47 protein-coding genes (1 of these 47 cut by a window edge) are annotated in these 57671 nt (G+C 46.5%); 12 read left to right on the forward strand and 35 right to left on the reverse strand.

Features of this window, described 5'->3' with window-relative positions; genetic code table 11:
• Window positions 1-145: 145 nt before the first annotated feature.
• Window positions 146-2023, reverse strand: coding sequence for a PhoX family phosphatase (locus tag F0265_RS01120; RefSeq protein ID WP_171747420.1), 1878 nt, complete (start codon window positions 2021-2023; stop codon window positions 146-148).
• A 546-nt stretch (window positions 2024-2569) separates the two neighbouring features.
• Window positions 2570-4432 carry a penicillin-binding protein 2 gene (mrdA, locus tag F0265_RS01125; protein WP_171747781.1) on the reverse strand — a complete coding sequence of 621 codons (1863 nt, stop codon included), beginning with the start codon at window positions 4430-4432 and terminating at the stop codon, window positions 2570-2572.
• A gap of 392 nt (window positions 4433-4824) precedes the next feature.
• Between mrdA and F0265_RS01130 the strand changes: the two genes are divergently transcribed.
• Entirely contained in the window at window positions 4825-5916 is a 1092-nt protein-coding gene (locus tag F0265_RS01130) for an efflux RND transporter periplasmic adaptor subunit (RefSeq protein ID WP_171747421.1), read from the forward strand.
• A gap of 122 nt (window positions 5917-6038) precedes the next feature.
• Window positions 6039-6644 (forward strand): TetR/AcrR family transcriptional regulator, encoded by a 606-nt coding sequence (locus F0265_RS01135; protein ID WP_171747422.1) that lies wholly within the window; start codon window positions 6039-6041, stop codon window positions 6642-6644.
• A gap of 23 nt (window positions 6645-6667) precedes the next feature.
• Here the strand turns inward: F0265_RS01135 and ascB are convergent, their stop codons facing one another.
• Window positions 6668-8059 carry a 6-phospho-beta-glucosidase gene (gene ascB / locus F0265_RS01140; protein WP_171747782.1) on the reverse strand — a complete coding sequence of 464 codons (1392 nt, stop codon included), beginning with the start codon at window positions 8057-8059 and terminating at the stop codon, window positions 6668-6670.
• A 267-nt stretch (window positions 8060-8326) separates the two neighbouring features.
• On the opposite strand from ascB, the gene F0265_RS01145 reads away from it, so the two are divergent.
• Complete coding sequence (locus tag F0265_RS01145) at window positions 8327-8752, forward strand: universal stress protein (protein ID WP_171747423.1); 426 nt, start codon at window positions 8327-8329, stop codon at window positions 8750-8752.
• A 61-nt stretch (window positions 8753-8813) separates the two neighbouring features.
• On the opposite strand, the gene ugpC is transcribed toward F0265_RS01145, so the two are convergent.
• From ugpC to F0265_RS01195, 10 genes are all read right to left on the reverse strand, one after another.
• Entirely contained in the window at window positions 8814-9941 is a 1128-nt protein-coding gene (gene ugpC, locus F0265_RS01150) for a sn-glycerol-3-phosphate ABC transporter ATP-binding protein UgpC (RefSeq protein WP_065742372.1), read from the reverse strand.
• Window positions 9942-9950: 9 nt separating this feature from the next.
• The gene (locus F0265_RS01155; RefSeq protein ID WP_171747783.1) at window positions 9951-10685 is read right to left on the reverse strand and encodes an HAD family hydrolase; all 735 of its coding nucleotides are present in this window, start codon (window positions 10683-10685) and stop codon (window positions 9951-9953) included.
• Complete coding sequence (locus F0265_RS01160) at window positions 10675-12096, reverse strand: CehA/McbA family metallohydrolase (RefSeq protein WP_171747424.1); 1422 nt, start codon at window positions 12094-12096, stop codon at window positions 10675-10677. The genes F0265_RS01155 and F0265_RS01160 overlap by 11 nt, the downstream gene beginning before the upstream one ends.
• Before the next feature lie 63 nt (window positions 12097-12159).
• On the reverse strand, window positions 12160-13440 hold the full coding sequence (locus F0265_RS01165) for an extracellular solute-binding protein (RefSeq protein ID WP_171747425.1): 1281 nt from the start codon (window positions 13438-13440) through the stop codon (window positions 12160-12162).
• A 6-nt stretch (window positions 13441-13446) separates the two neighbouring features.
• Window positions 13447-14394 carry a carbohydrate ABC transporter permease gene (locus tag F0265_RS01170; protein ID WP_171747426.1) on the reverse strand — a complete coding sequence of 316 codons (948 nt, stop codon included), beginning with the start codon at window positions 14392-14394 and terminating at the stop codon, window positions 13447-13449.
• A gap of 10 nt (window positions 14395-14404) precedes the next feature.
• Window positions 14405-15289 carry a sugar ABC transporter permease gene (locus F0265_RS01175; protein WP_171747427.1) on the reverse strand — a complete coding sequence of 295 codons (885 nt, stop codon included), beginning with the start codon at window positions 15287-15289 and terminating at the stop codon, window positions 14405-14407.
• 106 nt (window positions 15290-15395) lie between these two features.
• Window positions 15396-16280, reverse strand: a complete 885-nt coding sequence (locus F0265_RS01180) for a LysR substrate-binding domain-containing protein (protein ID WP_171747428.1) — start codon at window positions 16278-16280, stop codon at window positions 15396-15398.
• Window positions 16281-16354: 74 nt separating this feature from the next.
• Window positions 16355-16699: a multidrug efflux SMR transporter gene (locus F0265_RS01185; RefSeq protein WP_171747429.1), complete on the reverse strand. Its 345-nt coding sequence runs from the start codon at window positions 16697-16699 to the stop codon at window positions 16355-16357.
• A gap of 150 nt (window positions 16700-16849) precedes the next feature.
• Window positions 16850-19918, reverse strand: coding sequence for an efflux RND transporter permease subunit (locus F0265_RS01190; RefSeq protein WP_171747430.1), 3069 nt, complete (start codon window positions 19916-19918; stop codon window positions 16850-16852).
• Between the two features lie 8 nt (window positions 19919-19926).
• A complete protein-coding gene (locus F0265_RS01195; protein WP_171747431.1) occupies window positions 19927-21012 on the reverse strand; it encodes an efflux RND transporter periplasmic adaptor subunit in 1086 nt (361 codons plus the stop codon).
• A 137-nt stretch (window positions 21013-21149) separates the two neighbouring features.
• On the opposite strand from F0265_RS01195, the gene F0265_RS01200 reads away from it, so the two are divergent.
• From F0265_RS01200 to F0265_RS01210, 3 genes are all read left to right on the forward strand, one after another.
• Window positions 21150-21749 carry a TetR/AcrR family transcriptional regulator gene (locus tag F0265_RS01200; protein ID WP_171747432.1) on the forward strand — a complete coding sequence of 200 codons (600 nt, stop codon included), beginning with the start codon at window positions 21150-21152 and terminating at the stop codon, window positions 21747-21749.
• A gap of 168 nt (window positions 21750-21917) precedes the next feature.
• On the forward strand, window positions 21918-22565 hold the full coding sequence (locus tag F0265_RS01205) for a recombinase family protein (RefSeq protein ID WP_171747785.1): 648 nt from the start codon (window positions 21918-21920) through the stop codon (window positions 22563-22565).
• Window positions 22558-23760: a multidrug effflux MFS transporter gene (locus tag F0265_RS01210; protein ID WP_171747784.1), complete on the forward strand. Its 1203-nt coding sequence runs from the start codon at window positions 22558-22560 to the stop codon at window positions 23758-23760. Before F0265_RS01205 ends, F0265_RS01210 begins: the two co-directional genes overlap by 8 nt.
• 11 nt (window positions 23761-23771) lie before the next feature.
• Here the strand turns inward: F0265_RS01210 and F0265_RS01215 are convergent, their stop codons facing one another.
• Complete coding sequence (locus F0265_RS01215; protein ID WP_171747433.1) at window positions 23772-24440, reverse strand: Crp/Fnr family transcriptional regulator; 669 nt, start codon at window positions 24438-24440, stop codon at window positions 23772-23774.
• A gap of 81 nt (window positions 24441-24521) precedes the next feature.
• Here F0265_RS01215 and F0265_RS01220 point away from each other — a divergent pair, with 81 nt between their 5' ends.
• Entirely contained in the window at window positions 24522-25004 is a 483-nt protein-coding gene (locus F0265_RS01220; protein WP_171747434.1) for a heme-binding protein, read from the forward strand.
• A gap of 288 nt (window positions 25005-25292) precedes the next feature.
• A complete protein-coding gene (locus F0265_RS01225; RefSeq protein ID WP_171747435.1) occupies window positions 25293-25940 on the forward strand; it encodes a hypothetical protein in 648 nt (215 codons plus the stop codon).
• 46 nt (window positions 25941-25986) lie between these two features.
• Here F0265_RS01225 and F0265_RS01230 read toward each other — a convergent pair whose 3' ends face one another.
• The 3 genes from F0265_RS01230 to F0265_RS01240 all read right to left on the reverse strand — a co-directional run bounded on the left by F0265_RS01230 (window position 25987) and on the right by F0265_RS01240 (window position 28039).
• The gene (locus F0265_RS01230) at window positions 25987-26490 is read right to left on the reverse strand and encodes a cytochrome b/b6 domain-containing protein (RefSeq protein WP_171747436.1); all 504 of its coding nucleotides are present in this window, start codon (window positions 26488-26490) and stop codon (window positions 25987-25989) included.
• Window positions 26491-26744: 254 nt separating this feature from the next.
• A complete protein-coding gene (locus tag F0265_RS01235; RefSeq protein WP_171747437.1) occupies window positions 26745-27401 on the reverse strand; it encodes a haloacid dehalogenase type II in 657 nt (218 codons plus the stop codon).
• 89 nt (window positions 27402-27490) lie between these two features.
• Complete coding sequence (locus F0265_RS01240; protein WP_171747438.1) at window positions 27491-28039, reverse strand: carboxymuconolactone decarboxylase family protein; 549 nt, start codon at window positions 28037-28039, stop codon at window positions 27491-27493.
• A gap of 258 nt (window positions 28040-28297) precedes the next feature.
• Here F0265_RS01240 and F0265_RS01245 point away from each other — a divergent pair, with 258 nt between their 5' ends.
• Window positions 28298-28882: a TetR/AcrR family transcriptional regulator gene (locus F0265_RS01245; RefSeq protein WP_171747439.1), complete on the forward strand. Its 585-nt coding sequence runs from the start codon at window positions 28298-28300 to the stop codon at window positions 28880-28882.
• 38 nt (window positions 28883-28920) lie between these two features.
• Here F0265_RS01245 and F0265_RS01250 read toward each other — a convergent pair whose 3' ends face one another.
• Both F0265_RS01250 and F0265_RS01255 read right to left on the reverse strand, forming a co-directional pair.
• On the reverse strand, window positions 28921-30093 hold the full coding sequence (locus F0265_RS01250) for a PatB family C-S lyase (protein WP_171747440.1): 1173 nt from the start codon (window positions 30091-30093) through the stop codon (window positions 28921-28923).
• A 103-nt stretch (window positions 30094-30196) separates the two neighbouring features.
• Window positions 30197-30973 carry a helix-turn-helix domain-containing protein gene (locus F0265_RS01255; RefSeq protein ID WP_171747441.1) on the reverse strand — a complete coding sequence of 259 codons (777 nt, stop codon included), beginning with the start codon at window positions 30971-30973 and terminating at the stop codon, window positions 30197-30199.
• A 102-nt stretch (window positions 30974-31075) separates the two neighbouring features.
• Between F0265_RS01255 and F0265_RS01260 the strand changes: the two genes are divergently transcribed.
• Window positions 31076-32227, forward strand: a complete 1152-nt coding sequence (locus F0265_RS01260) for a multidrug effflux MFS transporter (RefSeq protein WP_171747442.1) — start codon at window positions 31076-31078, stop codon at window positions 32225-32227.
• Window positions 32228-32278: 51 nt separating this feature from the next.
• Here F0265_RS01260 and F0265_RS01265 read toward each other — a convergent pair whose 3' ends face one another.
• The 13 genes from F0265_RS01265 to F0265_RS01325 form a co-directional block, all read right to left on the reverse strand.
• Window positions 32279-33952: a FapA family protein gene (locus F0265_RS01265; RefSeq protein ID WP_171747443.1), complete on the reverse strand. Its 1674-nt coding sequence runs from the start codon at window positions 33950-33952 to the stop codon at window positions 32279-32281.
• Window positions 33953-34076: 124 nt separating this feature from the next.
• A complete protein-coding gene (locus F0265_RS01270; protein ID WP_171747444.1) occupies window positions 34077-35771 on the reverse strand; it encodes a fused response regulator/phosphatase in 1695 nt (564 codons plus the stop codon).
• 17 nt (window positions 35772-35788) lie between these two features.
• On the reverse strand, window positions 35789-36088 hold the full coding sequence (locus F0265_RS01275) for an STAS domain-containing protein (protein ID WP_171747445.1): 300 nt from the start codon (window positions 36086-36088) through the stop codon (window positions 35789-35791).
• 64 nt (window positions 36089-36152) lie between these two features.
• The gene (locus F0265_RS01280) at window positions 36153-37322 is read right to left on the reverse strand and encodes a methyl-accepting chemotaxis protein (protein WP_171747446.1); all 1170 of its coding nucleotides are present in this window, start codon (window positions 37320-37322) and stop codon (window positions 36153-36155) included.
• Between the two features lie 33 nt (window positions 37323-37355).
• On the reverse strand, window positions 37356-38393 hold the full coding sequence (locus F0265_RS01285) for a chemotaxis response regulator protein-glutamate methylesterase (protein WP_171747447.1): 1038 nt from the start codon (window positions 38391-38393) through the stop codon (window positions 37356-37358).
• Window positions 38393-39037 carry a chemotaxis protein CheD gene (locus F0265_RS01290; protein WP_171747448.1) on the reverse strand — a complete coding sequence of 215 codons (645 nt, stop codon included), beginning with the start codon at window positions 39035-39037 and terminating at the stop codon, window positions 38393-38395. Before F0265_RS01290 ends, F0265_RS01285 begins: the two co-directional genes overlap by 1 nt.
• 8 nt (window positions 39038-39045) lie before the next feature.
• On the reverse strand, window positions 39046-39900 hold the full coding sequence (locus F0265_RS01295; protein WP_171747449.1) for a protein-glutamate O-methyltransferase CheR: 855 nt from the start codon (window positions 39898-39900) through the stop codon (window positions 39046-39048).
• Window positions 39885-42602 carry an aerotaxis transducer Aer2 gene (gene aer2, locus F0265_RS01300; RefSeq protein WP_171747786.1) on the reverse strand — a complete coding sequence of 906 codons (2718 nt, stop codon included), beginning with the start codon at window positions 42600-42602 and terminating at the stop codon, window positions 39885-39887. Before aer2 ends, F0265_RS01295 begins: the two co-directional genes overlap by 16 nt.
• Before the next feature lie 109 nt (window positions 42603-42711).
• The gene (locus tag F0265_RS01305) at window positions 42712-43182 is read right to left on the reverse strand and encodes a chemotaxis protein CheW (protein ID WP_171747450.1); all 471 of its coding nucleotides are present in this window, start codon (window positions 43180-43182) and stop codon (window positions 42712-42714) included.
• Window positions 43179-43730 (reverse strand): chemotaxis protein CheW, encoded by a 552-nt coding sequence (locus F0265_RS01310; protein WP_253809267.1) that lies wholly within the window; start codon window positions 43728-43730, stop codon window positions 43179-43181. The genes F0265_RS01305 and F0265_RS01310 overlap by 4 nt, the downstream gene beginning before the upstream one ends.
• 9 nt (window positions 43731-43739) lie before the next feature.
• On the reverse strand, window positions 43740-45848 hold the full coding sequence (locus F0265_RS01315; protein ID WP_171747451.1) for a chemotaxis protein CheA: 2109 nt from the start codon (window positions 45846-45848) through the stop codon (window positions 43740-43742).
• Window positions 45849-45893: 45 nt separating this feature from the next.
• On the reverse strand, window positions 45894-46253 hold the full coding sequence (locus F0265_RS01320) for a response regulator (protein WP_171747452.1): 360 nt from the start codon (window positions 46251-46253) through the stop codon (window positions 45894-45896).
• 1 nt (window position 46254) lies between these two features.
• A complete protein-coding gene (locus F0265_RS01325) occupies window positions 46255-46539 on the reverse strand; it encodes an STAS domain-containing protein (RefSeq protein ID WP_171747453.1) in 285 nt (94 codons plus the stop codon).
• 500 nt (window positions 46540-47039) lie between these two features.
• On the opposite strand from F0265_RS01325, the gene F0265_RS01330 reads away from it, so the two are divergent.
• A complete protein-coding gene (locus F0265_RS01330; RefSeq protein WP_171747454.1) occupies window positions 47040-50249 on the forward strand; it encodes a nitrate- and nitrite sensing domain-containing protein in 3210 nt (1069 codons plus the stop codon).
• A gap of 111 nt (window positions 50250-50360) precedes the next feature.
• On the opposite strand, the gene F0265_RS01335 is transcribed toward F0265_RS01330, so the two are convergent.
• The 3 genes from F0265_RS01335 to F0265_RS01345 form a co-directional block, all read right to left on the reverse strand.
• Window positions 50361-52349 (reverse strand): GNAT family N-acetyltransferase, encoded by a 1989-nt coding sequence (locus F0265_RS01335; protein ID WP_171747455.1) that lies wholly within the window; start codon window positions 52347-52349, stop codon window positions 50361-50363.
• Window positions 52350-52457: 108 nt separating this feature from the next.
• Window positions 52458-53429 carry a ParB/RepB/Spo0J family partition protein gene (locus F0265_RS01340; protein ID WP_171747456.1) on the reverse strand — a complete coding sequence of 324 codons (972 nt, stop codon included), beginning with the start codon at window positions 53427-53429 and terminating at the stop codon, window positions 52458-52460.
• 7 nt (window positions 53430-53436) lie between these two features.
• A complete protein-coding gene (locus F0265_RS01345) occupies window positions 53437-54654 on the reverse strand; it encodes a ParA family protein (protein ID WP_171747457.1) in 1218 nt (405 codons plus the stop codon).
• 1252 nt (window positions 54655-55906) lie between these two features.
• Here F0265_RS01345 and F0265_RS01350 point away from each other — a divergent pair.
• Window positions 55907-57671: the 5' portion of a replication initiator protein RctB domain-containing protein gene (locus F0265_RS01350; protein WP_171747458.1), read on the forward strand. The gene runs 206 nt beyond the window's last position; the window shows 1765 of its 1971 coding nt (coding positions 1-1765); its start codon is at window positions 55907-55909; its stop codon lies beyond the right edge, outside the window.

Genomic DNA, 57671 nt, shown 5'->3' on the forward strand with positions numbered 1-57671 from the left:
ACTACATTTAGTGGTTAGCGGCCATAAGATCACAATTTTTATGCTCATTTGCGCATATTTATCCTTACACGCGTTTCTCAGACATCAAAAAAGGGGCAAAGCGCCCCTTGAGTAGTGCAAGTATTCCCTAAAGGAATTTTTGTATTTATGCGCCTATCACGCCGCCATCTTCGCGTGTGATCGCCATGATTGTAGAGCGCGGTTTGCTGTTACCGCCCGCAGGGAAGTGAGACGGAGCACCTTTCTCACCCGGGTGCTGAACACCGACAAACATGGTTTTGTAATCTTCTGAGAAAGTCAGGCCGGTAATTTCACACGCTACAGGGCCAGTCAGGAAGCGACGCACCTCACCCGTCATAGGGTCACCACACAACATCTGGTTGTTACCTTGACCGGCAAAATCACCTTTGTTGGAGTAGTTACCATCGGTTTGAATCCACAGGCGACCTGCTTTATCAAAGCCAATACCATCCGGGCTGTTGAACATGTTGTCTTCGTTGATGTTCTCACTACCCGCGTAGAGGTTGCCTTTATGAACCGTTGGGTTACCCGCAATCAGGTACAGATCCCATTCAAACCCTTCGCTGGTGTGGTCACCACCTTGCGGTACCCAGCGAACAATCTGACCATAATGGTTTTCTTTGCGCGGGTTTGGTCCACCGACAGGCTGGCCTTCTTTCACACCACGGTTTTTGTTGTTGGTCAAGGTACAGAAAACGTGCTGGTTGTCCGGATGCACCGCAACCCATTCTGGGCGGTCCATTGTGGTTGCGCCAACTTGAGTCGCCGCTCGACGTGCAAAGGTCACCACTTCCGCTTGGTCATGGAAGCCGTTTTCTTTCGTCAGGCCATTCTTACCATGTGTCAGCTCCAGCCACTGGCCTTTACCTTTCAGCTCCGCATCATCCATCTCGAATTGAGCGACATACAATGTCCCTTCTTCCAGTAGATCACGGTTCACTGCGTTATTGCCTGGCTGATATTTGTTCTTCGAAACAAACTTGTACAGGTGCTCACCACGCTCATCATCACCCAAGTACACGACCACATGACCGTCGTCGTTGATCAGCAATGCCGCATTTTCGTGCTTGAATCGCCCCAAAGCAGTGCGCTTCAGCGGTGTTGAAGTCGGGTCGTTCGGGTCAATCTCAACAACCCAGCCAAAGCGATGTGGCTCATTGGGATGCTTAGCCAAATCAAAGCGCTCATCGGTATCATGCCATTGGTATTTGCTTGGCTTAGGCTCAACACCATAGCGTGCATGATCGTCCGAGACTTTGGCGCTACCACTGGTACCGAAGTAACCATTGAAGTTTTCTTCACAGGTCAGGTACGTGCCCCATGGCGTTTGGCCATTCGCACAGTTGTTGAATGTACCTAAAGGTTTCATACCTGTCGGATCTAGCTTGGTCTTCATCAAATCGTGACCAGCAGCTGGACCTGTGAGCTGCATTTCAGTCGCAGCGGTAATGCGGCGGTTACGCTTGCCGTTTTTGTCCAGCTTCCACTCACCGCCAGACTTAACGATTTCAAACACAGTCACACCGTGAGCGGCCTGTGACTTGATGACATCATCAGCGGTCATCGCTTTACCGCCATGTTCAAACAGGTATTCGTAGTTGGTGTATTCGTTGTTGACGGCAATTACTGCGCGGTCTTTCGCGATTGGGAATAAGCTCATACCGTCAGTGTTGTCACCGAACTGACGTAGTTGAGCTTTTGAGTCTTGCTTACCGCTCGGATCGAACTCTGGCGCATCAGCAAATATCGGATCACCCCAAGACAACAACGGTGTTGCTTTGTAGCCTTTTGGCACAATAATCGCATCTTCTGTAGAGGCAGGAACAGCGTCAAAATTCAGTAGTGCGCTTTTCTTGTCTGCGGCAAATGCCTTAGTGATAGGGTTAAGTGACAGAAACGCACCTGCACCTACTGCTGCGGTACCAGCCAGAAAACGACGACGAGATAGTCTCGCCTCGATCATTTGGCTGAATTGAGAATCTTGCTCATCGCGATTCCACATTGCTGACTCCTTGCTCGAGTATGTTTTTTATTAGTAGCGAGCAGATGATAGACAGTAAAAATGACAAACTTGTTAAACTATTGTTTCTGTTAAATAAAGGCGAGATTGCAGTTTTGTTTGTGTTACATTGCAGTCCTATTAAAGTGAGCTCATATTCACTTTTTATAAATAAGGTATGGCGTACATACAAAAAAATGTGATCTAACCCCTAGCGAACTTGTCATTTGGTCGCTACATTAAGTCTTGTTCATGAGGAACTTGATTCACATATGCTCAGTGACGAGCAAGCCATTAAAAAGTGAGGGAATATCATGAAGAAAATGAGAAAAGCACAATTGCATCGTGTTCGAATTCAATATTGGAAAGAAGCCAATAATAAAGACACAAACAAGAAATAACGTGCACCCTTTATTGCCTGCCTTGGCAGGCTTTCAAAGTCTAAGCTGGCAATCCGTTGCCAGCTTTTGTGTTTCTAGAGTCCAGTAACCTGCAGATACAACGAGAAAAGCCCCTAGTTGGGGCTCCTTGGATTCCAAATGCTCTTGCTTAACTCTGCTTCGACTTGCCTCCAATGAGCAAGTGATCAAACACATTTCGAACAAACGGTGCACCAACTTTAGAACCACCATTACCGTGTTCAATGACGACTGTCGTGACATACTCAGGGTTGCGACACGGAGCAAATCCTGTAAACAAGCCGTGATCGAGAAGGTTGTGGCTCAATTCTTTGGAGTTATAGACTTCGTCTTTCTTCAGGCCGAAAACCTGCGCTGTACCGGATTTACCACCACTGCAATACTCGGCCCCTCTGAACGCTCTTCGGCCTGAACCTCTTGGGCCTTCATTCACCAGTCGCATTGCATTCAGAGCAATATCCCATGAACTGTCATCCACTTGCTTCATGTTGTTAGTCACTGGCTCATCAACTAACTTCGCAGACTCAAAGCTTTGGCCATGTTCAATCACAGCTTTCAGCAGATGAGGTGGCGTGACATTGCCGTGATTTACCAATACCGATGTCGCTTTAGCAATTTGTAACGGTGTGGCTGTCCAATAACCCTGACCAATACCGATGGGCACCGTATCTCCTTTGTACCAAGGCTGGTGATGGCGACGCTGTTTCCACTCCCGGGTCGGCATATTGGCTTCCGTTTCCTCAAGAATGTCTATACCTGTCAGCTGACCAAACCCAAACAGCCCCATCCAATCCGAGATACGATCAATCCCCAAATCGTAAGCCATCTGATAGAAGAACGAATCCACCGACTCTTCAATCGCTAGCGTGACATCAACATCACCATGCCCCCAGCGGCGCCAGTCACGCCAAGCTTTGGAATGACGACTGGAGCCAGGAATCTGCCAGCGGCCATGATCGTTACGAATCGTAGTCGGGCTGATGACATGTTCAGTCAACCCGGCAATCGCCATGAAGGGCTTCACCGTGGAAGCGGGCGGATACACGCCAAGAGTGGCACGATTGACCAGTGGGTGATGCACATCTTCAAGCAATTTACGATATGCAGGCCCTGAAATCCCATCGACAAAGGGGTTGGGGTCATAACTGGGGCTGGATGCCATCGCCAGTACACTGTTGTCTTTCGGGTCGAGTACCACCGCACTGCCCTGCCTGTCTCCCAACAGTTTGTAGACATAATTTTGTAAATCGACGTCAATGTTCAGAACGATATCTTTACCCGCCACAGGGGGTACATATTCGAGGGTGCGAATCACTCGACCACGGCTGTTCACTTCAACTTCTTCATAGCCTTGCTCACCATGAAGCATTTTTTCGTAGTAGCGCTCGATCCCGAGCTTGCCAATGTTCTTCGTTGCCCGGTAGTTAGACAACTCATCCTGACGCTTGAGACGTTCAATATCGCGATCATTGATGTGAGAAACATAACCTACAACATGCGTCAGTGACGCACCATAAGGATAGAAACGCTTCATTTCAGCGTTGATCACAAAGCCCGGAAATTCGTGTTGATGCGCAGAAAAACGGGCCACTTCCAACTCAGATAACTCCCCCTTTATCGTCACCGCCTTGAAACGCCTGCGATGTAGATGTTCAAGCTTGTTCAACTGCTCTGGTGATAAATCGACATATTTTTGCAAGTTAACAATAGATTGATCGAGGTTGAGTGCTTTATCCGGAAACACATCCAACACATAAACAGGAATGTTTTTCGCTATGAGGTGCCCGTTACGGTCATAAATCAGCCCTCGTGGAGGAGAAATAGGCAGAACCTGAATTCGGTTGTCATTTGCTCGGGTCTGGTAGTAGTCAAAATCTTTGACTTCTAGGTGGTAGAGGTTTGCCACCAGCACACCCAATAAGGCGATCATCGCAATAAAAGCCACGACCGCGCGGCGTTGGAATAGCTTCACTTCCCACTCATGATTGCGCATGTGGGTACGTTGTCGATTGAACTTCATAATACGGGAACAAATTGACGGTGATTTTATCGTCCAACACCTGTCAATATATTTACATTTGGTTACATTGACGATTACTTTAACAACAACGGGTAAGCGTTATGTGCGAAGAGTGTCAACATCCCCGAATCGGCTGGCCTCTCAAGCACGGAAGCGAGTGAATCAAGCCGCGCAACGCATACTTTGCACCATGCCCCCGACACTCATTCTTGTGGAGCACTACACCTGTGGTAATTTTGCACGGCTGGCTCCCAATCAAAACTTTACTTAACGGTAAAGTTAAAATACCCTTCCCAACCATAAAAAATAAAAATCAGTATTCAAAGCTCAATAAGAAAAATAAATACAACAAATTAGGGATAGCTATGAACAAACTTACCCTCTCACTTGGCCTAACGCTCGCGCTTGCACCTGTTATTCTTTTCAACTGTCAGACGTCACAGGCAAAATCTTCGAAGCATTCAACAGCGTACATGGTACAACTGCCTGTAGAACGTAGCGCGACCAAACTGATCGCCATGGAAGGCGAATTTAAGCCTTCCAAGTACACGCAAATACTCACGGAGCACAGTGGGAAAATCACTCACATTTTTGTTGAAGATGGCGATTATGTTGAGAAAGGTCAGCCGTTACTGGAGTTTGATTCCACGATCGCTGCTTTGGCCGTCAAGGCTGCGGAGAGTGAATATCAGCTTGCAATCCGCAACATTATAGAGCTCACCCGCACCACTAACGAGAATGATCCTAAGTACATCATGGCTTCACACGCGGTGGAAGAGACCAGAAAGAATCTGCTTTCTGCTCAGCAAGATCAGAGTGCCACCACCATGTACGCCCCATTTGCCGGCAAACTTGGACAAATCAAATTCAATTCAGGAAACTACGCCAACAAAGGGGAACTGGTCACAGAGCTCGTTGCCTCTGATACGGTCGAGCTGCACTTCAACGCTCCCTCAAAAGTGCTCGAAGATTTCCGACAAGCTCTCAACACCATTCCCGATAACCTGAGGGTTTCCATTCCAGACCATGACGGCCAGTTTGTTGATGGTAAGCTGACGTATGTCGACGCTAAGCTCTCCAACCAACAGGATCTTCTCAATGCTTATGCGGTATTTAACAATCAAAACGGTGAACACCTGATTGGCTCAACAACGGCCTTCTACCTCAATAGCCCTCAAGCAGCGCCCCAGCTTTTCGTCCCGGCCACTTCGCTGCACACCCAAGAGGGAACTTCGACACTGTTTGTCCTTGATGACCAACGTATTGTTCGATCTAAACAAGTCACACTGGCAAAAATCAAAGAGACTTACACCGGATATGTGCCTATCGAGTCCGGACTGGAACCTGATGACTTTGTTCTCATGACGCCAGAGGCCCCCGCTCTGGAAGGCCAGCGAATTGACCCTATGGTCAACCTCGTCAATCAGCTCAATGAAATCTTAAATCGCCAGAGGTGATGGCAAATGCAGCAAACAGCTCAACGAAAGGTGAATGAACTCTCATCACCCCAATCAAGTGATAGAAAGCGTAGTAAATTATGGTAGCGTTGCACCTTTCCCCATCCTGTACGGATAAAGGTATGGATAAGCGAAGCCAACGTAGCGAGCGCACTAAACAAAGCATCATACTCGCGGCGATTGAATGCTATAAGGAATTGGGTGTGCAGGGCGCCTCTCTGGATTTGATCGCTAAAAAAGCCTGCTCAACCAAACCGACGGTGTATTCTCACTTTGGTTCAAAAGAAAATCTCTATCAAGCGGTTGTTGAGTATGTCATGGAGCAAGACAGACTGAGCCACGCTTTGCCTGATTTTGATCCTGCTAAGCCATTACGCGACCAACTGATTGCCATATTTACTCAACAGTTGGATCAAGTCATGCAGTGCGATACACGCCAGTTGCTCGTTGCCATTACCATCGAAGCCATGTGTCACAATCAGTGTCACCTCAATCATGTGGAAAGCATCAAATCCTGCCCGCTCGAAATCTGGCTGAAAGCCGCGATGAAGCACGGCGCAATCTCGCAACAAAATGCCGCTGAGCTTGCGACCAATCTATGGGCACTGGTTCAGGGTCGAACCTTCTTTCCTGTCTTTCTTGGCATGGCGCCGAATGATATTAAAGAGCGGCAACAGAATTTAGAATCAGCGATTGATTTCTTCCTCTCCTGTCAGGGGATAAAGTAAAGGAGCCAAATGGCTCCTTTGTTTCAAGATTTTAGCGATGCTCCGTGAGTCCGGATAACGTCCTGATACCAGAAAAAGCTTTTCTTGCGTTTACGCTCTAACGTGCCACTGCCATCGTCATGGCGATCAACATAAATGTAGCCGTAACGCTTACTCATTTCTGCAGTGGAATTGGCAACCAGATCAATCGGCCCCCAACTAGTGAAACCCATCAGTTCCACTCCATCCAATACGGCTTCTCTGGCCTGAACTAAATGGTCATTGAGATAGGCAATGCGGTAGTCATCTTCTATCTCTCCGTCGGCGTTGATTTCATCGCGCGCCCCAAGCCCATTTTCAACTATGAATAACGGCTTCTGATAGCGGTCATAAAGAAAGTTAAGCAAAATGCGTAGCCCTTTCGGATCAATCAGCCAACCCCACTGACTTTTCTCTAAATACGGATTAGGCACGCTATCAACAATGTTGCCGACCTCTTTTTGCTTGGGATCGGCACTGGCACAGCCACTCGCATAATAGCTGAATGAAATGAAGTCAACGCTGGCGCTAGCCAGCTCCTCTACATCACCTGGCTGCATGTCAATCTCAATACCTTTTTCACGGAAATAGCGAAGCATATAGCCCGGATAACGACCACGAGTCTGCACATCACCAAAAAACAGCCATTTGTTGTTTTCCTGCATCGCTGCGATGACATCGTCAGGATTGCAGGTATACGGATAATTGGGCGCACCAAGCAGCATGTTACCTATCTTGGCATCTGAAATAATCTCATGACACAATTTCACCGCTTTCGCATTAGCGACTAGCTGATGATGTATTGCCTGATAGATGGCCTGCTCACTGGACTCTTCAGCCAAGCCCACGCCGGTAAATGGCGCATGTAGAGACATGTTGATTTCATTGAACGTCAACCACAGTTTGACCTTGTTCTGATAACGTTCAAACACGGTACGAGCATAGCGTTCAAAGAAACCAATCAGTTTACGGCTCGCCCAACCGCCATAGTTTTCTACCAACGCGTAAGGCATCTCATAATGAGACAAGGTGACAAAAGGCGTAATGTCATGCTTCGCTAATTCATCGAAGATACGATCATAATACGCCAAGCCTTCTTCATTGGGCTCGGATTCATCGCCATTCGGGAATATACGCGTCCAAGCAATGGACAACCTCAGACAGTTGAACCCCATTTCATTAAACAGAGCGATATCTTCTGGGTAACGCTGGTAAAAATCTATCGCCAGATCTTTAATACCATCGGTGCGTTGTTGGCGCGTCTGGTGCGGGCTGAGAATCCCATTGGGCAACATGTCGGATGTCGACAGCCCTTTACCATCAAGATTAAAACTGCCTTCCACCTGATTCGCCGCAATCGCGCCGCCCCAAAGAAAATGCTTAGGAAAAGTTGTCATCATATTCTCTCTCACTTCGAGTCTGAACTGAGTGTAACTCACATTTTAGGAACAAAATGAGGCTGAGGTGTGAGATAGTTATTTCCTAGTTTTTAAGGTTATCAACACCAAAAACAGCGCATGATTAAGATGACCGATTAACGAAACATGCGAGCATTTGTACATACCAACCAATGCAATTTGTAGCATTTCCGCGATCTCTTAGACAAAATTTTTCAGCGATTCGCTCTATGATGAAATGAGTCAGTTCAATAAGAGGACATGGTAATGAAATATCGACATATTCTGGTCGCGCTGGAGCTGTCTGAAGAGAGCAATGTGTTGATTGAAAGAGCGGTATTTATGGCTAAGCAGCATGACGCAGAGATATCGCTGATCCACATTGATGGCACTCATGGAGAAATTTATCCAGAGCTGGTCGACATCCACGCTGACGCCAGCGTCAGACCACTCAACGAACACTCCATGGAATGGTTGCGCGCCTTCCAAGCCAAGATGGATTTTCCTGTGAAGCATTTTCTAGTCGGAACTGGCGATCTGGGCGATAAGCTCAATGACACCATTACAGAAAACCGAGTCGACTTACTGATATGTGGCCATCATCAGGACTTCTGGAGTAAGATCATTTCTTATTCGAGGCACCTGATCAACAAATCTCCCGTCGACATTCTGGTGGTGCCCATTCCAAGTTAAACCAGTGGGTAAAAGTCAAAAAAGCCATCCCAAGCGGATGGCTTCGTCATTTTATGTGCGGCTACACAAGCGCTTGCTCGGTCTCGATATCAAAAAGGTGGCACTCAGAGACATTAAAATTCAATAACGCCTCTTCACCATTAAACACCATGCGATCTGCATCAAACGGCACGCGAGCAATCAATTTATCATTACCAAGTTGGAAATAGAGATACAGCTCATTCCCCATCGATTCGACGACATTGATTGGATGACGCTGAGTGTTGACCTCTGAGAGTGGCGCATCATGGTTCGCCAGTTGAATATGCTCTGGGCGAATACCAAACCACACCCACTGGCCGATTTTTTGCCTTGCTACGTCCTGCTTACTTTCTGGTAACGTCCATCGGTTACCACTCTCTGCAATCACGTTCATGACGCCATCAATCTCATCAATGCGCGCTTTAACGATGTTCATTGCTGGAGAGCCAATAAAGCCTGCAACAAATTTGTTGGCTGGATAGCGATATAAGTTCATTGGGGTGTCCACTTGCATGATTTCGCCCTGATTGAGGACACAAATGCGATCCCCGAGCGTCATGGCTTCCACCTGATCGTGGGTGACATAAATCATGGTCGCATTCTGCCCTTCCGCTTTGAGATCAGAATGCAGCTGAGCAATGCTCACTCGGGTAGACACTCGCAATTTGGCATCAAGATTCGACAACGGCTCATCAAACAGAAACACATCTGGCTTGCGGACCATCGCACGACCAAGCGCGACACGCTGTCTTTGACCACCCGACATTTCACCGGGTTTGTTTTGCAACAAGTGTTCTATCTCTAACGTTTTGGCCGCCTCAGAAATACGCAGTTCGATTTCTGACTTTGCCAGTTTTTGCTGTTTAAGCCCGAATGCCATGTTTTCATACACCGACATATGTGGGTATAGCGCGTAGTTCTGAAACACCATTGAAATACCACGGTCTTTCGGCGGTAAATCGTTGACGCGTTTGTCACCGATGTAGACATCACCGTGAGAAATCTCTTCCAGACCGGCGATCATTCTTAAGGTCGTCGACTTAGCACAGCCAGACGGCCCAACAAACACCATAAACTCGCCTTCGCGAATGTTCAGGTCAACACCATGAACCGCTTTGAAACCATTGGGGTAGGTTTTTTCCACCCCTTTAAGCGTGACTTCCGCCATAGCTTATCCTTAAATCAACTCGTTAAATGCGTGTGGGTCAAAATGGGCTACCGATGGGATCACCAGATCCGCAACTGGCGTCAGTTCGCTTTCCAATGCGGTTCCAGTCAGGACACCGATTTTCTTCGCGCCTGCATTGGTGCCAAATTCCATATCTGATACCGTGTCGCCAAACATGATCACTTCGTGCGGCTCGACACCACATTGCTGACAAAAAGCATTCAACAGTGCCGGAGCTGGCTTGGGCTCGATATCGCCATCCGAGTAACCGACATAATCAAACATTTCGCTCAGGCCTGACTGCTGCAAAGTGTAGAGCGTTGAGTCTTTAGTATCCGCGGTAGCAATGCCAAGAATCATGCCCTGCTGCTTAAGTGCATCCAGTTTTTCTGTTACCCCCGGTAGCGCTTCAACCCATTCGGGATGATTGGCGACATGGTGGTTAAACGCCTCTTTGGTCACACGGGTAAACATTTCCAGAGAAACGACGGGGCGTAGGATCTCGAACCAAGCTTTGGCCGTGTCTTCCACTGGATTGGACGCCAGCAGACCATGGTTGTCGACTGAGTCGCCTTCTACGCCGATGGCTAAGAGTAACTCCGCAACTGTGACGTTTTGATGACCCTGATTTGTGTCACTGAAATCCTTTACCGTCTGACACGCACTGCGTGAAGCATTGAGCCACATATTGTGGAATTCCAGCAGAGTGCCATCTTTATCAAACAATAGTGCTTTAAACTTCATCACTATTTAATCGCTCCATAAGTTCACCCCAGGTTTTGACCAGAGGCGTAGTAAAAATCGGTTGGTCGCCGTCATAGACGGCGTTAATACAGCCTTCAAATTCGTCATTCTCGGCGCGGCGGATATCAATACGGCACCATGAGTAACCTGCTTCTACAAACAACATTTGTTCGCTGTTGTGCAGCATGATCTTGGCAGCGACAACGCCATCGACAACGCATTCGGCGTAATAAGTATGCTCATCATCGTCCACAGCCAATTGGTAGCATAGTGCCTGCCCTTTAGAATCGCAGCCGGGTAATATCTCGTTACCGTTGATGGCAAAAGATAAGCCGCAGCGACGCTCTAAATAGACATGTCCATGACGAAGCCCAGCGAGAATGCCTTCGCCACACAGCCCGTGGCTAAACACAAAGGTCGACGGGTCTCCGTAGAGTGAAGGTTCTGTCGCTTTTGGGTTACGCTCGTGAGGTTCTAGGTGGGAATCGCTGCCTCCAATTGCGCTGATTCTATGGCCGCAATTCCACATTTCGTTCAATACCTTAAGCGCCGCGTTTGTCGCTTTAGGTGACGTTGACCAAGTCGGATCGCAACACACCTCAAACGTCGACACTTTGTCGAGTTCGAGCGGTGCATAATGCCAATGCCATGGCTTCATCATCGGGTGGTTAACACTGATAGAGCTATGAGACGCATTGACCAATGCCAACCCTGCTTGCATAACACTTTGGCTGCTGTGCTCGACGTTGCGTAAATCCAGTGCGGATTGTGGGCCGTGAACATTAAAGTGCCCAAGGTCTGTCGTCACTTCAAGGGCAGGCATAAACAGGCACTGCTCAGACACAGGTAATCTTGGCTGGCAGATGTTGTGCTCTGTAAGGAAGAAGAAGTCTAAGCCCTGCGCTTCGACTATCTCTTTAGCAGCCGCAAGGGTATTGTGCCCATCTGACAGCTGGGTATGCGCGTGTAAATCACCTCGATACCAACGAGATTCTGAGCTCATCAATCGGCTGTAATCAAAAGCAACCTGATGATCCAGACCCACGGTCGCGACACTGTCTATCGCCAGACTATCAACCGGTTGATCAAACGCGATACTCACCTGATACTGCATCGCCCGCTCAGAGCGAAACTCACCTTCAAGGTTGTACAGCTCCAGAGACCACTCTCCAGCGGCCAAATCACCATCAATCGCGCCAAACCCTGACAGCTCTGCACAAATATTCAGCGACTTATGCGCTTTTTCAAACAACACCTTGCCGCGAAAATGGCCATGACTATCGTACGCAGCCGCGTATAAGAACCCTTTGGTCACGGTCGTGCCTGTAATTTGAACGGCCGCTGCACCATGCGGAACCATAAACGGCAATGAAACTCTGCCGAAAGTCAGTTCACCTTGAAATTCTGTCATCGGTTTCACCAATTAAATCCACTGTAGAGAGAGGAGCCTACTCAAGCAGGCTCCTTATCTAGATTAAGAACGGTTGGCTTTGTCTAGCGCGCGCTGCGCTTTTTTCGCCGCTTGTTTCAGCGCTTTCTCAGCAGGTACGTTCTGGATTTGAATCTGATCCGCGGCCACTTTCAATGCATCCATGATCTTGCCATTCGTTGGATCAAGGAAGTTCTGGCTGGCAAAGCTCGCCTGTTTCAATGGGATCAACGCTTGTGGGTTGTCTTTAGTGAACGCCTGATACTCAGGCACATTTTCCACACTCATACGTACCGGAATGTAACCTGTGCGCATCGACCAGTTCGCGGTGTTCTTAGCGTTGGTATAGAACTCGATAAACTCAAACGCGCCTTGTGCTGCTTTATCGTCGGTCCCTTTAGGCATCACGTATACCAAAGCGCCTGCTTGAGGTGCCGATGGGTGAGAGCCCCAACCTGGCTGTGTGGTTGCAGCAAGTTTAGTGAAGTCGAGATCGCCCTGATCACCCGAGGAACCTGTGTAACCTAAAGCGTTATCTTTCATGACATCATCGATGGTCTTGTACCAGTACTCCCAGCCCTGACCACCGTGGTGAATACGCATGATCTGGTCTTCGTGAATCCACTTACGAAAGCTGTCCCACACTTCAACCCATTGCTTCGAGTCGATCAGGACTGTTTTACCATCATCGCTGATCACTTTCGCGCCATTAGAGAAAGCGGCGTCGATCATATTGTCCTGACCCCACATCGGCTCCCAGCCGTAAAAAGTCGGGTTACCTTTCGCATCTCGCTGAGTCACTTTCTCGGCCACTTTAGCCACACCCTGCCAAGTGCTGAGGTCTTTCTCTGTAAAGCCGTTGTCTGTCAGCACTTTCTTGTTGTAGTAAAACACCTGAGTTGTGCCGTAAGCGGGCAGGCCAATGATCGTTCCATCTTCAGCGGTCACTTGCTGTTTAAACGCACCCACGAAGTCAGAGAAGTTAAACTCAGCATCCATATACGGTTTGAGATCGCGGCTCAGGCCACGTTCATACATCGCCTCCGCGCGCGCTGAATTCAGCAGAACCACTTCCGGAGCGGTTTTCGAAGCCAGACCTGCTTGCAGTTTCTGATACGTTTCGGTGTAGTTGCCTTGTAATGCTGGCTTGATGACATAGTCATCTTGGCTGGCATTAAACTCTTCAATCAGCTGAGTCATCAGCTTCTGAGGTTTTGTACCGCCTGAATACCAGAAATTCACTTCCGTTTTTGCCAGTACGCTACCCGAGACCATTGAAGCGCTCGCTGCGCCAGCACACACTAGTGCGAGAGTTTTTAGTTTCATTTCCATTTACTCTTTTACGCCGTTATCGGCGATACCTGAAAGAATCGTCTTTTGACACAAGACGAATAGAATCAACAAAGGCAACACAGCAATCGTGCTGGCTGCCATAATTTGCGACCAGTTAAGACCGTAATTACCTTCGGCGATGAAGTAGTGGCGAACCCCCGTTGCAATCAGATTCAGCTCTTGCGAGGTGATCACCAGACTCGGCCACATGTAGCTGTTGTAGTTCGTGATAAAGGTAATCAGGAACAAGGTTGCGACCGCTGCTCGGCATTGAGGCAGCAAAATCGCCCATAAGATTTTCAGCTCACCCGCACCATCGATGCGCGCCGCTTCGATCAGTGACGGATGGATTTTGATGAACACCTGACGCAGGTAGAAGACGCCAAAAATCGACGCAGCATTGGACACCACTAGCCCCATGTGAGAGTCGAGCAGCCCCAGCTTCGCCAGCGCGATGTAAGACGGAATGTAAGTCACCGCCCCCGGCAACATGTAACAGCCCATCACAACAAAATAGAGCACCGTCTTCGAGCGGAATTTCAGCTGAGTCAAGGCATAAGCGAACATCGCAGAGTTGATGATCACCAGTAAAGTGGTAAAAAGTGCCACGCTGAAACTGTTGAAAATGTACAGACCAAATGGCGCACTGTGGAACGTCTCAACAAAGGTCTCCCAGCGAAATTGCTCCGGAATCAAATTCAGCGGGCTGGCAAAAATCTCATCATTCGATTTCAGGGAACCAGACAGCATCCAGAGGAAAGGGAACACCATTAACGTGCCGCATATAGCGAGAAACAGGTGCTTACTTATCGAAGTCAGCGTTTGTATTTCCAGTCGCTTACTGGCGGTTTCCTGAGTAGCCGGTAATGACTTGTCAGTGGTCACCGCTTGAAGTGACCCATTTGTCTGGCGTAATCGTGGTGCAGTATCCATAACTTGTGTCGTCATAATCCTATCCTCAGTAGTAAACCCAGCGTTTACCAATGTAGGTATTTGCCAGTGCCAGTAGTCCAGTGATCAGGAAAATCACCAATGATGTCGCCGCCGCCGGCCCCATTTCATAACGCTCAAACGCTTGCTGATAGAAGAGATAAAGTAGTGTGCGAGTCTCACCACCGGGCCCGCCTTGCGTCAGGATCTGGAACTGGTCAAACGCCTGAACCGCATTGATGATGTTGACCACCAGCAAGAAGAAAGTTGTCGGCGATACCAGAGGTAAGGTGATTTTGAAAAAGCGAGTCAGACTGCTGCAACCGTCAATCAGTGACGCTTCATAGAGAGAACTCGGGATTTTGTTGAGCGCACTGATGTAAAACAGCATGGTCCAACCGATGGCCTGCCAAATAGTGACAATAATCACCGCGACCATGGCAGTATAGCCCTGCTCCAGCCAGGCAATCTTGTCAAAACCCATCGACATCAGTATTTGATTCGCCAGACCGGATTTGGACTCAAACACCCAAGACCAGACAATCGACACCGCAACCGTTGGTGTAATCCAGGGTGAAAAGATCACCGCACGATAAAACTGGCTGCCCGCAAAGTTTTTATGCAGCAGTAAAGCAAAGATAAGCCCCAATACCACAGTCGGAATAACCACACCGAGAGAGAACCAAAACGTGTTGAGTAACGCCTGAGTAAACTCAAAATCCTCGACCATATACTGATAGTTTTCCAGACCGATGAAGTCGTATTCAGGCGAGATGTAATCCCAATCTGTAAAGCTGATATAGATTGAGTAGCCGAACGGCACTAACCAAAAAGCCACCAATGGAATCAACAGTGGTGCCGTGAACAACAGCACTTTGAGGTGGTTCGATATTTGTTGTGAGATTGTACTCATGGTTTGACCTTAGTACTTCCGTGATGTGTCAATAAACTAAGCGTGCTATATGACAAGCCTGTGGGAGTGCCCCTCATTTTTTTTATGGACACTCATAAGAAAATCTTTACGCCAAACCATCGTCTTTGATCTGATGATGCAGCCAATCACAAAAGAAATTGACCTTGGCATTACGACTGTTTTTGGTGATCAGATAATGGCCCGACTCAGCAGGCATGGAGACCTCCATCGCTAACACCAACTCTCCACTTTTTAACAGCTCCAACGCGGCCAGCGACCGCACTAGCAACACACCAACACCATGCTTGACCGCTTCCAAGGCGTGCAGAGAATTGCTGATTTCGAGCTGAACGTTAGGCAGCACCGCATCGAACTGATTGTGGCTGAGCCACTGAAGCCAGTTCTCCTGATACCCCTTGACCTGCACAGCAGGAAGCTGTGAAAAATCACGCTCATCAAGCTGAGTTTGATAGCTGCGTTTGAACTCAGGGCTGCACACCAGTTGCCAGTGTTCCTGAAACAGTCGTTCTGCACTGGTGTCTTCGCTCTCCACCTTGCCATTGGTCAATTCGATATCAACGTTCTGACAAGGGGTAGTTGAAGGCCAGTCGACCAACTGAATATCCAAGCGAATGAAAGGGTATTTGTTATAAAAATGCGGTAAACGCGATAGGAGCCAGTTGTGACAAAAGGTGTGGTTCACTCTGAGGCTCAGGACATCGGTTTCCTTTTCACCAAACAACAGTTGAGTCTGAAGTTTAAGGTGAGCCAATGAGCCAGAAACGATGGGCTGATAATGCTGAGCAGACGACGTCAACCTGACGCCCTTTTGCGTTCGCTCAAACAGCGTCGTGTCGAGAAACGCTTCAAGACTTTTTAGTTGTTGGCTCACAGCGGCCTGCGTAACACACAGTTCCCGAGCCGCAGCACCAATCGAGCCAAGCCGGGCAACCGCTTCAAAGGCCACTAATGCACGTAATGGGGGTAACATGGCTGTACCTGATTGAAGTAAAAACTGAAAATTACTTCAATCAGGTTGCAGATTTTCGACGCCAAGATGACAGATTAATGACTAACTGACGTAGAGAAGAGGTTAATGATCACCGTGCCGCACAAGATAAAGCCGATACCAACCAGAGCATACACATCCAGCTTTTGCCCATAGACCAGCCAAGAAAGGGCCGCGACCAGAACGATACCCGCCCCACACCAGATCGCATAAGCCACGCCTAACGCCATACTCTGCACCGTCAGCGAAAGCAGATAAAACGCCAACCCATAACCCACTAACACGCCTAATGTTGGCAATAACGCCGTGAACTGCTGCGTTTTAGGCAACCAAGAGGTGGCGAAGACTTCAAGGACAATGGCGATAATCAAGGTCATCGCAGGTGGTAGGGATAACAACATATCTAACCCACATTTATAGTGTAAATCGGGCAGACTAATGAGCTTGCATGTCACTATTGTGTCGGTACCTAATAGAAAACCTAAGCAAAGTGCTTAGGTTTTCTGAAGTGAACCATCGTTCTGAACTTGGTGGCTCAGAGAGGCGATGGTTTAAGCGGATATTTTGTACGGCAGCTTGGTTAACAAGGTGAAAATGGAAGGCACAAAATAGAACGACAGCAGCGTCGTCAGTGCGGTTCCCCCCGCAATCGCCACCGCAAACGGTGGCCAGAAACCGCCACCAGCGAGAATTAAAGGCAAGAAGCCACCAATTGTCGTAATCGTGGTCGACGTAATGTGGCGAGTACAACTCATGACGGCGGCCAAAATCGCCTCTGAATCACCATTGAGTGCATCAGTATCCGCCCTAAGCTCTGCAAGGATCACGATAGCCGCGTTGATCGCAAGACCTATCACACCCAGAAGCGCAATGATGACGGTGAAGCCAAACGGATAACTGAACAGCCATACGGAAAGAATGCCCAACCCTGCAGCCAGCCCAGCGACGAGAAATATCACCGCGCTCAGCCTAAATGAATTGAACGACAGTACCACAACCAGCACCATTAGAATCATCACTAGAGAGACATTACCAATCAGGCTGTTGACCGACTCGTCGCGTTCAGCGGCCTCGCCTCCAAACTCCACTCGGTAGCCAGCAGGAAACGAGTAGCCTTCCAGCGCTTTTTTGAATTCGTTAAGCACAGTTTGGGGTAACACTCCCGCTTCGATATACCCTTCGATGGTGTTCACGCGAACACCATTACGACGAGTAATATTGCCTCGACTCGGTGTCAGCTCCAAAGAGGATAAATTAAGTACGGTAGTACCCAGTTCGGTGTCACTTTGCATCAGTGGAAAACGGAGATTGTTTAAGTCACTGTAGCTTTCCCGTTGCTCGTCCTTAACCCGAACGCGGACAGGAACCGACTCCGTCCCTTCAATCACGCTGCCACTTTCTCGGCCGACGAGTGTTGACTGAAGTAAGCCCGCAAATTGATTTAGACTCACCCCATTCATCTGGATCGCCTGCTCATCCACCGTCACACGATACTGAGGCACACCGGATGTGAGGCTCTCACGAGTGTGGGTCACGTGGGGTACTTGAGAAAGGAGCAGGCGAATATCTTCACCAATCGATTTCAGTTGTTCCAGATTGTTGCCATACACTCGCAGTTCAACAGGGGCATTAAACGGTGGGCCCTGTTCTAGCTTTCTGACCAACACTTGAGCTTGTGGCACTTTCTTGTCCAGCAGCGTCTGAAGCTTAGGTATTAAGGCGTTTGCGGTCTGAAAATCGACGGTTTTCACCATTGCCTGAGCAAAGTATGGCGCTTTTTGTTGGTTGCCGACCAGATTGTAATAAAAAGAAGGGAAAGAAGCCCCGACGACCCAATGGACCTGCTCAACGCCTTGTTCAGCTGTGATTAATTCCTGAATAATCTCCGTGGTCGCTTCCGTTGCGTAAATACTCGATTGTGGAGGAAGAAATACCTGCACTTCAAACATGTCACGGTCAGAGGTCGGGAAAAACTGCTCGGTAAGCTGAGACGTGCTCCAGAACCCGAATAGCGGCAGCACCAGTGAGAGCCCTACCGCGAGGAAAGGGTGGCGAATCGACCAAGCGACGGAGGCAGAGAACCCTCGGCTGAGGGCCGGAATCGTCACACCAGTCTGATACCAGTGGTGGCCTTCCTGCTGACGAGGCAAAAAGACACTCGACAACGCCGCGATGATCGAATGGGAAATGATGTAAGAGCCAATCAGAGAAAACGACACCGTCAGAGCAATAGCCCCCACAAACTCTCCCGTAGCTCCCGGCATCAAAAAGATTGGCGCAAAGGCCAGCACTGTAGTCAGTGTTGACCCAAGCAGCGGCACCCATAAGTGTTGAATCGCCTTCATGGCCGATTCCAACTTCGCCATGCCTTTCAATCGATAGCTTTGGATGGTATCGACCATCACGACTGCATTATCGACCATGATGCCCAATGCAACGATGAACCCCGTCACCGACATCTGGTTGATAGGAATACCGAGGAACTTCATGAAAGTCGTCGTCATCAGCATGGTCAAAGGCAGTGCCAAAGCGATGATAACCGCCGCTCGAATACCTAATGTAAACAGCAGAACGGCCAATACCAATGCTAAACCAATCATTAAGCTTTCGCTGAGCTCAAACAGACGGTTTTCGGTGTAGCCCTGTTGGCTGAACAGCACATCGGCGCTAATTTCTTTTGGTAGCTCTTGCTCGAACTGCGCTAGCACCTTCATGGCGGCTGGTGTCCATTTATCGACACGCAGATTGGATTGCATGCGCGCCGCAACGATCACCCCTGGCTGACCATCCAGCAACGCCATTTCATCAAACGGAGCTTTGGCCGAGCGCCTGACTTGTGCAATATCGCCAATTTGAACCGTATGCCCATTTTCATCTACCGCAACAGGCACGTTACGGATTCTTTCCAGTGAGTCCAGATTGGACGTCAGCTCAAGACCATAGCGGGTATCCTGAGTATTCAGTTCTCCTGCGGAATTTTTTGCATCGGCGCCTTCAAGCACACTGGCAAGTTGCTGGGCAGAGACACCAAGCGACACCGCATCACTGACATTGAGGTTAACCACGATTTCCTCATCAGGGAGACCGTATTCATCCACAAATTCGGTACCTGACATGGTTCTCAGGCGCGTTCCCAGCTCTTTGGCATAGCGCCCCATCGTGAGCAAATCAGGCTCACCAACGCCTTGCCATTTTAGACCTATGATGGTGGTAAATGCGTAGGTGCGATCACTGTCTAATTCAGGCGGCAAAGCTTCCGCGGGCAGTTCCGGTTCTACATCAGACAGCTTGTCGCGCACTTTAGACCAGATCGGATCGGAGTCTGTTATCGATTCATTCAGCTCAACGCCTATCACTGCAATCCCCATGCGTGACGTCGACGTAATGAGATTAATTTCATCGATCTGCCTGAGCTTATTCTCGATGACTTCTGTCACTAGTGATTCCACCCGAGTCGCACTCGCGCCGGGATAAACCGCTGTGATGGTCGCGTTGCGATTAGCAATAATCGGGTCTTCGGCTCTGGGCAAAGTCTGAAACGCAGATAAGCCACTGACAATAAGAAACGCCACAGCAAGAATCATCAAACGGGTATTGGAAAGGATACTTTGATACTTCATGGCGACACTCACTCAGCAGTTTGCACTGGTTGACCAGGGACCACTTTATGCAGCCCGGAAGTCACGATTTCGTCACCACCGCGAAGGCTGCCTTGTACATACACTGAATCGTTGCTGGCAAATAGAACATTCACCACTCTTCGCTCAATAATTTTCTGCCCCTGTTCTGAGCCCAAGGTGTACACATTCCATGTACCACGAACCCCATCGGTCAGTGCCGTGGCAGGAATCCAGAATCCACTATCGCTATACGATTTTTCAAAGGTCAGATAAGCCAATTCACCATCCAATACAGCCCCGCTGTCCTGAAGAAGAAAACGCAACCCGACACTGCGAGAATTACTGTCAACGTTCGAAGGATGAGAAAGTAAGGTGGCCGCATAGGGCTTATCGTTGACGGTTATGCTGACATTTTTGAGCTGAGAGAATTTCTTGATGTCTTTACGATTAATACCAATCAGCGCTTCTTTGTTGTCGGATGACAGTAAAGATAAGGTCGCAGTGCCCGTGGATACCACATCACCTATCGATACAAAACGTTTACTCACCACTCCCGTATAAGGCGCTTTTAGTATCGACTTTTCTAGTTTGAGTGAATTGGCTTCAAGCGCAGATTTTACTCGCAGTGCGTTAGCGGCAAGGCTCTCTTTCTCACTGGTGAGCGCATCAATTTCAGACTCAGAACTGAAACCTTTCTTTTGCAGCGAATACTGACGTTTAAGATTACTGTCGGTCAATTTGGCCTGAGAACGGATCTCCTCCAGTTGTGCCAACAGCTCATTTCTCTCAGCATCAAGTAATTGAGTGTCCAGCGTCACTAGGGTATCACCTGGCTTAACTTGATCACCCACATCCACATTGATACTGAGCACTTTCCCTGCCAGTTCAAAACCAAGGTTTGCTCGCTGCGCTGCCTGAACAACACCGACATATTCTCTCGGGACAACGTATCCATCACTTTTCTCAATGTTTTTTGAGTCTACGGTGATGAGGTTTATTGGTTTAGGTTCTTCACCCACGGATTCAGAGCATCCAGAAACCAGCAATAGAGTTGTCATTACCAGCGCTGTCGCCATTTTATTCTGATACAGCATAAGTCAGCCTCGTTAACCAAAAATCAACAATCAAACTAGACGGTCTAGTTTGATCGCATATTAAACAGTAACAAAACTAGACTGTCCAGTTTGATATTGATATGTTTGGCTCGTGTCCTGCAAATTGCGAAAGATCGATGACAAGTGCCAGTGAATTAAAACGCCAAAGAATTCTCCAAGCGGCCACTGAATTATTCGGTGTCCACGGCTACGGTGCCAGTATGGATAGTATTTCGAAGCTCGCAGATGTTTCGAAACAAACCATCTACTCGCATTTCAAAACCAAGGACTTGTTGTTTGAAACATGCATGAGAAACAAATGCTTGGAGTATCAAGCGAACGAAGCGGTGCTTGATCTCAGCCTGCCAATTGAAGAGGCTTTGGTGAAATTTGGGATAGGTTTTCACCAAACTCTGCTGAACCCAGGTGCCCAACAAACGTATCGAAATGCGGTCAGCAACATCGATACGCACCCTGAGTTTACCGCCACCTATTTAGAGTACGGCCCGATTCAAACAACCAAAATGCTTGAGCAATATCTGGATAAGAAAGTTGAAGACGGCACCATCCAACTTGATGTCTCCAGTCATCAAAGCGCCATTCAGTTACTGCTGATGTTTCATGGCAAGGCGGTCTACTGGCGCTATCTCGGTGAGAACATCGAAGAATCGCACGAACAAAAGCATCAATACATCAAGAGTTGTGTCGACCTGTTCTTGAGCCACACGCTAAAGTAACCTCTTTCCGAACTTGGGCTCAGAACGCTTCTGACGCCCAAAATTTATCTCTCCTTTTCTCAATAGGTTAAGCCATCTCTCCATGGCAATGGTTCATTTGGTGTTGATCTTATTTATGAACCCATCTATATTTATGACCCATCACACCAAATGAACCAAAACATTTTTATGGCGACGTACCTTTACTCTCGATTTTCTCCAAAAAACCAAGCCTACTCTCAGCAACTTGAGCAAATGCAGAGTTGCGCTCCTGAAGCAAAACACTTTCAGGACAAAGTGCGTGGATACGTTCCAGCGATGGAGCGTCCTGAATTCATAAAGCTTTTAGACACGCTAAAAACTGGCGATACCGTGGTCATTTGGTGGCTAAGTGCATTTGGCCATGATTTTAGTCAGGCACTTGGCGTGGTGGAACGACTTCAAAACAAAGGCGTCAATTTACAAACTGTATGTGAGCCCTTGCGACTCGAACCCAACACAATACAAAGCCAAACTCTACTCGCCCTGCTGTCGGGTTACGGGCAAGTGCAGACTCAGCATCGTTTATTCGCGGCAGAGATGGGACGTAAGCAGCTCAAAGATAACCCTGAACTGTGGAAACAGAAGTTCCGTGGCCGCCCAGCCGATAAACAGAAACATCGCCAGATTGCCGAACTCTTGATGCAAGGTAAAACACTGCATAGCGTGGCAGAACAATGCGATGTCAGCCTATCGACAGTTAAAAGAGTCAAAGCCAAGCTCCAGCAAGATGATGATGAGGGCTGCCTAAAACGCCGAGCAAAAGGTTCGTCTGCTTGTGGGGAAAATGATGAGTAATGCTATCCAGCCAAGAGCCATTCTGCTCGCCTGCTTAATCATCAGTATTGGCCAGTTAAGCATGGGGCTGGTGTTCCCTTCACTACCGTGGATAGCTCGCGACTTTAGCATCTCACTCGATCAGGCTCAGTTGTTAGTCAGTGTGTACTTACTTGGCTTTGGGCCTTCACAGTTACTATACGGTCCTATCTCCGATTCGCTAGGACGCAAAAAGGTATTGCTGGCAGGTTTATTAATTGCACTGACAGGCTTAGTGCTGATTATCTCCTTCAGCGACTCATTTACCGGAATGGTACTTGGACGATTGCTGCAAGGCTTAGGAACGGGTTGCTGCGCGGTATTGGCCCGAGCCTCAACCAGAGATCGCTACAGTGGTGCCCAACTGCCTGTCGCCCTTTCTTACATCGCTATGGCGGCGTCAATCACACCTTTGATAGCACCAGTATTGGGCGGCTTTATCAACTTCCACTTCGGCTGGAGTATGGTGTTTGTCTCATTACTGGGTTATGTAGCTATCGCTTGGGCGATCATTGCGATTCGTTTTGATGAAACATTGAGCCAAACCAAGCCTCTACCTTCACCGGTCAATATGCTGAGACAATATCGCGAATTACTCACCTCTCGATACTTCATCAGCTTCGCCAGTATCGGCTGGTTGAACTTCAGCCTGATGATCACCACCGTCTCAGTGATGCCGTTTATCATGCAAGATCAGATTGGGATGACATCGGATGAATACGCCATGTGGGCGCTCATTCCAGCACTGGGCATGCTGACAGGTACCAGTATCTGCAATCGAGTAAGACCGATAATTGGCAGTAAGAAAATGCTGCTGTGCACACCTGTATTGCACCTTGCTTCTGCGCTATGGTTTTTCTTCTGCCCGCTTGAGCCACTCTATCTGATGTTTGGTCAGCTATTGATGATTTTAGGTAACGGGATAGCCCTACCCTGTGCTCAGGCAATGGTGATGCAACCCTACAAGAAACAAGCGGGCGCGGCGGCGGCCATGTCTGGTGGCGGACAAATGATCATCTCATCTATCGTCAGCATGGCGCTGGTCACACTGGGTTTGAATCAAGCATGGCACTTGAGCTTTGTGATTCTCGCATTCGCCGCCATTACACTGGGTAACATTGTACGTGGGTTCAGTACTCATGAAGCCTTGGTGCAGAAAGAGCGTCAACCCGTATGATCTTCCAGTATTTACACGGTTGGATTTCGGTCAAGAGAAGCGTGTATATGAATCTTTTTGTAACCTAATGAGATAGCGCCTTCTGCTTGCAGCTTGTTCAACTGCAACCCGACCGCTTCTTTAGTCACGCCCAGTAAACAAGCCAGATCCATTTGGCTCATCGCTAAAGTGTCGGTATTTTGCCAACGACTTAGCTGAGACAACATGGCTTTCGTCCTCTCCAACAATGGCTGGAACACGATATCTTCCAGCCTTCGGTTGTAATGGACCACATACTGAGCCAACTGGTGACTGATACAGTGCCACAGCTGAGGATTTTGGTCAGCTACGGCCATAAAATCGGCTAATGAGAACTGAATCAACTCAGTTTCGACTAAAGCAATCGCATCATTAGGTCTTTTACCACCGCCAAAACAACCGATCACACCAAACCATTCGCCCTGGCTGAGATCCTTAATAATGAACTCTTTGCCAGATTCACTAAATTTGGTGATTCTCACCGTCCCGCGGTTAACGAAAAACAGATGCTTGGCCTCATCACCTGCATAATGAATATACTGTTTTTCGGCGTAGAGAACTTTGCTCTGAGTGGCCTCAAGCTTGGCGCGCAGTGCAGGTTCTAACTGCTCAAAACTCGAGCCCAACAGTTCACTTTGCCCTTCTGTCTGATTCTTTTCCATAAAAACAATCCAAATTGTAGAGTCGTCTCTACACCGATGGGTATAAATACCTCTCCAACGAATTCATATCTAGGAGAGCCCATGTTGAACAAGTTCACCACGACACTTGCCAGCCTATTTTTTGGAATCTCATCCGTTCAAGCTACGGAGATACCAAGCAAATTCTACCTGCCAACCAATGTTGCAGAACAAATCGCCAAAGAAGCCATCGCTGAGTGCAATGCTGTTAACGTTCCGATTTCGGTTTCCGTTGTCAATGACCAAGGTCGATTGCTCTATTTCTATCGTGGCGAAAGCACTGGTAGCAACACCGTTCACACCAGCTTTCGTAAAGCCTATACTTCCGCCACCCTTAAGGCGCCAACTTCAGCGTTAACCGGCGCAGTTGAAGCAAAAGGGTTTAGCCAGTTGGGTAAGATGGAAGATGATATTCTTATCCTAACGGGTGGGCTACCCATTACGTATAAAGGTACGGTCATCGGTGCAATTGGTTTATCCGGCGCGCCCAACCCTCTTATTGAAGAAGAGTGTGGCAACAAAGCCATTAGTAAAATCGCTCTCTGACTTTAACCACTCATGAAAATGAGTGGTTTCTTCCTCGCTTAACAGTATTGTATTCCTACCTTTATAATTAGCTCCCACCTAAATCTAAACATTTCTCTATATTTTTTCACGTAAGAAACTGGCTACAATTTTAATATATCTTGAACAACTTCAATTTTTTGTCGAGAGACCCATTTAATATCATCTCAAATATTAAAAACAACCTATTTACATAGATTTACTATTAAATTTCATTTATTTACGACAATTTAAATATAATAATTTTGAATGTTAACAAAGGACGTAAATATGAAACGTGTACTATTATCCTCTATGCTATTAATATCTTTAACTTCGGAGTCAAAGGAATATTTAACTTACATCAATCCCGAGATTAAAAGTGATTTAATTGAAGACGTAAATAGGCAAACTGCTCGATCTATCTTTGAAACTCGAGAGAACACAAATGGTGTAAGCAGTATGTATCTAAAGGAAATCATCTATAACAATGAAACCAGAGCTTTGCCTAGTTATATCATTGAAGCAGAAGACATTATTGAAGCAAAGGAGATTGCAAATCAGACTTTTGATTTAGAAGGTAATTTATCTCGACATATTAGCATAGTGCCACTAGGTAGTGGCTGGATAAATTCAGACAGTCTTGCTCTGCAAAGTTATAATATTCAGTTCACATGGAATAGTGATTCGTCTCCAGAAGTTGTGAATAATATTCTAGGTATAGATCTTCAACATGTCGTTTATTTAAGTAGAAAAGGCATTGTCACCGACTCATATATTGACTCTCAAACTTTTTATGTTGGTGCTGATCTTCCGGTATTTTCTCTTATTGTAAAATCTCAAGATATGGAATCAGCAGAGAATCTTGCTAAGAGTTTTGCAATGGTTAATCAAGGATACGCGAGTACGAATGTGAAGAAGATTGGTATTAGAAATTAACAAGTAAAGCCACTTCATAGCCATGAGGTGGCTTTATTTATCTCAGTTAAACTCTTCTAAGGCTCCGTTTTGACTTTGCAGCGCCTAAAATATGTGCGGCCAACAGAAGAAGAATGAAGTAACTCAATAACTGGTGACCTAAGCTTCCCACCTGTTGCATCCAAGCTATCTTCTCACCACCATAAATCAGTGTGGTATCAAACAATTTCACTCCTCGACCAGATCCAACACTCATCAAAATACCAGATATCGGCATCAGCAGTGTTACCACCAGCAAAGAGATATGTACAACTCTCGCGGTGGCAATAGACATGCTTGTGTCTTCTCGCTTGGGCAAAGGAAAACCTTCGTTAGCACGCCATAACACTCGGAATATCGCGAGGGCAAACAGCACAACACCTAATGATTTATGGTTGGCAATCAAACTCCATTTTTCATCGCTGGGTGGCAGATCAACCATAGTGTTGCCAATGTAATAGACGAAAATGAAAAGTGAGGCCACACCCCAGTGCAACACAAATGACGGTAATGAATACCTTTTGAACAACATACTCTTTCCTTGTTAACTCATAGCAGTAACAATTCATCGATGACCCGCGCATTATCCGCAGTGTGACCGACGAATCTATGTCAGCAAATAGAGTGATGCTGTGACTCGATAATCAAATTAAAAACAGATACTTACCTCTATCAGCCTTGAAAAAGAGTTTAAGTCTCTGACGAAATGTAGACTACAAACGAGATTGTATTTGCAGGTAAAAGAGAAGTGGGACGCGCAAGCGACACCCATGCGTCCTTGTGGTGTTAATCCGTGGTGAGTTGTTCAAGTGTGGAAATGGTACGAGTAGGCTCAATACCCCAAGGGTCAAACAATGCTTCCTCGCTACGCTTAACCCACACAGACTGTATGCCTGATGACATTGCGCCGAGAATATCAAATGGATTGCTCGACACCAGCCAGACATTAAAAGCCCCCGTACAATCGATCAGATACTGATACACGTCCGGGTTGGGTTTAAAAGTTTCGATATCTTCGCAGCTGATGACACCATCAAAAAACGCGCTCAATTCCGCTCGGTCCAGCAGCGTATTGACAGCTTGAGTTTCGCCATTGGAGAAAGCAAAAAGTCGATGACCCGCTGCCTTGAGGCGCTTAAGTGTCTCGGCCACATCTGCAAAAGCGGGAAGGCTAAGGTACCCTTCTAACAGCTGGGCTTTTTGTTCATCCGACAGTTCAACGTCGTGATAGTCACAGCTGTAATCTAACGCGTGCTGAGTACACACCGAAAACGGCTGATACGTTTTCATCAAGCCGCGGCGAAAAGAGTATTCCAGCTGTTTGTCACGCCAAGTCTGGCTAAATGCCGATGCCTTATCCCCAATCCAGTTTTCTAGTAAAGTGATCAAACCATGGGTATTGATCAAAGTACCATACACATCAAAGGCAAACGTCTTACTCACTGCACACTCCTTACAACAATGCTCACGTCTTTGTGAGCATTGGTAACTATAGGTCACTGACGGCCGATTTGCGCCGCTCTGTTAGTCGACTATTTTTTCCAAGCGTAAGCTTCAAACATGGCATCAACTGGCGTCTGAGCAATGCGATTAACGTAATTACTGATGACCTTTTGAGACAAGCCAAGGATCACTTCAAGAACGTGCTTTTGACCATAACCAGCGGCGTAAAATGCCGATAACTCTTGTTCCGATACGTTCCCTCGCCCTCGTACCACACTCAAAGTAAAGTCATGCAATGCCTGAAGCTTCTCGGTTGGCATCGCTTGGCCATTGCGTAGCGCTTCTGTTAGCGCCGGATCGACTTTCATTGAATGGGCAATGGCGGTATGGGCAGGCACACAATAGTGACATTCATGCTCAACGTTAATGGTCTGCCACACAACGGTCAGTTCTTCCTCATCAAGTGAGGTGCTAGTAAACGATTGATGAAGCTGCGTATAGCTCTGCAACAGCTCTGGCGATTCTGCCATAACAGAATAAAGGCCAGGAATGCGTCCCATACGTTGCTGAGCGCCTTCTAGAATCGCTTTACTTGCTTCTGGCGCACTTTCTACATTGTGTAATTTGAATTCACTCATAATGATGTCCTGTTGTATTCACGTTATTCCAGAGAAGGGACACCCTCCTCGCATTTCGATGTTTACTATAGAACCACTTGAACGAATGTTCAATAATGATTTTGAACAGTCGTTCAAAAACACTATAAAGCCATGTTTTTAATTGAAGATTAACGAAAAAGCAGAAGATAGGATCACGACCGTTAGGCTGACCACTTTACCCTTGCGAGGGAAAAAACTATAATTTGAACTGTCGTTCAAAAAAATCAGAGAGCTGTTATGGGGAATGCTGCCAAATTTGACCGTCAGCAAGTCATCGACAAAGCCACCCATTTATATTGGGAAAAGGGCTTCCATGCCACATCAATGCGCCATCTTCAAGAAGTCATTGATATGCGTCCGGGTAGTATTTACGCGGCATTTGGCAGTAAAGAGGAACTGTTTAAACAGGCATTAAATCATTACACCCAAATGGGTATCTCGAACCTGGAACAGTTCAAGTCCCAAAATGACTCTCCCTTAGCGGCACTCAAAGCTTTCGTTAAACATTTGGTGTTACATTCGCGAAAAGGCGCACCAGATGGCATGTGTATGCTGGCAAAATCCGTCGCTGAGCTAACCGAAGCTAACCAAGATTTGCTGGAAGAAGCCAGACACTCTTTAAGATTAATGGAGCGTCAGTTTGAGTTAGTACTGCAACAAGCTCAGCAGCAGGGTGAATTAAGCGCAGATAAAGACACTCAACGACTTGCTAGCCACGTTCAAATCCAGATCTCGGGTTTGAGAACGTATGCGAAAACCAACGATAACCCTGAGCTTCTCGAATCACTGATCGACGATATGTTCAGCCACTACCCATTCTAACTTAGTGAGAGGAGGCCATGCCTCCTCTTCCTTTTCTATCACAGCTGTTTTATCGCCGCAGATAATGCGTGGAAAGACTGCTCAATCTGCTCCAATGGCGACGCGATGTTCATTCGATAGAAATTTGGATTCTTCTCACCAAACCATCCACCGGGTGTCAGCCCCATTTTCGCTTGTGTGAACAACAGACTTTTCAGTGCTTCGGGTTCTAGATCGAGTCCTGAAAAATCGAACCAGATCTGATTAGTGCCTTGCGGCTTAAACATTTTTATTTGTGGTAGGTTTTGAGCAATGTAAGCTTCAATCCAGTCGACGGTGTTTTGTGTATACGCGAGGAAACCTTCAAACCACGCCTGACCCTGAGTGTAAGCCGCCACGGTGGCGTAGTTAGTCAACGTATTACCGTGATCCAGTGCCATTGAGGCCACCGTGGACTTAATCTCTTCAAGCCGTGCTTGGTTTTCGGTATAAAGATAGCCATTAGCAATACCGTTCAGCCCAAAGTTCTTTGCTGGCGAGCCAATGATCGACACAAGGTTATCGTAGTTTTGGGTGAGGATACTGTTGAATTGATGGCCTTCAAATACGATGTCAGCATGAATCTCATCACTGATCACTACAACATTGTACTTGGCTGCAATCGCCACCAGCTTTGCTAATTCGTCCTGAGTCCAAACGCGTCCAACTGGATTATGAGGGTTACAGAGCAGAACAATTTTGACATTTTCCTCACTCAATTTGGCTTCAAAGTCGTCGAAACCCAGCTGATACTGGCCATCTTCTAATGTAAGCGGGTTAGCAACCACTTTACGCCCAGCAGACTCAATCAGCCTTCTAAATTGGTGATAGACGGGTACCTGAATAAGCACACCATCGCCTTTGTTAGACCACTCGCGAATCATCAATGCAATCGCGCTCAGTACTCCCGGTACTTGCACAAAGTAGCTTGGGTTGAGCTCCAAACCATGACGCTGCTTATTCCAGTCAGAAATGGCTTTAAACACACTTTCTGAGTCAAATTCATAAGCGTATTTCTCACGTTCAACGATCCGAGCCAAAGCTTGAGTGATCGGGTGAGCAACAGGAAAGTCCATATCCGCTACCCAATATGGCAGCACATCATCAGTCCCGTATATCTGCTGAAGCATCTTGCTGTCGTGCTTGATAAATTTGTCTGAAATATCGTTTCTTTGCGGTTTTGTCGTAAACATAGCTACTCGCCTGAGGGTCATTTAATGTACTGTTCCTAACCTTAGACGACATAAGACGGCGAAAGACGAAAATAATTGGGACATTTCAGACATATTTTGAACATTATGGAAAAGTATTACATTTCATGAAGTTCAGTGGTGTTTGCCCAGTTTGCTTCTTAAAGAATGCGATAAAGGCGCTGTCGGAAGAAAATTCTAGTAAGTGCGCGACATCACTGACCTGACGTTCACGGCACAAAAGCTCGATGGCCTTTAGGGTTCGCCATTGCTGCTTCCACTCCTGATAAGACATGCCCGTTTCGGCTTTAAAGATCCGAGTCACGGTTTTAGGGCTGGCTCCCGCGGAGTTTGCTAATGTCACCAAATCGGGGGCCAGAAAAGCTTCATCAGAGACTTGACGGCGAAATCTCTTCAATCTCCGGTCTGTGGGCAGTGGCAGCTCGTAGGAGTATGTTTTACTTTGACTAAACTCTTCCCAAAACAGAGCGGTGTGGTTGGTCATTTCCGATTCAGGTTTATCCGCAGGCCAGAAAGCCATCTTGTTAATCAGTGCTTTCAACAACTCACTGACTTCAATAATGGTAATCGCGTCAGGGCAGGAGAAAGCGTCACAATCAAAATACAGCGAGCGGTATGCCACAACATTGGTCATAAAGGCACGATGCACTGTGTCTGGTGGAATCCAAACAGCCTTAGTGGGAGGGAGGATACAAATAGAGTCCGACAATGCGAAATTCATGCAGCCTTTCGGCGCATAGAGCAACTGACCTTTTTGGTGCTTGTGCAATCCAGAGTCGTGCCTGCCAAGATCGGCCGCAATGCCCACCACTTTGGAATCAATACTGTCAGGATCTATCACGGAATGTTCATCGATCAGCACGCTCTTGTCCTTATTTTGATGTTTTTTGTATTATTGTCGTTAATAGAAAAATAGTAGTGCTCCTTATACTGCGTCTCAAGTTAAATTTACTGAGGACGTATCATGAAACGTAAGCCTTCACTCTGGCTGATGTTCGTAATGCTCATGTTTCCGCAGATCGTGGAAACGATTTACAGCCCAGCACTCCACTCGATTGCCGAGGCCTTTTCAGTCACGGATGCGCAAGCTTCACAAACGTTATCTGTCTACTTCATCGCGTTTGCACTGGGCGTTGTATTTTGGGGGATAGCTACGGATAAATGGGGCCGACGGCCAGCAATGCTAGCAGGTATTACGGTCTACGGCTTATCCGCCTTAGTCGCAATGCTTACCGACCAGTTTGAGTGTCTGATTGCAGCACGAATTGCCAGCGCATTTGGCATTGCTGTTGGCTCTGTAGTCACTCAAACGATGTTGAGAGATGTCTTCGACGGTGAAGCTTTGGCTAAAGTATTTGGTCTGATGGGTATGGGAATCGCGCTCAGCCCCGTAATAGGAATGGCCGTAGGTGGGCAACTTGCTCAAGCAGGTGGGCATACCTACGTATTTTCCGCTCTGTTTGGCATGGCGATCTTATTGCTCATCTACAACCTCTTCAGGCTACCAGAAACACAGCAATCGAGGACGCCGCTTAATCTCCATCAGCTAGGTTGGAGGATGATCAAAGACGGTCATATATGGTACTCCACTATCTTGATTGCCGTCTTCAATATTGCGCTGTTTTCCTATTACCAACTGGGGGCATTCGCCTTTGCTAAGCTTGGCTATAGCTCTGCCCAATTTGGCTACAGTGGCATTGCGTTAGGGCTCGGTACTGTGGTTGGCAGCTACTGCAACAAATACCTGCTAAACAAGCATACTCATCCATCAGCTCTGATTAGCCTAGCCACTGCATTACTGTGCGTGGGGAGCATAAGTGTCTATCTGACTCTGGACAGTATTTACTTTGTGCTCGCAATGATGCTGGTCGTGATGGCATTTGGTATCGCGATTCCCAATGTTATCAGCGCAGCACTAAAAGATTACAAGCAACATGCCGGCAGCGGTGGCGCAATTCTCGGGCTTATCTACTACTTGCAGATAGGGATTGGTCTGGCGATCGCTGGGCAAATTCAACACCTAGGAAAGGTTCTGGTGTGTTGTTCCCTCATTGCTCTGGCGACACATCTCATCAAACAACGTCACCACAACCAAGTCACTGTGCTCAGAGATTAAAACAAAAGCAGCCAGCAAACGCTGGCTGCTTTTTTGTCAAAATGACCTGAGTTAGTCTTGCTCAAGCGCCTCTTCGTCCATAGCGGCAGCACATTTAATTTCGTATTGGTTAAAAGAAAACGTACTCGTACCATGCACTCGTTTGGTCGTGACCTTCTCTTCACCATATTGAACCGTAACATGGGTGTAGACTTTGTTTTTCACGTCAATGATGTTGTGTTCAAGCGCTTGTTCAAACTCTAACTCATGTTTATCACGCGCCATTTTCACTTTTTCTAGACGCGCATTGGATTCAAGTTTGATTTTCTCAATGTTTGCCGCTTCTTCTTCGCTGCGTTCTGCTTTCGGAGTTTTCTTAAATTCCAGCTCCCGACGAACCACATCCATGGTCGCCTCTTGGGCAAGCTTATATTGCTCTTTGTATTTTTGCTGACGCTCTTTGAAGTTCTGGTAACGCGCAAACGCATTAACGTAAGTCGCGGTATCGCCTTCAACACCTAGATTAACGCAGGTCACCTTCCCACCAATTTTTGCGTGACCACCACTTAAGGTCCCCTGCTTCTCGGCAGCGTCAGATACCGTTAAATCTTTACCACAACGAATTTCGTTGTTCATACAGTGGACTGAAAGATTAATATTTTCAGCGGCCTGAAGTTCTGAGAATTGAGCGTAGTTTGCGGTAATAGAGCCGCCCGCTTTTACATGACAGCTTTTCGCTTCGTCTTCCGAAACGTTATGACCAATGATGCCTTTAGCAACTTCTATATCGCCTTGTGCCTGAACATCGGCCGACTCAATAAAACCACCAACCGTTAAATTTCCGGTGGCACGAACCATCATATCGGACTCAATGTTTCCGGTGACAATGACATTGCCTTTGAATTTCACATGACCTGTCGCGACACCAATCGTAGGCAAACACAGCGCGTCTTCAACTTCGACAGTGCGCTCTTTGATCATTGGCATACCGGAGACCGCAGCGACAAGCAGGTTAGGATCCTGAGGTGAGATTTCTGAACCTTTCGATGCTTTCAGCATCGCATCATTACCAGGCTTCGGTGGAATAGGTTTCCCTTGCACTGTGATACCTGGCGTCCCTTTAGTCGCGGGAATACGCTTCATCAAGCGAGCTTTCTCTTCTACAGTGACCGTTTCACCGAGATCCAACATATCAACTTTGCCGTCAGCGTCTTGAGAAGGAGCAAGTACTTGCTTAGTGATGTCTTGAACCAGTGGGATGAATTTGGCATCTTGCCCCTGAATAGGGTTCTTGCCTTTGGCGACAGGTTGGGTAAAGGTTTCACCCGGTTTGAGTTGATGGCTCATCATTAACACTTTTTTCAGTGCCAGTTTGTTAATGCCCTTTGTCACATGCGCCTGAGCCAACGCTTGCACAATTTGAGGACCTTTAAGCGGCGCACCACGATAAGCACCAGTCACTACCATACTGGCCAACATATCATGATCTGACAGAACCACTTCAACTGCAGCATCTCTGATTTCAGCAATAGGGAATCCTAATAGCGCCTCACTCTTTCCTTCCTTTGCGCAATTAACAAATCGAGTAATTTCTTCCTCAAATACGCAAAAATCGGTAGCGCCAATCCCCTCTAACGCTTCTTCAACACCCTTACTGTCAAAGCGACCATCGATATTCATATCAGGGCGCAACTTGGCAATAACCTGTTGATTATCATCAGATAAGCTGACTAATTTGTCCCACATTTACAGCCTACTTCATCAAATCCCTATAACTTTAGTTTATATAATCCTCGCGAAATACAGTATCAAATTTGTGACAAAGTAAGGCTTAGGTCACTTCTCAAGGGCTTTTACACTGTAAATACAATTAGTCTGAACTCGGGAAATGGTGCTTAGAGTCTAGGCTGTATATCGCCGTCACACATTTTCCTTGTTTCGAATAATCTAATGAGTCACATAGTTCTGAAGCCAGTACAATGCCTCTTCCATGGGTTAAGGACTTATCGATGCTTTGCTTCAGCTTGTTGTAGTCAAAACCAACACCATTGTGTTCCAGCTCCAATACAAGCTGCTTTTGCTCTGGTTTGTAATCGATAAACAAGGTCACCCAAAGCTCTTCAGATAGCTCTTTGAGCTTCTCTTCGCGCAACTGATAAAACGTGAAGAAACCATCAGGCTCTTCCTTAATTTTCGAATCCAGATGCAATAAGCCATGTTCAATCGCGTTAGCAAACAACTCAGATAAAACGGAGCAAACTAGATCCAAGTGGGGTCCTGTCATCACACCGGTCAGGAACTGTCTGACTTCACTCATCACCGTCACGGACTTAAGCACGGAAGCTGGGAAACGCATCTTCGACTGCGCCGGTGTTTTACTGAGATAAAAACTATTTTGCTGAACCACTTTATCGTTGCTGTTTGAAATCGGAAACTCCATCGCCAAAATAGACAAATCATCGCCCACATTGCGATTGGCAAACTTTCTCACCGACTCAAACAGCGTCGGGATCATCGCTCTCCCAGACGTTAATGCTGCTTCCAATCGCTCTTGACCAAACTGCTCCCCGAGCCCATTTTCAGCTTCTATAACGCCATCGGTGTAACAGAGAATCTTTTGGTCTGGTTCCATTTTGAAGTGCACCAGATCGGTTTCAAACTCGTGAGGTTTTAAAACGCCCAGCGGCATATGCGTGGAAACCAGTTTGCGACTGATAGAGCCATCCTTATCCAGCAAGTAGCCGTCAGGCAAGCCACCGCCCCACCAAGAAACTTCAAACCCGTTGGCTCGAATTTCAAATACGCTAGCCGCTAGCATCATACCCATCGGCAAGAAGCGCACTAATACGTCATTGAGTTCGCGAACAATTTCGCCCAGTGATAGACCTTTTGAGGCCATGGAGAAGAAGGCTCGAGTTGCAGGAATAGCCGAAATAGCCGCCGGAAGACCGTGCCCTGTGGCATCGGCAATCATCACGTATACTCCGCCATGAGGCCGATTGGCCACAACAATCAGATCACCGTTGAAAACCGTCGATGGAGTTGAAATATAGTTGATGCCATAAATGCTTTTCACTTGAGCGCTCATTTCCTCCATTAAGTTGGAGAAAATAGACTCCGCGATCGCATAGTCATAGCGCACTTGTTCGTGAAACTTACTCAGCTCATCACGATGTTCCTTCACCTCATTATGCATCTTTACAATTCGATAGTGCGCTTGAACTTTCGCCACTAACACACTTCGCTCGACTGGCTTGGGAATAAAGTCTTCCCCTAATGTCAGGCATCGCTCAAACGAATCGTGATCATCAAGCACGGTAAGAAAGATGATCGGCATATGAAGTTTAGGGAACGCATCACGAATTTCCTGTGCTGTCGTAAAACCATCCTTCACTGGCATCATCACATCCAACAAGATGACATCCGGCAGAGATGGCATCTTGTGCATTGCTTCAACGACACCCTCACCATTTTCGAACGTCGTGACTTCTTCCGCCATTTCGCTGAGCATGAATCGACACAACTCTCGATTCGTAGCGTGGTCGTCAATTATCATGACATGCATACGACCCTCCTTAACCGCTATTCGATAGAAAACTTCTTATCAAAACGAGAAATGGTCAGTATCTTTCGCACCTGTGGCAATGTATTGGTAATTCGGATCATCCCATCATCCTGCTCAAGATAGTTGTGCATATTAAGCAACATACCCAGCCCCGCACTATCTATATAATCGACTTTTCGCAAATCGATGATAAAACGAAAGTCTTTCTTGTCTGAATAACAACGACGAAACTCTTGGACCAGATTAAACCCAAAAGCCCCTTCAATTAAGATGGTTACTTGCTTGGAATGTGCATCAACTTCAGCTTCTACGGACATAATATTTCCTTTTCAACAACGAAGACGGCACCGCCTCCACGACAATATGTATATGCTTGACTCATCAGAATAACTCTACCTCTCCCTCTTCAATACTTTCCTGGGAAGCAGCAGGAGCCCCGCGATGTTCTATGTTTGATTTCAGGTCCGCCACAGCCTGATTCATCTCATCAAGATCTAGGCTGCCATTGGCATGAGCAATCAGTATTTCTGCTACCTGATCGAGGAAACCGACACTGATCTTGGCGTAATCCCCTTGCTGGACAATGATGTCTGTAAACTGCAATGCCCTGATACCATCACCAACACGGGTATGCAGCGTGACACCAATGGATTTGATTTTTTGAACTTCCTGCTCGACGACCGCGTTAGCCTCTTTCACACCTCGAAGCATATCATCCACTTTATCCTTAGACTCTATCGCTTCAGTCATATCGATTGATGCCATCTCACCGACCGTTTTATTGGCTTCTTTAACCGTATCCTGAGCTACATTAATTTCCTTTTCTATTTCGCTGTTAAGTTCTTTTGCTTTGACAGACAGGTTTCTTACCTCTTGCGCCACAACAGCAAAGCCTCTCCCAGCCTCCCCAGCTCGTGCCGCTTCAATCGCCGCATTTAAGGCTAGTAGATTGGTTTGCTCAGAAAGGCCACGAACTTGCGCTAACAGTTTAAACACCGCATCCAGCTTCTCGGACATGTCATGAATGCTGTGTACTGCAGAAATACTCTTCTCAGAGATATTAACGAGCGTGTCAACGAACTGGCGAATAATGCCTTCCGTTTTGGGCAGAACCTGAGTGATATCATAGGCGTTATCTTTATTACCCATGATGTTACTCACTAGCTCTTCAGCAATGGCATTTTGACCCTCGGCCAATTTCTGCATTTCAAAAAAGCTTTCATTTAGCGTTTCCGCCGACTCATCAACAACGCCATGCTGATGATCTAACGGTTCATTAAGTTGAAGGGATATTTTTCCTAATATCTCGCTGACCTGTAGGCTGACCTGCTTCTCATCCGAAGATGACTTTGCCCGGAGCTCATTTAACTCAGGCTTACTTGGCGTGGAAGCACCTCTAGGGAAGACAAACCACGGGATAGCCGCCGCAAGTACCATCACAGCAACATGCGCAATAGACGATGACAACGTCATGCCAATCGAAAGCAAGACAATCTGTGTCCCTATCGCAAGGGTATAGCGGATTTTCGGGGTCATTGTTATTTTATTCATAGTACATCCCTGACGTTGTGCCCGCACAGGCGCTTATTTCTTTAGGCAATCACATATTTTCTGGGGTATCTGTTTAAGACTCAGCACTTGCTGCGCAGCATTCATTTCAACTGCAACTCGCGGCATTCCCCAAACAACGGAAGACGCTTTATCCTGGGCGATAGTCATTGCCCCTTCTTCACGCATCTTAAGCATCCCTCTCGCTCCATCTTGACCCATACCAGTCAAGATAATGCCTATCGCATTTTTGCCTACCGTCTCAGCTACGGTATCAAACATCACATCAACCGACGGTTTATGGCGATTTACCGTAGGTCGGTCGTCAATTTGGCAATATAAGTGCGCGCCACGTTTAACGACAACTAAGTGTTTATCACCCGGAGCCACATACGCGCAGCCGTTAACCAGTGGTGCTTTACTTGCTGCAAGCTCCTTGACCTGAATATCACTGTTATCATTAAGACGTTGAGCAAATGACGCACTGAACATAGCGCTAATGTGCTGAGTGATAACAATCGGTGGTAATCCAGAAGGCAGAGCAGATAACACTTGTCTGACGGCTTCTGTGCCTCCGGTCGAGGCACCTATCGCAATCACTTCAACTTTGGTTCTCAGGTTCTGTGGTGCAATCTTCTGTGTGGGTGCGTGCTTAGTTCGATCCTGGAAAACATTGGCCCCAGCCGCCATTTTTATCTTGTCATTGATATGATCTTTGTAATTAACCATCTCTCCTGAGTTGTCCACCGCAGGCTTAGGGAAATAGTCAACCGCTCCAAGCTCAAGCGCCGCTAAGGTTGGCTCAGCTCCATGCTGAGTAAGAGTCGATATCATGATGACCGGCATTGGACGCAAACGCATGAGATTTTTCAGGAACTGAACACCATTCATTTTTGGCATTTCAATGTCTAACGTCAGTACATCGGGATTGTGAATCTTGATCAGATCTCTAGCCTGATACGGATCCTCCGCCATAGCGACAACTTCAAGCTCAGGATCTGAATTGATCAACTGAGCAAGCAAAGCTCTGAAAACTGGAGAATCATCTACCACCAGTACTTTAATTTTCTTCATTAGAACAGCTCCACATCGTCATCATGAGGGCGATGACTTTCTTTATCCAATTGACTGGCGTACTTATCTTCTTCTTGTTGTAGGTGATGAATTTCAGTATAGGGAATACGTTTCAGCCACGCTTGTCCTGTTAGCGGGTTGAAGATAATTTTACGTGGTTCAACGCCTCCTAAATCCTGAGCTACAACAGGTAAATTTTCCTGATCAACGTAATTGAGAATAAACGAGATATTTTTTTCCCCAATCATGGAATGTCGACCTAACATTTGCGCCCCACCAAACAACTTAACTTTGAGTGACGAACGTCTTGCGCCTTGAGAAATCAAGGTATTAATTAACATTTCCATCGCATGGCTACCGTAACGCGATGCAGTAGAAACAACTTCATCTGGGCGCCATGAATTGATTTCCGAATGATTATGGAATGGCAGTAAGAAGTGGTTCATGCCACCGATGGCCGCATATTCATCCCAAACGCAAGCAGCGATACATGACCCTAACCCCGTCGCTATCAATTCATCTTCATGGGTACAGTAAAGCCCACCAGGAAACACCTTGATCATGTGCTTCTCTTTCTGAGGATGATAAAAACGATTAAAGTGGCTGTTTTCGTACTTTGGCTTGCCGGTCTTTAGCCCAATCATAACTGCCCCTATTGTTTCGCATAGATGGTTTTGCCTAAGTGACGAAAAATATCGCTGCAGGCTCCGACACTTTCGGAGTGCCCGATAAATAAGATTCCGTTGGGTTTAAGCTGTTTATGGAACCGTCTGATAAGTTTTTCTTGGGTTGGCCTATCAAAGTAGATCATCACATTACGACACGAGATCAGATCAAAGGGTTGCTTAAAATCCCACTTGTCCAACAAGTTTAGCTGATGAAATTGGATGTATTTTTGCAGCCCCTTAGCAATCTTTATGTTTCCCTCCTGACCGTCTCTTCCTTTAAAGAAACAGGGCTTTAAATACTGCTTAGGGATAGACGAAATTGCCTCATCACTGTAGACACCCCGCTTTGCATGAGAAAGAACTTTTGTATCAAGATCCGTTGCAGTGATGGATACCTGCTTAAACTGGTTAAAGGCGTTGCTACAGTAGAGGGAAGAAACAAAGCTGTACGGCTCTTCACCTGTCGAGCATCCTGCTGACCAAATCCTGATATTATTGGCTCCTTGTTGCTTCCATTCTTCGAGCATCACATTTTCCAAAAATTCAAAATGATGATATTCGCGGAAAAACTGGGTTTTATTCGTCGTTAGGCTATTAATGAACCTCACTCGTTCGCTGCTGTCTTTTTCAATAACGGGTTTGTATTCAGAGAAACGAGTGAGCCCTAGCCGCCTAAGCTGGCGGCTAATGCGTCCATAGACCATGGTTCGCTTTCGATCAGAGAAATAGATCCCTGCGTGTTTGTGCATGAACCACTGAATAAACTTAAAATCTTTATCCGTTAGCTCAAACTCATTTGCAGACGCCATCTCCCCCTCACGAGTTAGAACTCTTCCCATTCGTCCCCTTCCTCACCCGCTTTAAATCCTGCATTAGCAACGCGTGGTGTTCTTATTTCTCTGACATTACTGCTTTTTTGCCTAGTGTCTTTTGTCTTTTCTGAACTAAAGGTGGCAACATTCTCATCAGAAGCAAAGAAGTTCATCAGATGGATAAGTTGTTTACCTTCATCTTTCAGCGACTGGCTCGCTGCCGACGTTTCTTCAACCAAAGACGCATTCTGCTGAGTCATTTCATCCATGGTTGTGATAGCGCGGTTGATCTCATCAATGCCTGTTGATTGCTCTAGGCTCGACGAAGCAATCTGAGCAATCAACTCTGTTACTTTCTCAACTGCCTCAACGATTTCATTCAAGGTATCACCAGACTCATCCACCAACCTTGAGCCTTCGTCCACTTTCTCAACGCTATCTTTGATCAGTCCTTTGATTTCTTTTGCCGCCGCCGCACTTCGTTGTGCTAAGTTTCGAACTTCACCTGCAACCACAGCAAAACCACGCCCTTGTTCGCCAGCTCGAGCTGCTTCCACTGCCGCGTTCAGTGCTAGTAGGTTGGTCTGGAAGGCGATTTCATCGATAACACCAATGATGTCAGCAATTTTCTTACTCGCAGTGTTGATTTCAGACATGGCTGAAACCGCTTGGCCAACTACTTCGCCGCCTTTACTTGCTTTCTTAGTCGCATCTTCCGCGAGAGAATTTGCACCTTTCGCGTTATCGGCATTTTGGCGAACGGTGGCGGTCATCTGCTCCATACTTGCCGCTGTTTCTTCTAGATTAGAGGCTTGAGCTTCGACACGCTGGCTTAGGTCATTGTTACCTTCAGCGATTTCCGTCGATGCCGTCGCGACTCGTGCCGAAGACTGAGTGATCTTGTCGACCATATTGCGCAGGTTGAGTATCGAAGTGTTAACCGCATCAGATAATCGACCAAATTCACCTTTGTTGTCTTCCGACATATTGGTATTTAAGTCGCCATCAGCAACGCGGCTCATGACGTCAATACATTGGCCAATTGGCTCAACCATGGTATCGAGTAAGTTATTGATGCCGTCCCCAAGCTCTTTCATAAAGCCGCTGTACACAGAGGTATCAATCCGTTCGTTAAACTCACCAGAAATAGCGCGCTGAATCAGTGCTTCAACCTGGCGCTGACCATCTTGCTGCTCGGTGATGTCTTCCCACTGCAATGCTGGGCCAATGTAGTTACCTTGAGCATCATGCATGGCAATACAAGTCAGATTAAATTCCAGCCCGCCTACTGCGATATTGGAACTGAATGGAAGTCTGTCAGGGTTATTAATGATGTTTCTCTGGTGACTTGGATTTTTATGGAACACATCAATATTTTTGCCAATCAAGTTGCTGGCATCGAATCCTGGCAGTGCTTTCTGCAAATCACTTTCTCTGGACTTCAGTAAGGTCGACAATGCTGGGTTGAGATACTGAATAATACCGTCTTTGTCCGCCATCATCAGATTGGTGGTCATCCCTTTAACGGCAGAAGCTAAACGACCAACTTCCTGCTCTTTCGCGCGCTCTTCAGTTACATCACGCCACTCAAGCGTATTACCGATGTAGTTGCCTTGCGAGTCTGTAATCGCAGCAACATTAAGCTCTATTTTGATATCCGCAATATCAATATCGGTTTTGTAAGGGAGATTATTCGGTGTAGAGAGAAGCTGTCTCTGATGGGCTGGGTTTTTATGGAACTCATCAATACAGCGCCCCATCAACCACTCTTCGGATGCCGTAAAGCCAGACCAGACTGTACGCAGCTTCGCTTCATGCTTACCAAACAAGTCAACGGTTTCTTTATTGGCATAGGTGATTAAAAAGTCTCGGTCTATCATCACCATCGCAGTTTGAGCTTGGTCAACCGCCGCTTGCAATCTTGCCACGTCATCTTGTTGAGCACGTATTGCGGTTACATCTGACCACTCCAAAGTATTACCGATGTAATTACCCTGCGAGTCTGTAATCGAAGCGACATTCAGCTCTATGGTTAGATCTGCAATTTGAATATCGGTCTTGTATGGCAAATTCGATGGGTCAGACAGCAATTGTCTTTGGTGTGCTGGGTTCTTATGGAACTCATCGATGCAGCGCCCCATCAGCCAGTCTTCTGAAGCGGTAAAGCCGGACCATACAGTCCGCAGTGTCGCCTCATGTTTACCAAACAATTTGATGGTTTCTTGGTTGGCATACGTAATATTGAAATCACGGTCAATCATCACCATCGCCGTTTGAGCTTGATCTACCGCGGCTTGCAGTCTGGCAATATCATCTTGCTGGGCAATAGCCGCCGTAACGTCAGACCATTCCAACGTGTTACCAACGTAGTTACCTTGGCCGTCAATGATCGCGCCGACATTCAGCTCGATTTTTACATCTTTGACGTCAATGGTAGTGGTGTATGGCAGATTTGAAGGGTTGGACAACATTTGACGCTGATGCGCGGGGTTTGCGTGAAAGCCATCAATACAATAGCCCATCAGAAACTCTTCGTCGGCACGGAAGTTAGGCCAGAAAGACTGAAACAACGCTTCGTGTGTTTTCAGTAGGTCCATCGACTTCCGATTCACATAGGTAATGTTAAAATCCCGGTCGATCATCATTAACGCGGTCTGCGCTGCGTTCAACGCTGAAAAGAGTTGTTCTTTCGACAACCCTTTATTACTTTCAGGCTCGTATTCATCCATTAAACTATCCTGCGCAGACGAAGCAAATTGCTCCGCAGCAGCAGGCTGTGGTTTCCGATTCCAAAATGCCATGAGTCACCTCTCACTGGTTGCTTCGTTTGACGTGTTTTTAAGCCCAACTCTCTTCGTTCTGGTCAGGTACAACAAGCTCTGATACATCAAACAGAGCCTCAAGATTTATTAGTATCAGATGACCATTTTCGACGGAGGCAATACCTCTTATATAACTGTGGTCAACTGTATGGGATACATGTGGCGCTGGTTTTATTTGTTCATCCGTTAACGGATAGACTTCGGATACACCGTCAACAATAATGCCTAACGGATGCATATCGGCATCATTGAGAACAATCACCACTGTCGTTGCGCCGATCTGCGCCGGTGGTAATCCGAAACGAGATCGCAGGTCCACGATAGGGACATACTCTCCACGAATCTCTAGTACACCGAGCATATAATCTGGCGAGCTGGGAACTTCACGTACTGAGCTCCAACCGCGAACTTCACGGACATCAAGAATAGGCACGCCATACTCGTCATCCCCTAGCACAAAGCTCAAAAACTCTTGCGGTATGATCATGACTCTTTCCTCAAAATTCGGTCTATGTTGAGAAGCTCTTCAGTATTGAGCAACGACATGACTTGTTCGCCAACATTAATCAATCCCTGTAGATAAGGAGAAACCGCTGACTCACCCACTCCCGGATATAGCTCATTTTGACCCTGGCTAACGACATCGCTCACTGCATCAACCACTAAGCCCATTAAACGTTCACTTTCTTCTGCCTGAAAGCGCAGTACAATCACAACAGTACTTGGCAGGTATTCGCATTCACCGATTTCAAACCGGCTACGTAAATCCACCACAGGCACAATCATTCCTCGCAGATTGATAACGCCTTTCACATATTGTGGTGCTCGTGGTATGGGTGTTGGGCGCTCCCAAACACGAATCTCTTCGACATCTTTTATCTCTACACCGTACAGTTCGCTTGCCAGCTTAAAGCTTAAGAAGTCGGCACTTTCTGAAACCCCTTCTTCACTCACTTGCTCCAAAACGGCCTGAGCCTGGGCTTCAATCGCCTGGCGAGAGTCGACTTCTGTTGCCGTTACCATCGCAGATTCCATTGCGCCCCCTTATGCTGCTATGCCGTTGTGTGTTGAGTCAGATGCTCGTTTGAGGAAATTGGTGATTAGCCCTTGTATGTCGAGAATTAACGAAACAGAGCCATCACCGAGGATCGTGGCCCCAGAAATACCGGCAACCTTACTGTAGTTAGACTCTAGGCTCTTAATGACAACCTGTTGCTGATCGAGCAATTCGTCTAGTAACAGTCCAACTCGGTTACCAGCCGCTTCCACAAAGCAGAGAATACGGGCATCCAATGAGCCGCTTTGACCCATTTCCAGTTCTTCTTGCAGACGAAGGATCGGGATGTTTTCTTCACGCAAGCGGTACAATTCAATTCCCCCAGAAGCAAGTTTGATGCATTCGGGGTCAATCTGAATCGATTCCACAATCGTCAAGAGTGGGATCACGTACACCTCACCAGCCACTTTCACCAACTGACCATCAAGAATGGCGAGCGTCAGTGGCAGACTGATCGTAAAGCAGCTCCCTACACCCAGCTCCGATTCCACTTCGATATGACCACCCAGCTCTTCAATATTTCTTCTCACTACATCCATCCCGACACCTCGACCCGAGATATCAGAAACTTCTTCTGCAGTTGAAAAGCCCGGAGCAAAAATTAGATTCATGATCTGCTTTTCGCTCATGTCTTCACGACGTGCATCTGCCGCGAGAACACCTTTTTCAGTCGCTTTATTCCAAAGTTTGTCGCAGTCTAAGCCAGCACCATCATCTTTAATTTCAATGACAATCGAACCACCTTGGTGGTAGGCATTCAGTTTAATCACGCCTTGCTCTTTCTTGCCTTTTTCCAATCGTGTTTGAGGTTGCTCGATGCCATGGTCAATCCCATTTCTGACTAAGTGGACCAAAGGATCAACAATGCGCTCCAATACCGTTTTATCAAGCTCTGTCTGTTCGCCCTGAATTTGTAAATCAACCTGCTTCTCTAGGCGAGTCGAAAGATCACGAACCAAGCGCGGGAATCGGCTAAAAGCAAAGCTCATAGGTAACATGCGAATGTTCAGTACGTTTTCCTGAAGATCCTTACTATTTTGCAACAATTGAGCTAATCCAACTTTCAACTTCTCTAGCTTATCAATCGTGAAGTCATTACCGATTTCAGTCAGCATCGATTGTGTGATAACAAGCTCCCCAACCAGGTTAATCAGGCTATCGACCTTATCGATATCAACCCTTATGGAGCTGACACTTGACTCTGTTTTCGCAACTTTTGTAGGTTTCTGATCGGCTTTCGTGGATTCTTTTGCCACAACTTCTTTAGTCGCAGAGGGCGCTTCTGTCGCAGAAGTTTGAGGTGTTTCCGCTTCTTCAGCTGAAGCTTCTGTAGTTGCGGCGGAGGTATCAGAGATAAACTCAACCGTTAATTCGCATTCATCTTCGACCCATTCGAAAATCTCTTTAATTTTCTCTTCTTCTACTTCCGCATCAAGGCTCGCCTGCCATTTTAGGTAGCAAAGCTCTGCTTCGATCGCTTCAATTTCGGGGAGAGACTCAGTATTGACTGTAATCTGACAGGAGGAGTGAAGTTCTTTTAGTTCACGTAGGATTCTAAGTGGGTCATTACCACTAAAAAACATTTCTGGGTGGGGTTCAAAAGTTACAAGCCAATGGCCGGCACCATCAGAAACGTCTGGTTGTGACTCATCACTATTCGTTGCTTGCTCGGAAGACTCTTCAGCTTGAGATTCTGGCTCCGCCGCAGCTTCCCCGAGTAACTCATGCAGCTGCGCACTGACCTCTTTTTGCAGTTCAGTGTCTACTTCACTTCCCTGCTCATGTCCTTCCAGCATACTCTGGATACAGTCGCCGCTTTTAAGCAGTAAATCGACCGTCTCTGCAGTGAGCTCTTTTACATTATTACGAACCAGATCTAGATAGGCTTCGACAGAGTGGGTAAATTCACTGATATCAAACAAGTTAAACGTTGCGGCTCCTCCCTTAATAGAGTGAGCGGCACGGAAGATAGTATTGATGGACTCCTCATCAAGAGAGGTGACATCTAGATTAAGTAGCACATCTTCCAACACTTCAAGATTTTCACGACACTCTTCGTAAAACATCTTGCGCAATTGTTCCATATCTAAAGCCATAAGCTTTTTTCCCTGCCAGATGACGTTGTTAATGAAGTATTTTAGTTAGATAACGCGTTTTAGAGTTTTTAGAAGCGTTTCTGGGTTAAATGGCTTAACAAGCCAACCTGTTGCCCCAGCTGATTTACCTTGTTGTTTTTTCTCTGTACTGGTTTCTGTAGTGAGCATGAGTATAGGAATGAATTTGTATTGCGGCTTATCTCTAAGAGCTTTAACCAACTCAAACCCGCCCATGTTGGGCATATTGACATCCGAAATAACGACATCAAACTTGCTACTCGCAACTTTGTTTAGCGCGTCTCGACCATCATTCGCGGTTTCCACTTCATAGCCAGCATCGCGTAACGTGTGGCTCACCATTTGACGAATGGATACAGAATCATCTACTGCAAGGATCTTAGTCATTTTAATCACTCTCCGACTTTAGTTTTAGATCGAACACGTCTTGCAAACCGAGTGTTGTTATCCCTTCAACCAGGACCTCACTGGGCTTTAGCAATTGAATGTCTCGTTGATTCTTCTTTGCGGAAATAAAAAGAGAAGAGAGGAGTTGTATGCCAGCCGCATCTACTCTCACCACTGAATTGGCGCTGAGTTGAATAGAGTCTTGATTGGCAAACCATTCTTGATAATGAGTCGTAGTATCTAGCACCGTTGAAATATCTAGAGACTCAGGAAGTAAACATTCCATGTTTCTACCTACACTTTTCTTATAGTTTCCTAGCCATTATGGAAGCTTTTCGCTTAATTCTGAGTGTAGAAAGGAATAGATATTTAGCAAATTAACAAAATCAAATTATGAATTAAAAGTCATATATTTAGAGTTAAAACAAGGCTAATTACCTTGTTTTTTAAAGAGTTAGAACGCTTACAATAGACAAAATAATTTCCATATATTTTTTATAGGTAAAGGAATATTTGCAAACAAATCAAAAACATCTATCTCTCATTAATTCTTTCAACCCCACAATCTAGCACGTCATTGGTGGACTACTTGAAAATTTACATTGTAAATTTTAAATCTCTTACTTCGCCTATCGGATGCCACAAATATCTAGTCAAATTAACGTATTACCCAAGACCATTACGCAATCACAATCATATTAAACTATGCTCGTATTTCATTGTTAGGTTTAATTAACTCAGTACCGCTTATCAGCGCTTAAGTGGACGGATGATAGGAACGAATCTATGAACCTTTTTGCTGATCTCAAACTACGTTGGAAGTTAATGGCAATTGTCGTCATTCCCGTTGTGTGCTTAATTTATTTTGCTCAAGCACAGGTGATGAAAAACGTTGCTCTTGTTGAAGAAGACAACAACATATTGATGTTGTCGGAGTTTTCAATCAAAGCCAGTGCTCTTGTTCATGAGTTACAAAAAGAGCGGGGTATTACCGCTGGGTTTATGGACAGTCGCGGTCAGAGGTTCTCGAACGAAGTGCAGGAGCAACGCAAAATTGCCGATGCTAAAAGAGAGCAACTTAATTTGTTCATGAAAAACTTTGACCCTTCCATCTACGGGAAAGCCTTTGAAAAGCAATTGGAACACTCGTTATCTGTACTCGACGAATTGGAATCGAAAAGAGCCGCAATAGACGCGTTAGAGATTCCTCAAAGTCAGGCGATTGGGTTTTATACGGATATGAATGCCCAAATTCTTGGCGACATCGTTCATTTGTCCAAAGCAAGCTCCAGTGGGGAGCTCAGCACCATGGCCGCTGCTTATGCAAACTTCCTACAAAGTAAAGAGCGAGCAGGCATTGAGCGGGCACTCTTAATGGGAGTATTCACCCGAAACGAGTTTCAAGGACGCCAGTATGAGCGCTTCCAAAATCTAGTCTCGGCTCAAAACAATTATACGAGTGTGTTTAAAACGCTCGCGGCTCCCTCTCAACTGGCTATCTATCAGGAGATCATGACTGGGCCAATCATAGAAGAAACGCTCGCTTTTCGAGAAATCGCCATAAGGTATGCCACGGTCGGCGGCTTTGGTGTTGACCCTACAGAATGGTTCCAAGCGCAGACAGCAAAAATCAATATGCTTAAGCAAGTTGAGGATCAAATAGCGAATGACCTCATCACGTTAACGCAAGCTTATGCAGATAAAGCGAGCTCCGAGTTAACCCGCGACATTATCCTCATGTTGGCAGCATTACTGCTGACTGCCTTAGTTGTTTACGTAGTTCAAAAGCGGATCACTGGGCCTATTTCAACGGCAGTTCAGGTCGCTAACCATATTGCTTCTGGAAAGCTGAACAACAAAATTGACTCAGGTTTTAACGATGAGTCAGGAATGTTGCTCAAAGCCCTCTCAACCATGCAGAAAAACCTTCTTCAGGCACAGCGCGATCTTGAACAAAAAATGGAGCAAGAACGGGTGCAAGCAGAAGCTAATAGCCGCATTCGTCAGGCCCTTGATCAAGTGTCCGCCAGTGTAATGGTCGCAGACAACAATAACGAACTCATTTACCTCAATCATGCAATGCATCAGGAGTTCTCTCGAAATGTATCGAGCTTCAGTAGTGCCGTTAAAGGTTTTGACCCAGCCAAGTTGCTCGGTAAAAACATCGGCCTATTTAGCCACACGGCAGAGTATCAACGTATTCTCCAATCGATAGATAAAACAGTGGTTGTCGAACTCAACATCGACAAGCGAATCTACAAAGTCATCGCGAACCCGGTGATGGGCGATAATAAAGTCCGCCTTGGAACCGTTATTGAGTGGGACGACTTAACGGAACAGCGCGATGCAGAACAGCAAGTTGAGAACGTTATCCGCGCCGCGGCTTCAGGCCAGCTTAGTACTCGATTAGATACCACCCGCCTGAGTGGCTTTATGCACGATCTTGGCGATGGTATTAACGAACTTCTCGACGCCATTGTAGGGCCATTAACCATCGCTGCAGACTGTGTAGAGAAAATATCCTGTGGTCAGATACCCGATACCATCACCGATGAGTATCGAGGTGACTTTAACCGACTCAAAGACAATTTAAACACCTGTATTTCAGCTATCAACCTTCTGGTGAAAGATGCCAATAGCCTCGCAGATGCAGCCATCGCTGGTCAGCTATCAGCCCGAGCGGATGAAACTCAACACCAGGGCGATTTCAGAACCATCATCAAAGGGGTCAACAACACGCTAGATGCCGTTGTCACACCACTCACGGTTGCAGCAAATTGCGTCGATCAGATTGCGAAAGGCCAAGTTCCCTCACCTATCGAAGAGCACTACAACGGTGACTTTAACCTGCTCAAAAACAACCTCAATACGTGTATTGCCGCTATCAAACGACTTGTCGATGACGCCAACGCATTGGCTGTTGCTGCCGTTAAAGGAAAACTAGACAACCGTGCAGACACCTCACTCCACCAAGGAGATTTCAAGCAAATTGTGGAAGGGATGAACCAAACACTGGATGCCATGGTTGAACCGACAAATGAATGTAAAGATGTTCTCGCTCGTTTGGCGGATGGCGATTTGACCAGCACAGTGAAAGGCGACTTCCAAGGCGATTTCGCTGTATTGAAGGAAGCGGTGAATACCAGTATTGAAAACTTGCTGGAACTGATTAAAAACATCAGCCAGTCCGCGGGAATCGTTAATAACTCGGTGAGCGAGCTATCAAGCGGTGTTGTCAACTTGAGCCACCGCACCGAAGATCAAGCCGCATCACTAGAACGAACCTCTGCGTCGATGTCGGATATGACAGAATCGGTAAAACAAAATGCCGACAACGCCAGTTTAGCCACAGACTTAGCACGAGATGCGCAAGTAAAAGCACAACGTGGTGGAGAAGTGGTTGAACGAGCGGTTGTGAGCATGGCAGAAATTAATAGCTCCAGTAAGCGGATAGCAGACATTATCGGTGTCATTGACGAGATTGCTTTCCAAACTAACTTACTTGCATTGAACGCCGCGGTGGAGGCTGCGCGAGCTGGTGAGCAAGGACGAGGGTTTGCCGTCGTTGCTGGAGAAGTCCGCAATCTAGCTCAACGCTCGGCTCAGGCAGCCAAAGAGATCAAAGAGCTTATCAGAGACAGTGTATCTAAAGTGGAAGAAGGTACAGAGCTGGTTAATGAATCCGGCTCTACGCTCAAAGATTTGGTTTCCTCGGTAGAGAAAGTGACGTCGATGATTTCTGAAATTTCGACCGGCTCTTCAACTCAAAGCAACCGAATTTCTAAGGTCAATGAAACCATTAAGGACATGGATGACATGACTCAGCAAAACGCGGCGTTGGTAGAAGAAGCTTCCGCAAACAGTACTTCAATGGAAGAACAGGTCAACAGCGTTATCCAGCTGCTGTCCAGCTTCAAAATTGAAGACATTGCCCCCTCGTCATCGAGTCGCTCAGATAGTCAAACCGTGTTGAAAATGAGTAACTACTCGTACTAAGCAGACATGCTCGAACAAAAAGAGGAGACATGGTCTCCTCTTTTTTTATCCGCTGTTCTTATAAAGTAGGGGCTGAAATCAGTTCTTTTTACAGTGTAAATTGAGACGTTTTCACACTCGCTCCAACAAGGCCTGTATGTCTAACCTCAATTGTTGCTCGGTTTGCTTTCTCCCCGCAAAGCCAAACTCTTCACTACATGCTTGCCAGCTGTGTTGCTGCAGCACCTTACGAAGCACAAGAGACGAGCAATTTAGGAATGCTGTGTTTGATGACAACAACCAGTTAGCGATAAACGGAGCCACACTTTCGAACCCTGCCCCACCCAAACAATAGTTTCTGACAAGCGCTTGAAACTCACATTCCACTTCGGAAGCATCTTCCTTACGCAATAGATTACGTACAATGTCAGTTTCAATATCAGCGAACACATTACAGAGAAGGTAACGCATAGACTGATGAAAATGCTGCTCGGCAAGGGCTATCCAATCGCAGCTTCCTTTTACCATGACCACTGAGTAGCAGCCACTCGCTTGATCTCTTTGCACACCTAACTTAACAGGAACAAAACCATTCTTGCGCCAAAAACGAATCAATTCACTGGTCGCCCCAAAGCTGGTGGAAATAAACTGACTCCCTGACAGCTGCGTCAACTGTTCTAACATGGCAGAGCCAAGCCCCCGCTGCTGATAGTCAGGGTGCGTAGCAATTCGCATCACTCTGAGGCTTGGCTGGCTGGCGGCTTGGGTTAAACCAAGGTGATTTGCTAACATCACTGGCACCAAGTGCCCTCTTGGTCTTCTTTGTCCATGTTGTATCGACTCAATCAAAAACTCTTCTAACTCGCCTTCTTTAATCGTTAACATACAGCCGAGGCAATTTTTCTCTGAGAGTGCCGCGTAAAGCTGGATAGCATCATCTTCGAGCAACAGCATTAAATCATTCGGTGACGTTTGATAATGGGCGTTCACCAATAACGCAAAACAAGAGCGCAATAAGTCAGGTTGAGAGACAAGTTGTTGCTTATCGATTAGCTTCAATTTAATCGGCGGAAAATTGGTTAGAGGCGACGTCTCTAATTCGGCATTAAGTAAAAAAGTCTCAAATAACCAACACTCGAGCGGGTCGTTCTCATTCCAGCGAATAGGCTGATCCAAATGGTAAAACGCCGCACCGGGTCTTTGCTGTTTGAGCCAGGTCTGAAACTTGAGCGTGAAACCGCGTCCACACCCTTCATAGCCGTGAATAGTCGTAGAGAGCACACAGCGGTGGTGACGCTCGACCATTCTCTGCAACATTGGAATTGGAATTGCGGACGCTTCATCAACCAATAATAAATCGCACTCTGGCCGTACTCGAAGTAATGCATCGGGCGCAATAAACGTCAGGGTCGATTGACCCAATTGAATAGAACCTTTTCTGATGACCGCCTTAGGCAGCAGACGATGAGCATGTTCGAACACAGGAGACACTGTCGCAAGACTCGGCGCAGTCACGACAATGTGGAGGTTACGCGCTTCCATCAATTCAGCGGCGGCAATCCCCAGAGCACTGCTCTTCCCTCTCCCACGGTCAGCGGTCATCACCAAAGGACGTTTGCGATGCCCTTCAACCACTTTTCGTATTTTCTCAACCGCGACTTTCTGTTGTGCTAAAGGTTCAGTGCTAGAGCTCTCCACTTGAGGCAGTTCAGGTAAAGGTTTAGCTTGCTCAACCACAATCAGCTTGCCTAATGCGGCATTAAGCCATTGTTCTGACAATGAGAGCGAACCGGAATCAGCTGGTAGCACTACGACTAAGCCGCCACCGGTTACACAGCCCAATGCGGCACTAAAGGAGTTGGCATCGAACCCATCAGAGAAATCGCAAATGAGAAGACCACACTCTTGGCCAAGTAATCGTTGGCCTTGCTTAACACTAACCTGATGCACATTATCATCGCTACTTTTCCCGCCCAGCTGAAAGATGGCTGAACTTGAAAACAGCCTCTTAAGGTCTGACAACGTACTCGACTGCCAGTCAACACTGCCTTTTAGTACTACTCCAAATCGATGATTCGCGTTATTGGCGGATTGAATAAGTTGAGAAAAATAATCGTGCATGGCCGTTGTCGAAGTTCCGAGAATAAGCGAATTATAACAACTAAGGCGCGTAAATGAGAGGCAGAAAAAAAGCCGCGAAATGCGGCTTTCTATCAGGTAACAATAATGCTATTTCAGCTTAGTCGATACAAAGTCGAGAATCTCTTTCATCAGCGCATCATCGACTTTTTTCAGATTAAGCGCTAAGTCAGCACCTTTACGGCTGTAACTGGCACGCCCTTTAACTAACTCGACTTTTCGGCTGGCTGAACGCTTACTTGGCGCAAGCTCTTCAATCCACTGCTCCAGAGTCTCAGAGACTTCTTTCGTAATACGTGCAACGCCCTGAGCTTGGCTACGTTGCCAAACAAAACCGTCCGTTGACTGACACTTATCTAAAAGCTTGCCACGGTTTGCTTCACTGAGTTCATTAAATTGCTTGTGAAGCTTCACAATTGTCGGGCGCCCTAAATCCGCCACATTTGGGTAGGCCTGAAGAAGCGTTAACGGCAGATCAGCGGCTTTCAATGCGCCACTCACCAAGGCTTCACTGCATTGGAACATCTTAGCTAATGCTTTCTGGTCCTCAGCTTCACCACTTTCCAACTTCGCCTGCATCTCTTTGCCCTTTTCATACAGAGACAAAGGCTTGTGGGCATTCGCCACATCGGACAAGAATTTTGCGTGCTCGCCATTGATATTTTCAGCCACGTAGATGAGGAAATCTTTTTCGGCCAAGATACAAGACATACGACGGCGGCTACCGTCGAGGACTTCAATCTTACCGTCTTCACGCTTACGGCCAACGGCTGGGTATTGCTGTCCACGCTCTTTTAATGTTGCCAGAACATCGGATAACGCATGTTCATTGAGGAAAGATTGCTCACGGGCATTTTCTGCAAATACAACCGTCTGCTTCGCTATATCGCTGGCCGAAATACGTACCAGCTCAAACGTAACCATCTCCTCGCCCGCAACCGCCAGTTCAATCACCTGCGCTTGCTCTTTGGCCGCTTTTTGCGCTTCCTGAGGCGTTGCCACATGGCGCTTATTCGCTTTACCAAACAATCTTGCGTTTAAATCTGAAGTTTTAATTGCCATTGTCTAATTACCCCTGATTTAGTGATGACCAGTTGCTATGCAGAACTCGCTCAAGCTCTAATGCACTCTTTTGAATAGCATCTTGCGCTGTCGCCAACGTCTTTTTACCACCTTCAAAATCGCCCGTTGTCAGGTCAAATACAGTACTGTAGGTATCGGCACAGGTTTCAAAAGCACGGCTGCGCGGAATGGTGGCCATTGTCACTTGATCGCCTAACAGATAGTTCATTTCCGTCAGAACCGCCACTTGCTTCTTGTTATCATCTTCAAACATCGTTGGCATCAGACGAACAAACTCAAGCCCTTGCCAATCTTCTGGGAACATCTCGTAAACTGTCGGTAGATGCTGGAAGAAGTTTACCGTAGAAGCCCAGTCTAGACGCTTAGCAGCACACGGGATAAGCAATGCGTTAGACGCATACATCGCATTCCAGACGAGTGGATCAACGTGTGGACCGGTATCAATCATAATGATATCGAAATCATCGGCAATTTGGTCAATCAGTTTTTCCTTCAATAGTTTTACGATATCGAGGGACTGATTCTGTGATAAGTTTTGCCACGCTTCTGCGTTAAACATCGCGTCTTCCGGGAACGCCGACACGGTTTTCAGATTCGGGTACTGAGTGGGAAGAAGCACATTTTTATGCAAGAACTCTTTGTCGACTTCAACGCCTTCAGGCACGTTGTCGAGCATCACATCTACGGCTGAGTAAATGTTATCGTGATCAGTCAGGCTAATTTGTGGATTCAGGAATAAACGCAATGAACCTTGTGGATCCAAGTCAATCAGACAGATACGGTAACGCTTATCTAAGTTCAATGCCAAACACGCTGCAAGGTGCACTGCTGTCATGGATTTACCTGTACCACCCTTCTGGTTCTGTACATTGATGATCCATGGTTTATTGTCGTTATTTTTCTTACGTTCATGGAATTTCGCGACTCCAGCCGCATCCATGAGCATGTGAGCTTCTTGCAGTGAAATAGAATAGTGATTCGCATTATTCTTCGTAAACTGATGCCCGGACTCCTCGAGTTTACTGATCGCATCATCCAATTTACGACGAGTCAGACCTGAACGAGTTTCCATCAGTGCTTTCGACATAGGCGGGAAATGCTCATCGCTGCGCTCTTCCAAAACGATCTCTATTCGGTCAGCCTGAACCTGTGCAGTTTGTTCAGCGAGTTGAATGAGACTATCAATTGTCTGTTCTCTTTTCATTGCCAAATTCCGTTATTAGTGTCTGTTGATAATTGTACAGCATAATCAATCAATAACAACAAAAAGGTGAACGGACATTTATAGATGCAAATCACATTAATAAGAGAGTTTTCAATCGATTTAATGAATACACAACAAAACCTGTCAAAAATTGACCATTTTAGATGTGTAAAAACCCTTTAATAGTCGACTACATTTAAAGTGTTACAGCATCACTTATTTACATTGTAAATAAAAAATGGATGAAAAAGAGAAAAATTCCTCGGAACGATTGTTATGTGCTCATATTTTACGGTCTGTGTAATTTCGACTCTAAAGCAACACTGTATTAGCTTGCTAGACCTACGTCGCTTCCATGAACTTTATCTCATAGAGAGAAAACGCAACAACTCTTCATGTTCGTGGCTTTCCGAAACAATGATCAAGGTAATCACGGTGATCATGCTTTCGGGTGTAAAATTGCCTCTAGGAAACATGATCAAGGAAAATTCGATGTGTTTGAGGCAGTTAAATACCTTCGCTTTCAATGATCCTTATTCGGATCAATGATCAAGTAATGGTAGGGCTCGGAAGCATGGTAATTTGCGTCCGAATTACGGCGGAGTGCAGATGAACTAAGAGATGTCACTGCATACACTGGTATCTCACGCTAAATCGAGCAACGAAGAGAAAGGAACCTTACATAACTCGATTTTCTTGATCATGCTTTCGATATCAATGTAACTCAGGTTTACTCCATGTAAAATGAGCGATGTATGTCAGATGGATTTCAGTTTGGTGAAGAAAGCATCAATTCACACCCTAACACAAGCTTTCCTTGATCATTGTTTCGTGCTCAAGACTCAAATTGTCCTTCAAATGAATCATCCGTTTCGGTTGTGTGAGTTTCGATCTGTGGATAAAGTGTGAGTCTACGATGATCATGCTTCGGGTTCGATATTGATCATGCATTCGTAGCGCTAATGATCATCGTTCTGGAAAGGTTTGATCATGCTTTCTGTGATTTGATGATCATCGTTTCGAAGTGTTCATGATCATGCTTTCAGCGGTGGATAAAAAAAACTTATTAATAACATAAGCTTACAAGGGAACTATTCTCCGGATCATTAGATCATATAATCATTTAAGATCACTTTAATCAGAAAGATCAGTTATTTAAAACAACAAGTTTTTTCTTTATTTATGATCTGTTTTTCTTTATTCTTTCGGAACCATAGCGATATTACGGCTAGTGTGATACGGATCATAATAAATGAGTTCAGAAGAAAAAGTACTGATCAAGGCTCCAAGAAGCCATAAAGACGGACATATGTTTGAGGTGTCCGAAGCCGCAGTGAATTGGATTGAGCAATATCAGCACTTCAAAGGCGTCACTAAAAGCATAGTTGAACTTCTGAATCTTATTTCTTTACAAGGCTTCAGTAGCAAAGATGGGCTGGTCTCTACGACCGAGTTGATTGATGCCACTGATGGTCAATTGACGCGAGCGGCCATTCAGCAACGTCTGCGTGCAGCAGTCAATATCGGTTTGTTCCAGCAGATCCCAGTTCGCTTTGAAGAAGGCCTTGCTGGCAAAACCATGCTGCACCGCTTCGTAAATCCCAACCAATTGATCACTGCGTTAGGCGCCACCAGCCTGATGACGGAATCCGTCAAACAGAGCGAAAAACAGAAACGTTCCAAGGCATTAGCACAAACTCATGTGAATAAGCGTCTGCTGAATGAACATGGCCTTAATACGCCACCTGCAATGAAAGATGAGGCGGATCAGTTTGTGGTGTCGCCAACCAATTGGGCGGGCATCATTGACCAGGCATTGGCTCCACCGCGCACGCGTAAGCAATATCAGAAGAGCATGGTGTCGATCTCCGGTACTAAGGCCGTGATCGAAACACGATCATCGAAAAATATTATGACGGTGGACGATCTGATGACGTTGTTTGCGTTGTTCACGCTTACCGTTCAGTACCATGATCACCACCAGCACCAATATCAGTTGGATGCTAAGCAAACCCCCAATAAGACGCCGCTGTATATTACAGACATCCTTTCATTACGTGGTAAGAAGGATAGTGGGCCTGCACGTGATTCGATCCGTGACAGTATTGATCGTATCGAGTTTACCGATTTTCAACTGCATGAACTGACAGGTCGTTGGTTGAGCGAGAACATGCCAGAAGGCTTCAAGAGTGACCGTTTCCGCTTTCTGGCTCGTACCATTACGGCATCGGAAGAGGCACCAACAGAAGGCGCTGACGGCGAAATTCGTATTAAACCGAACCTGTATATTCTCGTCTGGGAGCCTTCCTTCTATGAAGAGTTGTTAACCCGTGATTATTTCTTCCTTTTCCCGCCAGAGATCTTGAAGCAACATACGTTGGTTTTCCAGCTGTACAGTTACTTCCGTAGTCGTATGTCACGCCGCCACACCGATGTGATGCTGCTTAGCACCTTGAATCAGAAGCTGGCACGTAACATCGAGTGGCGTCGATTCTCGATGGATCTGATCCGCGAACTCAAGAAGTTATCGGAAGGCAGTGGCAATGAAGAGCCATTTGAGGTCAATCTTTGGGGTTATCATCTGGCGATCTCCACGCTGGAAGAAGACGGTAAGATCAAAGATTATCAGTTCGACATCAAGTGCGATGCGGAAGAAGTTTTACGTTACTCCCGTGCACGGACCACCAATGCGGGTAAACGCAACATGGCGCCGACCTTACCAAACCCACTGCGTAACGAGATGGTCACCAAGCAGCAGCTGGATGAGATGTCACAGATCATCGACGGTGAGTTTGAACCTATCCAACGTAAAGAGCGCTCTCCCAAGGGTAAATTGGGACGACGAGTAAAAGTGCGTAAGCATCTGGTTGAGATCAATGCCGATGAAATTACGATTACTCTGTCTAAATATACCTCTCCAGAGGCTCTAGAACGCTCTATAACGGCTTTAGCCGCGATGACCGGGCATTCTCACAATTCTATTCAAGAAGAGTGTCAGGAGCTCATAGAGAAGCTCG

This window comes from Vibrio sp. RE88 (assembly GCF_013113835.1).
GTDB lineage: Bacteria > Pseudomonadota > Gammaproteobacteria > Enterobacterales > Vibrionaceae > Vibrio.

Coding starts and splice junctions, on each gene's coding strand:
- F0265_RS01120 (WP_171747420.1), bottom strand. CDS start 2,023: ATGTGGAATCGCGATGAGCAAGATTCTCAATTCAGCCAAATGATCGAG.
- mrdA (WP_171747781.1), bottom strand. CDS start 4,432: ATGCGCAATCATGAGTGGGAAGTGAAGCTATTCCAACGCCGCGCGGTC.
- F0265_RS01130 (WP_171747421.1), top strand. CDS start 4,825: ATGAACAAACTTACCCTCTCACTTGGCCTAACGCTCGCGCTTGCACCT.
- F0265_RS01135 (WP_171747422.1), top strand. CDS start 6,039: ATGGATAAGCGAAGCCAACGTAGCGAGCGCACTAAACAAAGCATCATA.
- ascB (WP_171747782.1), bottom strand. CDS start 8,059: ATGACAACTTTTCCTAAGCATTTTCTTTGGGGCGGCGCGATTGCGGCG.
- F0265_RS01145 (WP_171747423.1), top strand. CDS start 8,327: ATGAAATATCGACATATTCTGGTCGCGCTGGAGCTGTCTGAAGAGAGC.
- ugpC (WP_065742372.1), bottom strand. CDS start 9,941: ATGGCGGAAGTCACGCTTAAAGGGGTGGAAAAAACCTACCCCAATGGT.
- F0265_RS01155 (WP_171747783.1), bottom strand. CDS start 10,685: ATGAAGTTTAAAGCACTATTGTTTGATAAAGATGGCACTCTGCTGGAA.
- F0265_RS01160 (WP_171747424.1), bottom strand. CDS start 12,096: ATGACAGAATTTCAAGGTGAACTGACTTTCGGCAGAGTTTCATTGCCG.
- F0265_RS01165 (WP_171747425.1), bottom strand. CDS start 13,440: ATGAAACTAAAAACTCTCGCACTAGTGTGTGCTGGCGCAGCGAGCGCT.
- F0265_RS01170 (WP_171747426.1), bottom strand. CDS start 14,394: ATGACGACACAAGTTATGGATACTGCACCACGATTACGCCAGACAAAT.
- F0265_RS01175 (WP_171747427.1), bottom strand. CDS start 15,289: ATGAGTACAATCTCACAACAAATATCGAACCACCTCAAAGTGCTGTTG.
- F0265_RS01180 (WP_171747428.1), bottom strand. CDS start 16,280: ATGTTACCCCCATTACGTGCATTAGTGGCCTTTGAAGCGGTTGCCCGG.
- F0265_RS01185 (WP_171747429.1), bottom strand. CDS start 16,699: ATGTTGTTATCCCTACCACCTGCGATGACCTTGATTATCGCCATTGTC.
- F0265_RS01190 (WP_171747430.1), bottom strand. CDS start 19,918: ATGAAGTATCAAAGTATCCTTTCCAATACCCGTTTGATGATTCTTGCT.
- F0265_RS01195 (WP_171747431.1), bottom strand. CDS start 21,012: ATGCTGTATCAGAATAAAATGGCGACAGCGCTGGTAATGACAACTCTA.
- F0265_RS01200 (WP_171747432.1), top strand. CDS start 21,150: ATGACAAGTGCCAGTGAATTAAAACGCCAAAGAATTCTCCAAGCGGCC.
- F0265_RS01205 (WP_171747785.1), top strand. CDS start 21,918: ATGGCGACGTACCTTTACTCTCGATTTTCTCCAAAAAACCAAGCCTAC.
- F0265_RS01210 (WP_171747784.1), top strand. CDS start 22,558: ATGAGTAATGCTATCCAGCCAAGAGCCATTCTGCTCGCCTGCTTAATC.
- F0265_RS01215 (WP_171747433.1), bottom strand. CDS start 24,440: ATGGAAAAGAATCAGACAGAAGGGCAAAGTGAACTGTTGGGCTCGAGT.
- F0265_RS01220 (WP_171747434.1), top strand. CDS start 24,522: ATGTTGAACAAGTTCACCACGACACTTGCCAGCCTATTTTTTGGAATC.
- F0265_RS01225 (WP_171747435.1), top strand. CDS start 25,293: ATGAAACGTGTACTATTATCCTCTATGCTATTAATATCTTTAACTTCG.
- F0265_RS01230 (WP_171747436.1), bottom strand. CDS start 26,490: ATGTTGTTCAAAAGGTATTCATTACCGTCATTTGTGTTGCACTGGGGT.
- F0265_RS01240 (WP_171747438.1), bottom strand. CDS start 28,039: ATGAGTGAATTCAAATTACACAATGTAGAAAGTGCGCCAGAAGCAAGT.
- F0265_RS01245 (WP_171747439.1), top strand. CDS start 28,298: ATGGGGAATGCTGCCAAATTTGACCGTCAGCAAGTCATCGACAAAGCC.
- F0265_RS01250 (WP_171747440.1), bottom strand. CDS start 30,093: ATGTTTACGACAAAACCGCAAAGAAACGATATTTCAGACAAATTTATC.
- F0265_RS01260 (WP_171747442.1), top strand. CDS start 31,076: ATGAAACGTAAGCCTTCACTCTGGCTGATGTTCGTAATGCTCATGTTT.
- F0265_RS01265 (WP_171747443.1), bottom strand. CDS start 33,952: ATGTGGGACAAATTAGTCAGCTTATCTGATGATAATCAACAGGTTATT.
- F0265_RS01270 (WP_171747444.1), bottom strand. CDS start 35,771: ATGCATGTCATGATAATTGACGACCACGCTACGAATCGAGAGTTGTGT.
- F0265_RS01275 (WP_171747445.1), bottom strand. CDS start 36,088: ATGTCCGTAGAAGCTGAAGTTGATGCACATTCCAAGCAAGTAACCATC.
- F0265_RS01280 (WP_171747446.1), bottom strand. CDS start 37,322: ATGAATAAAATAACAATGACCCCGAAAATCCGCTATACCCTTGCGATA.
- F0265_RS01285 (WP_171747447.1), bottom strand. CDS start 38,393: ATGAAGAAAATTAAAGTACTGGTGGTAGATGATTCTCCAGTTTTCAGA.
- F0265_RS01290 (WP_171747448.1), bottom strand. CDS start 39,037: ATGATTGGGCTAAAGACCGGCAAGCCAAAGTACGAAAACAGCCACTTT.
- F0265_RS01295 (WP_171747449.1), bottom strand. CDS start 39,900: ATGGGAAGAGTTCTAACTCGTGAGGGGGAGATGGCGTCTGCAAATGAG.
- aer2 (WP_171747786.1), bottom strand. CDS start 42,602: ATGGATGAATACGAGCCTGAAAGTAATAAAGGGTTGTCGAAAGAACAA.
- F0265_RS01305 (WP_171747450.1), bottom strand. CDS start 43,182: ATGATCATACCGCAAGAGTTTTTGAGCTTTGTGCTAGGGGATGACGAG.
- F0265_RS01310 (WP_253809267.1), bottom strand. CDS start 43,730: ATGGAATCTGCGATGGTAACGGCAACAGAAGTCGACTCTCGCCAGGCG.
- F0265_RS01315 (WP_171747451.1), bottom strand. CDS start 45,848: ATGGCTTTAGATATGGAACAATTGCGCAAGATGTTTTACGAAGAGTGT.
- F0265_RS01320 (WP_171747452.1), bottom strand. CDS start 46,253: ATGACTAAGATCCTTGCAGTAGATGATTCTGTATCCATTCGTCAAATG.
- F0265_RS01325 (WP_171747453.1), bottom strand. CDS start 46,539: ATGGAATGTTTACTTCCTGAGTCTCTAGATATTTCAACGGTGCTAGAT.
- F0265_RS01330 (WP_171747454.1), top strand. CDS start 47,040: ATGAACCTTTTTGCTGATCTCAAACTACGTTGGAAGTTAATGGCAATT.
- F0265_RS01335 (WP_171747455.1), bottom strand. CDS start 52,349: ATGCACGATTATTTTTCTCAACTTATTCAATCCGCCAATAACGCGAAT.
- F0265_RS01340 (WP_171747456.1), bottom strand. CDS start 53,429: ATGGCAATTAAAACTTCAGATTTAAACGCAAGATTGTTTGGTAAAGCG.
- F0265_RS01345 (WP_171747457.1), bottom strand. CDS start 54,654: ATGAAAAGAGAACAGACAATTGATAGTCTCATTCAACTCGCTGAACAA.